The following is a 56,089-nucleotide window of genomic DNA, read 5'->3' as shown; positions in this document are numbered from 1 at the left end:
GGGCCACCCGCATGGCGCAGCCGGTCTCCACTGCCATGTGGACGCCAATAGCCAGCGTCTCGGCCGAAACCGACATCCGCCGGGTAGCCCGGGTGCTGCTGGATACCGAACTGCCGGGCCTGCCGGTAGTAGATGAGATTGGCAAGGTCATAGGTTTCGTATCGCGCTCCGACATCTTGCGCGCCGTGGCCATGGACCCGCCGTTGGACGTATGGGGGTAGAGCGTAGATAAATGGCCTAGTTCAGACGTAAAAAAACCCGCCGCAGCGGGTTTTTTTACGTCCCCGGTACGCCGGGAACCGCTATCAGGCGTGCGCAGCGCGCAGCTTTTGCGAAAACTCTTGCAGAGCAGCAATGCCACTGCTTTCGGCGCGGTGGCACCAGGCTTGCAGATCAGCTGTCAGCTGCTCGCGCGACTGTGAGGTGTTCAGCCACATCTGGCGCAGCTCTTCGCGCATCACCACCATTTTGTCCAGCACGGGGTGGGCAGCGCGGGCCTGGGCCAACTGAGGCTGGGCCGCCGCAGGCACTTTTTCAGCGTCGCGGTGCATCCAGCGCTTAGCAGCTTGCAATGCAGAAAGGTCACCCTTGTGGGCCTTCAGCGTTTCCAGTTCAGCCTTGCAGGCTTGACGGAGCTCACGGGCATAACCGGCCATGACCTCATAACGGTTGGCGATCAGTGCCTCCAACGTCTTTTCGTCGGCCACGGGCTTGATGGCGCCAAGTTGCAGCTTGGGCGGCGTCTTCTTGACCTTGGCCCAGCCGATCTTCTCCATCATGCTGATATAGACCCAGCCCATATCGAATTCATATGGCTTGACCGAAAACTTGGCCGAGGTGGGGTAGGTGTGGTGGTTGTTGTGCAACTCTTCACCGCCGATGATGATGCCCCAGGGCGAGATGTTGGTGCTCGCGTCCGGCGCTTCAAAGTTGCGGTAACCCCAGTAGTGGCCAATGCCATTGATGATGCCGGCTGCCGTCACCGGGATCCAGATCATCTGCACCGCCCAGACCGACAGGCCAGCAATACCGAACATGGCCAGGTTCAGGATCAGCATCAGGCCCACGCCTTGCCAACTAAAACGGGTGTACAAATTGCGCTCGATCCAGTCGTTCGGGCAGCCATGGCTGAACTTGGCGACGGTTTCCAGGTTCTTCGCTTCTTTGCGGTACAGCTCGGCACCGGTCCAGAACACGGTTTCGATACCGTGCGCGTGCGGGCTGTGTGGATCGTCCTTGGTTTCGCATTTGGCGTGGTGCTTACGGTGCACCGCCACCCATTCCTTGGTGACCTGGCCCGTGCCCAGCCAAAGCCAGAAGCGGAAGAAATGCGACGGAATGGCGTGCAGATCCATCGCCCGGTGCGCCTGGTGGCGGTGCAGGTAGATGGTTACGCTGGCAATGGTGATGTGGGTGGTGACCAACGTGTACAACACGATTTCCCACCAGGACAGATTCCACAAGCCGTTTGCAAGCCAGTCAATGGCTGCGTTCAACACAGCCCAATCGGGTAACAACATAGGTAAATAGCCTCGTTTTTAGAGTGGGCGCGCCGTGTATTCCAGTCGCGCCAACCCTCTATTCTAGGTTGGAGCACTCAAATTACCTAGAGTGCAACCCCAAGCAACACACGCATATGCCTTATTTTTTCTGCCAGACGGCAGCAAAAAAGCCATCTGTGCCATGACGATGCGGCCACAAACGCAGGTACTCGCCACCCGTGACCGGACCGCTGCACAGGCTGGCCGCGTTCTCAATCTTTAGATGGGTCAGCAAGTCGGCTGTTTCAAGGGGTGTGAATTCGGGATTCGCAGCCGAGAACGCCTGGGCAATCGCCTCATTTTCCTGGGGCAGGATGCTGCAGGTGGCATATACCAGGCGGCCGCCCGGCTTCAGCAAACGGGCCGCGCTTTGCAAAATCGAGGTTTGCTTGACCACCAACTCTTCCACAGCCTTGGGCGATTGGCGCCATTTCATGTCGGGGTTGCGGCGCAGCGTGCCCAGGCCGGAGCATGGTGCATCTACCAACACGCGGTCGATCTTTCCGGTCAGGCGCTTGATGCGGTCGTCACGCTCGTGGGCGATGGCGGCGGGGTGCACATTCGACAAACCGCTACGCGCCAGCCGTGGCTTGAGCGCATCCAGGCGGTGGCCCGAGGTGTCAAACGCATACAAGCGACCGGTGTTGCGCATGCTGGCGCCAATCGCCAGGGTCTTGCCACCGGCGCCGGCGCAGAAGTCCACCACCATTTCGCCACGCTTGGCATCCAGCAGCAAAGCCAGCAACTGCGAGCCTTCGTCTTGCACTTCGATCGCCCCGCGCACGAAGGCATCCACCTTGGTCAAGGCCGGCTTGTCCGTCAGACGCAAACCCCAGGGCGAATACGGCGTGGCAACCGACTGGATGCCGGCCTTGGCCAGTTCTTTCTGCACGTCGTCGCGCTTGGAGTTCAAGGCGTTGACGCGCAAATCCAGGCCGGCGCCGTGGACCAGGCTTTCCACCAGCGGCCAGAACTCGTCTTTGAGCTGCTCTTTGAGCGGCTGCACCAGCCATTCGGGCAAGTTATGGCGGTGGCGGTCCAACAGGTCTTCCTGCTTGACCTTATCGCAGTTTTCCAGCCAGGTTTTCTCTTGATCGTTCAGGGCTGCATACAGGAAATCGCGTGGACCGTGGAAGCCCAGAATCGCCATACGGCGCTGCTTGGAGCCGCTGCCCGAAGGCGCCAAGTGGTCGAACAGCAGTTTTTTGCGCAGAACCGTGTACACGGTTTCCGCCAGCGTGGCGCGTTCACGCGGGCCCAACGAGCGGTTGTCGCGGAAGAAACGCGAAACCACCGAGTCGGCGGGATGTTCAAATTGAAGCGCAAGGCGTACGAGTTCAGAACACTCGTCAAGGAAGTCTTTAGGATGCATAGCCCCGATTGTCCCACGTCCCCTTTTTTTCACGAACCCGCACCATGTCTGACGCCGATTTGCCTCCACTGCACCCCACCCCGCCGGGCCGCTACCGCCACTACAAAGGCATGCTGTACGAGGTCATCGACACGGTGCGCCACAGTGAAACTCTGGAGCCCATGACGCTGTACCGCGCACTCTATGGCGAACATGGGCTGTGGGTACGCCCGGCTGCCATGTTTTCCGAACACGTGGTGATAGACGGCACACGCCAGCCGCGTTTCACTCGATTGCCAGACGCTCAGGCCGAATGAACGGCCAGGCGCGGCAGCTGCAGCGTGGCGACCAGCCCCGCAGTGTCGCCATTACGCAGTGTCAGGCTGCCCTGGTGGCGGCGCGCGATGTCCAGCGAAATCGACAAACCTAGGCCCACGCCAGCGGTGTTGCGCCCGGATGTCTGCTGGAATCGGTAAAACGGAGCCAACACCTGGATGAGCTCAGACTCCGGCAGACCGGGCCCGGGATCGTGCACCTCGATGCAGAGCTGCTCCGGGCTGTCCACCATCTGGATATGCGCCGCACCGCCGTAGCGCACCGCGTTGTCCACCAGATTGTTCAGGCAGCGGCGCAGAGCAGATGCTTGCGCCCGCAACGGCGCTGCCGTGCCGCCACAATCCACGCGAAAGCCGCAGTCCCGCTGGTCATCGACCAGGCTTTCGACCAGGGCGGCCACGTCCAGATGCACCCAGGCCTCCTCCTGTGCGGCACCGCACAAATAGTCCAGCGTGGCAGTGATCATCTCGTCCATCTGAACGATATCGTTGCGAAAAGCATTCTTCTGGGTCGAGTCACCCAGACCCTCGGCTCGCAGGCGCAGGCGCGTCAAAGGGGTACGCAAATCATGCGATACGGCGGCGACAAAGCGGTCGCTCTCCACCAGTTGCTGGCGTATTTGCGACTGCATCTGGTTGAACAGGCGGCTGGCATCACGGCATTCCCGGGGCCCATCTTCCGGCAAAGGCGGATGGTCCAGATCCTGGCCCAGAGCCTTGGCGGCACTGGCCAGCCGCCGCACTGGGGCCGACAGCCAGCGGGCCCCAATCCATGCCGCCACCACCAGCGCAGCCAGACGCACGCTGATATCCAGCCACAGCGCGGAAGCAGGCGGCGCCATATCGCCCGGAGGGCCGGGTTGTGGTGGCGCAGACGCGGGCTGTCCAAACTCTATGAGTGGTTTGGCGCCCGGGCGCAGCACAGGGTTGGGCAACGGCGGTGCCATATGTGGGTCCCTAATGGGCGGACGCATATGTAACATCATGGCCAAAGCCAGCACATGGCCGGCCAAGACCCCCACCGATACCAACACAGCCAAACGCCCGAACAGGGTGGACGGCAACAGTCGAGAAATCAGGCGCCTCAGGACGTCCACGAAGGTTGACCCTGCACAGACTGCACGGTAAACATGTAACCAGCACCACGCACGGTTTTGATCAGCGATGGCGCGTCGGGAGATTCACTCAACTTCTGCCGCAGCCGCGACACCAGCAAATCAATGCTGCGCTCGTACGCGTCCATAGCCCGGCCTCGCGCCTGCTCCATCAGCTGCTCACGGCTGAGCAGCCTGCGTGGCATGCCCAGGAAGGCGAGCAGCAGGCGGAACTCCGCATTCGATAGCGGCACGACAAGGCCAGACGGTGAGGTCAAACGGCGTTCATGGCGCTGCAATGCCCATCCATCGAAGTACACCACGTCCCCACCCACCTCTTGCAGGATGCGGTCATGCACAGTGGCGGCCCGACGCAGCACGGTCTTGATGCGCGCCACCAACTCACGTGGCTCGAAGGGCTTGCTCATGTAGTCGTCGGCCCCCATTTCCAGACCCAGCACCCGGTCGTAAGAGTTGGTGCATGCCGTCAGCATGATGATGGGAATGCGGGATCGCTGGCGCAGCTCGCGCGTCAGCGCCAAGCCGTCCACACCGGGAAGCATCATGTCCATCACCACCAGATCAATAGGCTGTGCAGCCAGTTGCTGGCGCATGCTGGGCCCGTCGTGGGCGGTGTGCGCACAAAACTCAAAACCCGTCAGGTATTCCTGTAGCAGATTGGTAATGCCGGCATCGTCGTCCACGACCAATATTTGGCGTGAGGGGTTCATATTTCGTCCATTTCGCCGAAAAGTGTAGGGAGAGTACCCCCCCTCAAAGGCACAAACAGGCAGGTCTTTACCTTTCTTTTCCGCCTCTTAAACAAGCTTTTGTACCAACTTGGATACACGGCTGACAAACAAGCTTTACACGTGGCGCAAAAAATACAGTAGTCGCCCAAACCGCTTGCTGGGGTGGCATTCCACCCCATCCGCCCAAAGGAAACAACGATGTCCAGCATCAGCAGTGTCAGCAACAGCAGCAACGCGTGGGCCTCCAGCGGAGCAACACGCAGCGCCCCCAAAGACAAACTCTTCAGCCTGGTCGATTCAGACAAAAGCGGCGGCATAGACACCAACGAGCTGAAGACCCTGATGGAGCAGGTCACCAAGAAGACCGGTGTGGCCAACAGCAATACTGCAGCCGATCTGATGACCAAGCTGGACACCAACGGCGACGGCAGCCTGGACGGTACGGAGCTGCACAACGGCATCACCAGCATCGTGCAGCTGCCATCCACCATGGACTTCGCGCAAGCCCGCAGCGATAGCAGTAGCAGCGCCACCGGCAAGGCCGGAGACGACCTGTTCACCAAAGTTGATGCGAACAGCGACGGCAGCCTTAGCTCCAGCGAATTCACTGCACTGATGGACAAGATGTCCGCCAGCGGCGATGCAAACGCCTCGGGCAGCAGCAGCGACAAATTTGCCAGCCTGGACACCGATAGCGACGGCAAGCTGACCCAGAGCGAATTCGACGCCGGGCGTCCATCTGGCGCAGGCGGCCCCCAAGGCGCAGGCGGCCCACCTCCCGGCCCGCCGCCCACATCCAGCAGCAGCGACAGCACCACCTACGATCCGCTGGACACCAACAAGGACGGCATCGTCTCCGCAGCCGAAGCCGCCGCAGGCCAGGCCAACGGCACGACCGACACCATGCAGGCCCTGCTAAAGGCGATTGACACCGACAAGGACGGCAAGCTCAGCAACACCGAGGCCGACACCTTCGTTCAGCAGGTAGCCACTGCCGTGGACACCTTGCAAAAGTCTTCCAGCAGCACGGACAGCATTGACCTGAACCAGCTGGCGCAGCAAGTGCTCAAGCAGTACACCCAGATCGCTGCGGGCTCCGCCAGCAGCAGCACGGGCAGCACCGTCAGTCTTACGGCATAAATACGACTCCAGCGCAGGTACTAGCTGCGCTGGCAGCTATATATTTCGCAGCAAGTCCGCCACCACGCGCGGATACAGCAGATGCTCCTGCGTCAACACGCGGGCAGCCAGCAGCTGGGCCGTGTCGCCCGGCAAGATAGGCACCACCGCCTGGCCCAGGATGGGCCCGTGGTCCAGTTCGGCCGTAACCTGGTGCACAGTGGCGCCGGCGAAACGGCAACCCGCATCCAGCGCACGCTGGTAGGTATTCAGCCCGGCGAAGGCCGGCAACAAGGATGGATGGATGTTCACCAGCCGGCCCGCATAGTGCTCCACAAAACCCGGCGTCAGGATGCGCATAAAACCGGCCAGCACCACCAGGGCAGGCTGGTGGCGGTCTATCACTTGCATCAGCTGTGCGTCAAACGCGGCGCGCGGGTCGGGTGCCTCGGCAAAGGCCTTGTGCTCCACTACCTCGGCAGCCAGGCCCTGGGCGCGCGCAAAGTCCAGCCCCGCAGCCGTGGCCTTGTTGCTCACCACCGCCACGACTTGGGCGCCCAGACGCTTGGCCCAGTCGTCGCGTTGCGCGGTACGCACGATGGCCGCCATATTGGAGCCACCGCCTGAGATCAAAATAACAATATTCTTCATACTGACCGGAATTATCCCTGTGACCACCACCCTCTCGCCCAACGAAGCCCGCGTGCTTGCCACACTGATGGAAAAAGCCCGCACCGTGCCCGACAGTTACCCCATGTCACTCAGCACCCTGCTGGCCGGTTGCAACCAGAAAACCAGCCGCGACCCGATCATGACCCTGAGCGAGGCCGACATCGCCGAAGCCCTGGGCACGCTGAAAGACCTGGCCCTGGTGCGTGAATCCAGCGGTAGCCGGGTGACGCGCTTCGAGCACAACTTCCAGCGCGGCATCGGTGTGCCCGAGCAATCCAGCGTCATCCTCGGTCTGCTGATGCTGCGCGGCCCGCAAACTGCCGGCGAGCTGCGGCTGAACACCGAGCGCTGGTACAAATTTGCCGATATTTCCTCTGTCGAGGGCTTTCTGGACGAAATGCTGGAGCGCAGCGAGGAAAAAGGCGGCCCGCTGGTGGTCAAACTGGCCCGTGCGCCGGGTGAACGCGAGCAGCGCTGGGCACATCTGCTGTGCGGTCCGGTGGACATCAACGCACCCGCAGCACTTGCTGGCAGCGGCAACACCGGCCGACTGGAAGCCCGTATTGAAGCCCTGGAAGAAGAAGTGGCCCAATTAAGGGCCACGGTGCAAAAACTCTGCGCTGAGTTAGGGATCAGCTAAATCAACGGGCTAAATCAATAAACGCGACGACTTCGGCACATGGGCCATCAGAAACTCCATCTGGTCGGCCAGGATGCGGCGGTTGCGCAGGATGAAGTCCTCCCACAGGCTGGGCACATAGGGCGTGTAGAGCAGCGGCATATGCGCCTGTTCGGGCGTACGGTTGCTTTTACGGTGGTTGCAGGCGCGGCAGGCGGTGACCACGTTCATCCAAGTGTCCGCCCCCTTCTGGCCCAGGGGTTTGATGTGCTCCCGGGTCAGCACATCTTCATGGAAGCGGTCGCCGCAGTAGGCGCAGACATTGCGGTCGCGGATGAACAGCTTGGCGTTGGTCAGGCTGGGGCGCAGGTCAAAGGGGTTGATGTTGGGCACGCCACGGGTGCCGATGATGCTGTTGACGGTAATGATGGACTGCTCGCCCGTGATCGCGTTGTGTCCGCCATGGAACACTGCCACCTGCGCGCCCATCTCCCAACGCACCTCTTCGGCCGCGTAATGGACGACGGCTTGCTCCAGCGAAATCCATGACTGGGGCAACCCTTGGGCTGAGAGCTTCAAGACCTTCACAACACGCCTCCTGGATCAATAAAAGACCACTTACCGGAAATGCTAGGCAGGGCGCCAACCGGGGAGTTCACGCCTTGCATCTGTCTGCTGCGTCACAATATACATTGTTTCTATGAACATTGAGCTGACAGCGCTTATTACACGGGCGCAATACGCTATCAAAAAGATAACGATCCATGCTGGTTTTTCGCGGCTTCCACCACCCGGGCATAGCCCCCCATTGCGCGCTCACCATCGGTAATTTCGACGGTGTGCACCGTGGTCACCAGGCCATGCTGGCGCTGCTGATCAACGAAGCCCGTCACCGTGGCGTGCCCAGCTGCGTCATGACCTTCGAGCCGCACCCGCGCGACTACTTTGCCCAGGCTACGGCCCAGCCCAGTCTGGCGCCAGCCCGCATCGCCACCCTGCGCGACAAACTCACCGAACTGCACCGCTGCGGTGTGGACCAGGCGGTGGTGCTGCCGTTTGACGCGGCATTTGCGGCCCAGACCCCGCAGGCCTTCATCGACGAGGTGCTGGTGCGCGGCATGGGCGTGCGCTATGTGCTGGTGGGCGACGACTTCTGCTTTGGCGCCAAGCGCGCCGGCGACTACGCCATGCTGGACGCCGCCGGCCTTGCCCAGGGCTTTGATGTGGCGCGCATGAATAGCTACGAGGTGCACGGCCTGCGCGTGTCCAGCTCCGCCGTGCGCACCGCGCTGCAAGCCGGCCGCATGGCCGACGTCAGCCGCCTGCTGGGCCGCCCCTACAGCATCAGCGGCCACGTGGTGCATGGGCGCAAACTGGGGCGGCAGCTGGGCGAATCCGCCGCTGGCCGCAACGACGGGTTTCGTACCCTGAACCTGCGTTTCTCGCACTGGAAGCCCGCCGCCAGCGGCATCTTCGCAGTCTTGGTCCATGGCCTGGATGCCAAGCCGCTGGTCGGCGTGGCCAACCTGGGCATACGCCCCTCGCTGGACCCGAACGACGTCAACGGCGGCCGGGTGCTGCTGGAAACCCATTGCCTGGACTGGCCCGCCGCGCTGGGCCCCGAGGGGGCCTACGGTAAAATCATTCGCGTGGAACTGCTGCACAAACTGCATGACGAACTGAAATACGACAGTCTGGACGCCCTTCAAATCGGCATCGCCAAGGACTGCGATGAGGCACGCGCCTATTTCAAGACCTTGCACGCAGAAACCAGCCGCCAAACAACGCGCGACCGAATTTAGACGATCGAGTTGCTGTCAGCAGACAGCCTGCCGATCCTGCAGCCCGCATCTTTGTGTACGCCGGCTGTCTCCCTAACGTGCCATTCGAATACCCCATGACTGAATCCACCGCCCCCGACTACCGCAGCACCCTGAACCTGCCCGACACCCCCTTCCCCATGCGCGGCGACCTGCCCAAGCGCGAACCCGGCTGGGTCCAGGAATGGGAAGAAAAAGGCATCTACAAAAAGCTGCGCGATGCACGCGTCAACGCACCCAAGTTCGTGCTACACGACGGCCCACCCTATGCCAACGGCAACATCCACATCGGCCACGCCGTCAACAAGATCCTGAAGGACATGATCGTCAAGGCGCGCCAGCTCAAAGGCATGGACGCCACCTATGTGCCCGGCTGGGACTGCCACGGCCTGCCGATCGAGAACGCCATCGAGAAACTGCACGGCCGCAACCTGCCGCGCGATGAAGTGCAGGCGAAAAGCCGCGCCTTCGCCACCGAGCAGATCGCCGGCCAGATGGCCGACTTCAAGCGCCTGGGCGTGCTCGGCGAATGGGACAACCCGTACCGCACCATGGATTTCGGCAACGAAGCCAATGAGATCCGCGCACTGAAACGCATCATGGAACGCGGCTTTGTGTACCGTGGCCTGAAGCCCGTTTACTGGTGCTTCGACTGCGGCAGCTCGCTGGCCGAGTTCGAGATCGAATACGCCGACAAGAAGTCGCAAACCCTGGACGTGGGCTTTGAATGCGCCGAGCCTGAAAAGCTCGCCGCCGCCTTCGGCCTGGACAAGTTGGCCCAGCACGCCTATGCCGTGATCTGGACCACCACCGCCTGGACCATCCCGGCCAACCAGGCGCTGAACCTGAACCCCGCCCTCACCTACGCCCTGGTGCAAACCGAGCGCGGCATTCTGCTGCTGGCCGAGGACCTGGTGGAAAAAGCCATGGCTCGCTACGCGCTGAACGGCACCGTGCTGGCCACTACCCTGGGCGAAAAGCTGGCGAATATCAATTTCAAGCACCCGTTCTATGACGTAGACCCAGGCTATCAACGCTTCAGCCCCGTCTTCCTGGCCGACTACGCCACCGCCGAAGACGGCACCGGTATCGTCCACTCCTCGCCCGCTTACGGCGTAGAGGATTTCAACTCCTGCGTGGCCAACGGCATCAAGACCGACGACATCCTGAACCCGGTGCAAGGCAATGGCCGCTATGTGGATGATTTGCCGCTGTTCGGCGGGCTGAACATCTGGAAGGCTGCGCCGCTGGTCATCGAAAAGCTGCGCGAGCACGACCGCCTGTTTGCCACCGAAACCATCACCCACAGCTACCCGCATTGCTGGCGCCACAAGACGCCAGTGATCTACCGTGCTGCGGCCCAGTGGTTCATCCGCATGGACGAAGGCGTGGGCGTGTTTACCCAAGACAAGGCACCACAAACCCTGCGCAAGCTGGCCCTGGCCGCCATCGAAGAAACCAGCTTCTACCCCGAAAACGGCAAGACCCGGCTGCGCGACATGATCGCCGGCCGGCCTGACTGGTGCATCAGCCGCCAGCGCAACTGGGGCGTGCCCCTGCCCTTCTTCATCCACACCGCCACCGGCGAGCTGCACCCGCGTACCATGGACATCATGGACCAGGCCGCAGCCATGGTGCAGGCCGGCGGCGTGGAAGCCTGGAGCAAGGCCACGGCCGAATCCATCATCGGCGCCGATGCCGAAAACTACACCAAGGTGAATGACATCCTGGACGTCTGGTTCGACTCCGGCACAACCCACGAACACGTGCTGCGCGCCAGCCACAAAGAGCAATCCGCCTGGCCGGCCGACCTGTACCTGGAAGGCCATGACCAACACCGCGGCTGGTTCCACAGCTCGCTGCTGACGTCCTGCGCCATGTACGACCACGCGCCGTACAAGGGCCTGCTGACACACGGCTTCACCGTGGACGGCCGTGGCCGCAAGATGAGCAAGAGCGAAGGCAATGTGGTGGCACCGCAAGAGGTCAGCGACAAGATGGGCGCCGAGATCATCCGCCTGTGGTGCGCCTCCACCGACTATTCGGGCGACCTGGGCATCGACGCCAAGATCCTGGCCCGCGTGGTGGACACCTACCGCCGCATCCGCAACACGCTGAAGTTCCTGATGGCCAACGTCAGCGACTTTGACCCGGCAACGGACGCTGTGCCGTTTGATGAGCTGCTGGAAATCGATCGCTACGCTTTAAGCCGCGCAGCCCAGCTGCAGGCCGACATCCTGGCGCACTACGAGGTGTATGAGTTCCACCCGGTGGTCGCCAAGCTGCAGGTGTATTGCTCGGAGGATTTGGGCTCGTTCTACCTGGACGTGCTGAAAGACCGGCTCTACACCACCGCGCCCAAATCGCTGGCCCGCCGCAGCGCCCAGACCGCGCTGGCGCAGATCACCCACGCCATGCTGCGCTGGATGGCGCCCTTCCTCAGCTTCACCGCTGAAGAAGCCTGGAAGATCTTCGGCAGCAGCGAATCCATCTTCCTGGAAAGCTATGCCGAGCTGGCCGCGCCGAACGCCGAACTGCAAGCCAAGTGGAGCCGCATCCGCGAGATCCGCGACGCGGTGAACAAAGACATCGAAGTGCTGCGCGCCAATGGCGAAGTCGGTGCCTCGCTGCAAGCCAATGTGCACCTGACCGTGGCCGCTGCCGACTACGCCCTGCTGTCCAGCCTGGGCGCAGACCTGAAGTTTGTGTTCATCACATCCGCTATCAATTTGGTAGCTGGCGACGCATTTTCTATCAGCGTCAGAGCCAGTTCTGACACCAAGTGCGAGCGCTGCTGGCACTACACGCCAGACGTGGGCAGCGACGCCGCGCACCCCACCATCTGCGGCCGTTGCAGCAGCAATCTGTATGGCGCGGGTGAAGTCCGCAAGGTGGCGTAATGGCGGGTAAAGGCAAAACCACTTTCAGCAAATCCAGCGCCAGCGTGCTGCCCTGGCTGGGCCTGGCGCTGATCATCCTGATCCTGGACCAGTTCACCAAGGTGCTGATTACCGGCTACTACCAGCTGGGCGACAGCACGCCCGTGACCAGCTTCTTCAACATCGTGCGGGCCCACAACACCGGCGCGGCGTTCTCGTTTTTGCACGATGCAGGCGGCTGGCAACGCTGGTTCTTCACCGGCATCGGCGTGGCGGCGGCGCTGTTCATCGTCTGGATGCTGCGCAAGCACGCGGGGCAAAAGCTGTTCTGCTTCGCCATGGCCTGCGTGCTGGGCGGCGCCATCGGCAATGTGATCGACCGCGTGCTGCACGGCTATGTGGTGGACTTTCTGGACTTCTACTGGCGCAATATGCATTTCGCCGCCTTCAACCTGGCGGATGCAGCGATCACCCTGGGCGCGATCTGCCTGATTCTGGACGAGCTGCTGCGGGTACGGCGCGGCAAATAGTCTCCCACCCACCCCACATTGAAGCCCGCTGATGCGGGCTTTTTTGCGTCCCGCGCTTGTACGGCTGTCATCACGGCGTCACGTTTTCTTTTTCTAATGAAAACGTTTTCACACAGGACGATTTCGTGAGCATCAAGGACGTAGCGTTGCAAGCCGGGGTATCCATGGCCACCGTGTCGCGGGTTTTCAACCTGCCCGACAAGGTGAATGCCACCACGCGCGAACGGGTACTGCACATGGCGCAGACCCTGGGCTATCTACCGAACGCCAGCGCGCGCAGCCTGCGCACCCAGCGCAGCCGGGTGATTGGCGTGGTGTTGCCCACGCTGCTCAACCCGGTGTTCGCCGAGTGCCTGGACGGCATTGCCAAGGCCGCCAGCGCCGCAGGCTACGCCATCCTGCCCATCACCACCGACTACCGGCTGGAGAGCGAAGAACAAGCCGTGCAGCAGCTACTGGCCGGTAACGTGGACGGCATGCTGCTGGTGGTGTCCAACCCCGCCACATCCACCGCGCTGGCCCGGCTGCGTACCGCCAACCTCCCCTATGTGCTTGCCTACAACCAGCACCCCGACCACCCCTGCGTATCGGTGGACAGCGAACAGGCTGTGCGCGAGCTGGTGGCCCGGCTGGCCGACCTAGGGCACCGCCGCATAACGCTGATCAGCGGTCAACTGGCGGCGTCCGACCGGGCCCAGCAACGCCAGCGCGGCTTCTGGGCTGGCATGGAAGCACAGGGGCTGGACGGCACGCAGTGGCTAGAGGTGCCGTTTGTCGAAACCGCCGTGCAGGACATCCGCGCACTGCTGCAGCGCAGCCCCCGCCCCACCGCACTGGTCTGTTCGAACGACCTGCTGGCCATCCGCAGCATCCGCGCCGCGCACCTGGCCGGCCTGCGCGTGCCGCAGGACATCAGCATCACCGGCTTCGATGGCATTGCATTGGGCGAAGACCTGACGCCCATGCTCAGCACCATCACCCAACCCAATGCCGACATCGGCCGCCACGGCGTGCAACTGCTGGTGACCGCCATGGCTGCCGGCGAAGCGGTATCGCCCACCGCCAGCGTGCTGCTGGCCCATGGTTTCCGCGCTGGCGAATCCTGTGCGCCCCTGCCCTCACACATTTCCTGAATCTCTCCCCTCCCAGCAACTTTTCAACGGAGTTTTTATGCGTAAACCCATCCAAACCCTGGCGCGCGCCGCCCTGTTGGCCCTCGGCCTGGCCGGTGCCAGCGCCTTCGCCCAAAACGCCATTTGCTACAACTGCCCACCCGAATGGGCCGACTGGGCCAGCCAGATCAAGGCCATAAAGGCCAAGACCGGCGTGACCGTGCCGCCGGACAACAAGAACTCCGGCCAGTCGCTGGCACAGATGGTGGCCGAAAAGGCTAGCCCGGTGGCCGACGTGACCTACCTGGGCGTGACCTTCGCCATCCAGGCGCAAAAAGAAGGCGTGGTTGCCGCCTACAAACCCGCTGGCTGGGCCGATATTCCCGACGGCCTGAAAGACCCGCAAGGCCACTGGTTCACCATCCACTCCGGCACCATGGGTTTCATGGTGAATGTGGACGCACTCAAGGGCAAGCCGGTGCCGCAGTCCTGGGCCGACCTGCTCAAGCCCGACTACAAAGGCCTGATCGGCTATCTGGACCCGGCCTCGGCTTTTGTGGGCTACGTGGGCGCCGTGGCGGTGAACCAGGCGCGCGGTGGCACGCTGGACAACTTCGGCCCCGGCATCGACTACTTCAAGGCGCTGCAAAAGAATGAACCCATCGTGCCGAAGCAGACTGCCTATGCCCGCGTGCTGTCGGGTGAAATCGCCATCCTGCTGGACTACGACTTCAACGCCTACCGCGCCAAGTACAAAGACAAGGCCAACGTGCAGTTCGTCATCCCCGCCGAAGGCACGCTGGCCGTACCTTATGTGATGAGCCAGGTGGCGAATGCGCCACACGCCGACAACGCCCACAAGGTGCTGGACTTCGTGCTGTCCGACGAAGGCCAGGCCATTTGGGCCAACGCCTACTTGCGCCCGGTGCGCGCCACCGCCATGCCCAAGGACATCCAGGCCCGCTTCCTGCCCGCCAGCGAATACGCCCGCGCCAAAACCGTGGACTACGCCAAGATGGCCGCAGTGCAAAAAGGCTTCTCGGACCGTTACCTCAAAGACGTTCAATAAGCTGGCATAGAGGCGCTGCGCATGACTTCCCCCTCCCGCCTGCTGGGCGCCTGCGCGGCGCCGGCCGTGGCCTTCTTTGCTGCGTTCTGGCTGCTGCCGGTGGTACGCCTGTTCGCCCTGCCGGAAGACAAGGGCTGGGCCACCTATTTCGCGGTGCTGACCGACAGCCGCTACCTGCGCAGCCTGCTGAACACGCTGGGCCTGTCGCTGGCGGTCACGCTGGCCACGCTGTTGCTCGGCGGCCTGGTCGGCATTACGCTGGCGCGCCAGCGCTTCAAGGCCAAGCCCCTGCTGCTGTCGCTGCTAACGCTGCCGCTGTCCTTCCCCGGCGTGATCATCGGTTTCTTCATCATCCTGCTGGGTGGCCGCCAGGGCCTGGTGGCCGACCTGACCGAGTGGCTGGGCCTGGGCCGCACCACGTTTGCCTACGGGTTGACCGGCCTGTTCCTGGGCTATCTGTACTTCTCGCTGCCGCGCGCCATCGCCACCTACACCGCCGCCGCCAGCGCCATGGATGCGCAGCTGGAAGAGGCCGCGCGCTCGCTGGGTGCGTCCCGCTGGCGCGTTGCCAGAGATGTATGGATTCCTGAGCTAGCGCAGACAACGCTTGCGTGTGGTGCTATCGTTTTTGCTACGTCCATGGGCGCCTTCGGCACGGCCTTCACCCTGGCCAGCAAGTTTGAAGTGCTGCCCATCACGCTCTATAACGAGTTCACCAACTACGCCAACTTCGCGCTGGCCGCCAGCCTGTCGATCACGCTGGGCATCATCACCTGGCTGAGCCTGTTCCTGGCGCGCCATGCGGCCGGCCCGGCGGCAGCGGGGGCATAAAACCATGGCTCAATCCCGCCAACTCCCCTTCTTGCTGCCGGCGCTGACCGCGCTGGTCAGCGTCTTCATGCTGGCCCCCATCGCCCTGTCAGTGCTGGCCGGACTGGTCAACAACTACAGCACCGGCCTGGCCAGCGGCCTGACCCTGCGCTGGATCACCGAGGTGCTGGACGTGTACGGCGGCACCGTCAGCGCCTCGCTGCTGCTGGCCCTGCTGTGCGTGGTCGGCTGCCTGCTGCTGGGCGTGCCCTGTGCCTATGCGCTGGCGCGCAGCACATCGCGCTGGGCGCGGCTGTTTGAAGAGCTGCTGACCCTGCCGGTAGCCGTGCCCGGCCTGGCCACCGCGCTGGCGCTGATACTGGCCTACGGGCAACTCAGTAGCTTCCGGCAAAGCTTTGCCTTCATCCTGGTCGGGCACCTGGTGTTCACCCTGCCCTTCATGGTGCGTACCGTGGGCGCGGCGTTTCGCCGGCATGAACTGCTGGCGCTGGAGGAAGCCGCACGCTCGCTGGGCGCCAGCTTTGCCCAGCGCTTCATGGGCGTGCTGGTGCCTGCCGTGCTGCCCGCCATCGTGGCGGGCAGCCTGATGGTCTTCACCCTGTCGGTCGGCGAATTCAACCTGACCTGGATGCTGCACACGCCGCTGACGCGCACCCTGCCGGTGGGCCTGGCGGACAGCTATGCGTCGATGCGCATCGAGATCGGCTCGGCCTACACCCTGGTCTTTTTGCTGGTCATCCTGCCCGTGCTGTGGGGCTTGCAATGGCTCGGACACCTCCTGGAAAAACGCAATGGATAAAAACTTAGCTCTCAATGTTGGACACAGCGCCTCCCCGCTCAGAAACCCGTGGAACCGGCTTCGCCGGGCCACTGGGTTTGCCCCCTGCAAGGGGGTTGGCGAAGACATGAAATGCGTAGCCTGGGGGTATGCCAATGAAATTTGAACGCACGCGCGTCGATGTGATCGAATGCGCCAAAACCTATGCCGATGGCACACGCGGCCTGCAACCCACCACATTGGCGATCGAGCCCGGCGAAGTGCTGGCCTTACTCGGCCCCTCGGGCTGCGGCAAAACCACCTTGCTGCGCCTGATCGCCGGGCTGGAAACGCCGGACGCCGGCAGCCGCATCTTGTTCGGTGGCGAGGACGTGACAGCGCTGGCCATCGAGCGGCGCGGCATCGGCATGGTGTTCCAGCACTATGCGCTGTTCCCGCAGATGTCGGTGGCGGCCAACATCGGCTACGGCCTGCGCATACGCGGCGTGAGCGCCGATGAGCAGCGCAAAACCGTGGGCGAGCTGGTGGATCTGGTGCGCCTCAACGGTCTGGAAAACAAGCGCCCGGCCGAGCTCTCCGGCGGCCAGCGCCAACGCGTGGCCCTGGCCCGCGCGGTGGCGGTGCGCCCACGCGTGCTGCTGCTGGACGAGCCGTTGACCGCTCTCGACGCCAAGCTGAAAGAGTCGCTGCGCGACGAGCTGGCCGAGCTGCTGCGCCGCCTGCACATCACCGCCATCCACGTCACGCACGACCAGCAGGAAGCACTGGCCATCGCCGACCGCCTGGCGGTGATGCAGGCCGGCCGCATCGTGCAGGTGGGCGATGGCGAAAGCCTGTACCGCCGTCCCGGCCACCCGTTTGTGGCGAGCTTTCTGGGCCGGGTAAATACTTTGCGCCGCGACAACCCGGCGCTGCTACGCAATCTGCTGCCGTTGGGTGGCCTGCTGCTGGAATGCCCTCCCGCCCGCGCCGGCCAGACGGCACTGCTGGTGCGCCCGGAAGACATCCGCATCGGCCCGGTCCACTCCGCCACCGGCCAGGCCGTAGTGCAACGCCGTAGCTTTCTGGGCGACCGCTTGCAGCTCACGCTGACATTGGCCGACCAGGCACCGCTGCACGCCGAAGTGCCACGCGACCACCCGGCCAAGGTGGGTGACACTGTGGGCATCACCATTGCCCCAGAACGCCTGATGTCCTGCGAAGAAAACACATGACCACTCTGCTGCTGCAACTCTCCGACCTGCATATCCGCGAACCCGGCCGCCTGGCCTATGGCCGCCTGGACACCGCGCCGTGCCTGCAACAGGCGGTGGACAGCATCCTGCGCCTGCCACAGCCGCCCGACGCGGTCGTCATCACCGGCGACCTGACCGACTTCGGCCGCGCCGCGGAATACGCGCACTTGCGCAGCCTGCTGGCGCGCTTGAGCATGCCGGTGTATCTGATGCCCGGCAACCACGATGACCGCGAACAGATGCGCGCCAGCTTTGCCGAACACGGCTATCTGGGTGGCAGTGGCTTTGTGCAATTCAGCGTAGCCGTCGGCAACCTGCAGTTGGTCGCTCTCGACACGGTCGTGCCCGGCGCCAGCCACGGCAGCCTGTGCGACCAGCGCCTGCAGTGGCTGGCCGACACGCTGGACCAGCACCACGAACGCCCTGTCGTCATCGCCATGCACCACCCGCCGTTTGCCACGCTGATCGGCCATATGGACGACATCGGCCTGCTGCAAGGCGCGACTGAGCTGGAAGCGCTGGTGGCACAGCACCCGAATGTGGAACGCATCATCTGCGGCCATCTGCACCGCAGCATCCAGGTGCGCTTTGGCGGCAGCATCGCCATGACCGTGCCCTCGCCGGCCCACCAGGTGTGCCTGGACCTGGCGCCCGATGCGGCATCCGCCTGGACGCTGGAGCCGCCCGGCTTCGCGCTGCATGCGCTGGGCGATGGGGGGCAGCTGGTCAGCCACATGGTGGCCAGCGGTAAATTCGACGGGCCATACCCGTTCCATGACGGCGGCCAGTTGATCGACTGACGCAGCAACGCCCGACTGCATAGGGCATACACATGGCAGCGGCGCGGTCTATTTGCTATAAAAAATGCAGCTGCTGGTGCAGGTTTAATATGCGCTAGAGGCTTTATTTCCTTGTAAAAAGAGAGGTACACCATGGCCCACGAATACGGCCCAGAACCACCACGCGCCGAGGTGGATGCTGCGCGCGGCGCGGTGGTGCTGGAATTTGGTGACGACTACTGCAGCATCTGCAGCGCCGCCCGCCCCGCCATAGCGCAAGCGCTGGCGATGCGGCCCGATGTGCAGCACCTGAAGATTGCCGATGGACGTGGCAGGCCGCTGGGCCGATCCTTTGGCGTCAAGCTGTGGCCGACCCTGTTGTTTCTGCAGGACGGCCAGGAGGTGCAGCGGCTGGTGCGGCCCATGGCGGCAGAGCCAATTGCGCAAGCGCTGCAAGCCTTGAAAATCCAGTAGAAAATAAAATGCTATTGAATAAATAGCGCCTGGCGCAGGTTTTATAAGCGTCTGAGCCCTAAAAGCCTTGCAATTCCTGCCGTCCGGCGGCGCTGCTTTTCACAAACTTTCGTCTGGAAAGTCGGCAGTAAGAGAGGTGTACGCACAATGACCGGCATGCACAGTTCCGTCCACCCCATCCGCCGCGCTGCGTCCTGAAGCCATGGGCCGCATCGCACTCGTAGAAGACCATGAACGCCTGGCCCAGCTGGTCGTCAAGGCGCTGGCCCAGGTGGGTATTCCGGTGGACACCTTCGGCCGTGTCGATGCCGCCTGGGCAGCGCTGCGCGAGGGCGACTACGAAGCGGTAGTCATAGACCGCGGCCTGCCCGATGGAGACGGCATCGAGCTGGTACGCCGACTGCGCCAGGCCCGCCTGTCCATCCCCTGCCTGATACTGACCGCCCGCGACGCTTTGCACGACCGGGTGGACGGCCTGGAGTCCGGGGCAGACGATTATTTGACCAAGCCCTTCGCCATAGAAGAACTGGTGGCCCGCGTACGCGCCTTGACGCGCCGCCCCGCGCAGCGGCTGAACACCGTAGACAGCTTCGCCGACATCGAACTGCGGCCCGACGGCGGCATGCTGGTCTGCAGCCACGAAGTCATCACCCTGGCCCCCGCAGAGATGCAAATCATGCTGGTGCTGCTGCGCGCAGGCGGCCAAACTGTGCGGCGCAATGCGCTGGAACTGGCAGCCTGGGGCCTGACCGAAGCCGTGACTCCGAATGCACTGGACGTAGCCCTGCACCGGTTGCGCCGCAAGCTGCTGGCGATTGGCTCGGTGGTGCGCATCAGCAATACGCGGGGACATGGCTATGCGCTGGTCGAGGCATAGCTGGTTTCGCAGCCTGCGCGGCCGCTTGCTGGCCGCCTTCGCCGCAGGCGTGCTGATCGTTGTTGCGGTGCTCAGCAGCGTCTTCATGTTCATCTTTGTCTGGCAGGACGACTGGACCGCACGCCACCGCATGCTGCAGGACATCGCCACCAAAACCGCCGACCATCTGGAACGCAATGCCGACGGCAGCCCCAGCCGCATTGTGCAGCCACAAGATCTGCAATGGTTCTACGATGCGTTTCCGCGCGATATCGAGTTCCGGGTGGTGGATGCGCAAGGCCGGACGGCGCTGCGTGTGCACCCGCGTGAGCAGCTGCTGCCGGTGGACTTTCAGCGCATGCCCGTGGTGGGCGCCGCCGACCTGCAGATCAACGGCGCAGCCGTGCAGCTCGCCACGGTGCAGGTGCCAGACACCCCTGCCGGCCAGACCTATTACCTGGAGGCTGCCGCCAGCGAGCGCATCATCGCGATGGCCCAACTGGCGGCGCGCAACCCGGTGCGTGGCAGCCTGGTGTTTGCGCTGCTGGTGTCGATACCGGTGCTGATCGGGCTGATGCTGCTGGCACTGAAAAGCCTGCTGCGCCCGCTGCGCGACACATCGGATGCGGCGGCACACATTGATGCCCGCAACCTGTCGGCCCGCCTGCCCATCCAGCATGTACCCACCGAGCTGGTGCCGCTGATCCATGCCTTCAACCAAGCGCTGGAACGGCTGGAACAAGGCTTTCGCGTGCAGCAGCAATTTCTGGGGGCAGCCGCGCACGAGCTGAAGACGCCCCTGACCCTGATGCGTGGCCAGATCGAGCTGGAAGGCACGGCCGACCGCGACACGCTGCTGATGGACATTGACGTGATGGCCCGCCAGGTACACCAACTGCTGCACCTGGCCGAAGCCAGCGAGGCCCACAACTACAAGTTCGCCCCCATGGCCCCCGCCAGCGTGGCCGAGGAAGTGCTGGTATTTCTATCGCGCCTGGCCGACCGCCATAGCGTGCAGCTGGACTTGCAGCTACCGACGCAAACCCTGCTTTGGCACGGCGACAAATCAGCCCTGTTCACCCTGCTGAAAAACCTGCTGGAAAACGCAGTGCAGCACTCCCCCGTGGGCGGCGTGGTGATGCTGTCGATCGACACCACGGGCCTGAGCGTGCGTGACGAGGGCCCGGGCATTGCCAAAGAACACCAAGCCCGCATATTTGAACGTTTTTGGCGCGGCACCTACCAGCAGAAGGCTGCCCCGCAAGGTGCCGGGCTGGGCCTATCCATCTGCCAGGAAATTGCCCTGGCCCATGGCTGGCGGCTGCACATTGTGGACACCTCTTCAGGCGCCCTGTTCCGCCTGGATACACCCGATTCCCTTCACCACTGAAAGCAGACTGCACCATGCTCACATCCTTCTCGTCCCGTAGCCGGCGCTGGAGCGCCCTAGCCCTGGCCAGCGCCAGCAGCATCCTGGGTGCCAACGCCTGGTCCCAGGAATCCACCGACAGCTGGAACTTCACCGCTGGCATGGGTGTGGTCAGCCAGCCCAAATACCCCGGCAGCGGCGACACCAAGGTATCGGCCCTGCCCATGTTCAGCGCCAGCCATGGCCGCTATTTCATCGGTGGGCTGCCCGGTGCGGGCGTACCAGCAGGTGTGGGTGCCTTCCTGGTGCAAGACGAACACTGGCGTGTGGGCGTGGGCCTGGGTGGTAACCTGGACAAGCCGCGCAAAGAGTCAGACTCGGCCCGCCTGCACGGCATGGGCGACATCAGCGCCACGGCACTGGGCTCGGTGTTTGCCAGCTACAGCGACAGCTGGTGGAAGGTGGGCGGCAATGTGGTCACGGACCTGGCCGGCAAAGACCAGGGCACCCGCGCCACGCTGGACCTGGAGGGGCGCTACAGCCCCATGGAGCGGCTGATGCTGACCGCCGGCCCCAGCATCACCTGGGCAGACAGCAAGTACACGCAAACCTTTTTTGGTGTGACCGCAGCGCAAAGCGCAAACTCCGGCCTGGCAACCTACACCGCCAAATCGGGCATCAACTCGGTCAGCTTCAACATCGGCGCCAACTACCAGCTCACCCAGCAATGGGGCTTGGGTGCCCGGCTAAGCGCCAGCAGCCTGCGCGGCGATGCGGCAGACAGCCCGATCACCGAGAAAAAGACACAAGCCACCGTGGGCGTGTTTGCCAGCTACCGCTTCTAAGGTGACGCTGCATAAGTCTCCGCGAGCCTGCGTGCCCTGGATCGGGATGGGATGCAAGGCGCAAACCGCAGACATAGCTTGGGCTATGGCGAGGATTTGCAACGCAGCAGACCGCCCGAGGCCAGGGATGCGCAGACCGCGAGGGACTTGTTCAGCGTTGCCCTAATTGCTATTCAAAATATAGCTGCCTGCGCTGATACCACTGCGCTAGGCGGCTATCCATTCAGTGACACACCAGACATACCCGATAGACATTCGCAACGTAGCATCGGGCTTTCCATTGCGACTCACCGCCACGAACGACCATGCTGTCACCTCCTTTTTTCCCGGGTCGCTCCGTACCGGCGTTTCTGCTCTGCGCCGTACTATCGGCCTGCACCGCCGTGGGCCCGCAGTACCAGGCGCCAAAGCCACAACAACTCACCGTACCCAGCACCTGGCAAGCAGCCTTGCCGCATGCCGGTGACACCGGGCAACTGCTGGCCTGGTGGGAGCAGTTCCATGACGCCACGCTGAACCAGCTGCTGCAGTCCGCAGAGGCCAGCAACCCCTCGCTGCGCAAGGCGGCGGCCAACATCGCCTCGGCCCGCGCCAATGTCAGCACCGCCAATGCCGCCGGCCAGCCCACACTGACCGGCAGCGCGGCCGCCAGCCGAGGCCGCACCACAGGCACCAGCACGACCACCACGACAACCGGCGCGCTGGACGCCAGCTGGGAGCTGGACCTGTTCGGCAGTGTGCGCCGCTCGGTGGAGTCGGCCGACGCCCTGGTATCGGCGCGCCAGGCCGACTGGCATGACGCCCGGGTGTCGCTGGCCGCCGAGGTCGCCACCGACTACTTCACCTACCGCGCTTGCCAGCTGACCCTGGCCAGCACCCAGGCCGACGCACTGTCGCGCCAGGCCACCGCAGACATCACCCGCCGCTCGCTGCAGGCCGGCATGAGCGCAAGGTCTGACGCCGCGTTGGCCGATGCCAGTGCAGCCAGCGCAGCGGCCACCGCCACGGCCCAGCAAGCCAGCTGCGACCTGACGGTCAAGGCACTGGTCACCCTCACCGGGCTGGACGAGCCCGCTCTGCGCCAGCAGCTGGCAGCCCAGTCCCCCAGCCTGCCTACGCCACAGATGTTTGCGCTGAGCACCTTGCCGGTGGCACTGCTCAGCCAGCGGCCCGACCTGGTGTCGTACGAGCGCAGCCTGGCCTCTGCCAGCGCCGAAATCGGCGTGGCCGAGGCCGACCGCTACCCGCGCCTGTCGCTGGTGGGCTCGCTGTCGGGCAGCAAGACGGCGGGCAACGCCAACAGCACCAGCTGGTCCTTCGGGCCTAGCCTGTCGCTGCCGCTGCTCAACGGCGGCGCCAAGCTGGCAGCCGTGGCATCGGCACAGGCCGCCTACGACCTTGCCCTGGCCAACTACCAGCAAGGCGTGCGCAGCGCCGTGCAAGAAGTGGAAGAAGACCTGGTACAGCTAGACAGCGCCACCCGCCGCGAGGCCGACCTGCGCCGCAGCGCGCTGGGCTACCGGTCCTATGCCAACACGGTGGAGTCGCTGTGGCGCGCCGGTGGTGAAAGCCTGCTCAACCTCGAAATAGCCCGGCGCGATGCCATCGCGGCCGAGCAAAGCCTGATCACCGTGCAGCGCGACCAGCTGCTGTATGGCGTGGCCCTGTACAAAGCCGTTGGCGGCGGCTGGTCGGCACAAACGCCGGCAACGTTCTCTGGAGAAGTGAAGTGAAATTGCATAGAAAAACATGGATTGCAGCTGCTGTCATCGTGCTACTGGCCGCTGGTGGCCTGTGGATGGCGAAAAGCCCAGCCCAACCCCCCAGCGCCGCCCCGGCCAGCGCGAATGCCGGCCTGTCCGTCACGGCGGTACAGCCACAGCAACTCAACTGGCGGCGCACCCAGCAGTTCGCAGGTGGCCTGTTTGCCTGGCAGACCGCCAGCATCGCCAGCGAAGAAGCCGGCCTGCGCATTGCCGAGGTGCTGGTAGACGTGGGCAGCGTGGTCCAACGCGGCCAGTTGCTGGCCCGGCTGGCCGATGACAGCGTGCGCGCCGACCTGCGTGCCCAGGAGGCCGCCGTGGTCCAGGCCCGCGCCAAGCTGGCCCAGGCCAAGGCCGAGGCCGACCGCAGCCGCGCCGTGCGCGACAGCGGCGCCCTGTCGGAGCAACAAGTTACCTCCTACGTGATCGCCGAGCAAACCGCCCAGGGCAGCCTGGACGCGGCCCTGGCCACACTGGACACGCAACGCATCAAACTCGGCCACACCCGCATCCTGGCGGTGGATGACGGTGTGGTCTCCAGCCGCAGCGCCGCACTGGGCAATGTGGTGGCATCCGGCACCGAGCTGTTCCAGCTGGTACGCCAGCGCCGCGTGGAGTGGCGCGCCGAAATCACGGGCAAGCAGCTCAGCGCGCTCAAACCCGGCCAGCTGGCCAAAGTCACACTGCCCGACGGCAGCCAGGTACAGGGGCGATTGCGCATCGTTGGCCCCACGCTGGACAGCAGCACCCGCAATGGCCTGGCCTATGTAGACCTGCCGGTAGGAAGTGCCGCCAGCCCCGGCATGTATGTGCGCGGCGAAATCGACACCGGCGATGCTCCGGCCCTGGTGGTGCCGGCCAGCGCCGTGGTGCTGCGCGACGGCAACAGCTATGTGTTCGAAAAAGACGGTGCCGCCAAAGTGGCCCAACGCCAGGTGCAAACCGGTCGCCGGCTGGGTGACCTGGTGGAGATCACCAGCGGCATAGACGCACAAGCCACGCTGGTGCTCAGCGGCGGTGCCTTTTTGAAGGACGGTGACCCGGTGCAGTGGACGAGCCCTGCTGGCACCGCCAGCGCAGCCAGCGCAGCCAAGGGGACTCCATGAACCTGTCGAGCTGGTCGATACGCAACCCTGTCCCGGCGATCCTGCTGTTCATCATCCTCACCGGGGCCGGCCTGCTGGGCTTTCACCGGCTGGGCATACAGAACTTCCCCGACCTCGATGTGCCTACCATCCAGGTGTCGGCCACGCTGGAGGGCGCGGCCCCCGCGCAGTTAGAGACCGAGGTGGCCCGCAAGATCGAGGACAAGCTGGCCTCGGTGGGCGGGGTGGACCACATCACCACCACCATCACCGACGGCGCGGCCAGTATCGTGGTCAGCTTCGACATGGACAAGGACAGCGAGGTTGCGCTGAACGAGGTGCGCAACGCCGTGGACAGCGCGCGTGCCGACCTGCCCACCGAGGTGGCAGCACCGGTAGTGTCCAAGGTCACCCGCGCCAGCAGCGCACTGCTGACCTATACCGTGCAGGCGCCGCACCTGAGCGAGGCCGATGTGTCCTGGTTCATCGACAACGACATCAGCAAGGCGCTGCTGTCCGTCAAGGGCGTGAGCGCCGTCACCCGCGTGGGCGGTGTCACGCGTGAAATGCATGTGACGCTGGACCCGGCGCAGCTGGCCGGCCTGGGCGTGACCGCCGGCAGCGTGTCCAGCCAGATCAAGGCGGTGCAGACCGATGCCTCTGGCGGGCGCGGCATGCTGGGCGGTGCCAACCAGTCGGTGCGCACCCTGGGCCGGCTGGACCGGCCCGAGCAACTGGCAAGCCTGGCCATCCCCGTGACCACCGCCACTGCCCAGCAAACCAGCGTGCGGCTGGACCAGGTGGCCCTGGTTAGCGACACGGCGGAAGAGCGCTTTGCCTATGCCGCGCTGAACGGCAAGTCGGTGGTCGGCTTCCAGGTCAAGCAGCTGATCGGCACCAGCGACGTAGCCGTGGCTGCTGCGGTGCGCAACGCCGTGCAAAGCTTCAACCAAACCCACCCCCAGGTGCAGATCACCGAGGCGGTAGAAACCGTCACGCCCACGCAAGACAACTACAAGGGTTCCATGCACTTGTTGTACGAAGGTGCGGTGCTGGCGGTGGTGGTGGTGTGGCTGTTCCTGCGCGACTGGCGGGCGACTTTTGTGTCTGCCGTGGCGCTGCCGCTGTCCATCATCCCGACCTTTCTGGTGATGTACCTGTGCGGCTATTCGCTGAACCTGATCACGCTGCTGTCGCTGTCCCTGGTGGTGGGGGTGCTGGTGGACGACGCGATTGTGGAGGTGGAGAACATCGTGCGCCACCTGCGCATGGGCAAGACGCCGATGCAGGCCGCGCTGGAGGCTGCGGATGAAATCGGCATGGCCGTGATCGCCACCACCTTCACCCTGGTGGCGGTGTTCCTGCCCACCGCCTTTATGGGCGGCATACCGGGCAAGTTCTTCCGCCAGTTTGGCATCACCTCGGCGGCGGCCGTGCTGGCCTCGCTGCTGGTGGCGCGCCTGCTGACGCCAATGATGGCGGCCTACATCCTCAAGCCTAGCCCCAACCACGTGCAGCACGACGGCCCCATCATGCGCCGCTACCTGGCCATGGTGCACTGGTGCCAAACCCACCGGCGCAGCACGGTGCTGATGGCCGGGCTGTTCTTTGTCGGCTCGGTCTGCCTGGTACCGCTGCTGTCCACCTCCTTCATCAACGCATCGGACAACGCGCAGACCACCATCTCGCTGAAGCTGCAGCCCGGCAGCACGCTGGAGCAGACCCGCGCCGCCAGTACCCAGGCCCAGGCGCTGATCGCCAAGATGCCCGAGGTGCGCCAGGTGTTCACCGTGATCGGCGACTCCACCAGTGATGCCAGCAGCAGCACGGTAAACGAAGCTTCGCTCACCGTCAGCCTCACACCGCGCGGCACGCGGCCACGTTCGCAGGCCGATGTGGAAAACGCCATCCGCCAGGCCCTGCGCGCCCTGCCCGGCACCCGCGTCGGCGTCATGGGCCAGGGCAATGGCCAGTCGCTCGACGTCACCCTGGCCAGTGACGACGCGGCGGCCCTGAACCAGGCCACCGCCGCGCTGACCAAGGACCTGCGCACCCTCAAAGGCATAGGCAATATCACCGACAGCTCCAGCCTGCAGCGGCCAGAAATCCATGTGCGGCCCGACCCGGTGCGCATGGCCGAACAAGGCGTGACCACCACCGACCTGGCCAGCGTGGTGCGCGTGGCCACCTATGGCGACTACGCCACCAGCCTGGCCAAGCTGAATCTGCCGCAGCGCCAGATCCCCATCCGTGTGCGCTTTGACGACAGCCTGCGCTCCGACCTGGACGCCATCGGCCAGCTGCGCGTAGCCGGGCGCAGCGGTGCGGTGCCACTGGCCTCGGTGGCCGACTTGTCGCTGGGCGGCGGGCCTTCGCAGGTAGCGCGGCTGGACCGCATGCGCAACGTCACCCTCAGCATCGAGCTGGGCAGCCTGACCACGGGTGAGGTCAACACGATGGTGCAGGCCCTGCCCAGCATCAAGAACCTGCCCAGCGGCGTGCAGCAGATCGCCACCGGCGACGCCCAACGCATGGCCGAGCTGTTCACCAGCTTTGGCGGCGCGATGCTGGTCGGCATCTTGTGCATTTACGCGGTGCTGGTGCTGCTGTTCCACGACTTCATGCAGCCGGCCACCATCCTGGCCGCCCTGCCCCTGTCAGTGGGCGGCGCGCTGATGGCGCTGCTGATTACCGGCAGCGGCTTCTCCATGTCGTCGGTGATCGGCCTGCTGATGCTGATGGGCATCGTCACCAAGAACTCCATCCTGCTGGTGGAGTACGCGGTGGTGGCCTACCACCAGCAAGGCATGGGCCGCTACGAAGCCTTGGTCGATGCCTGCCACAAGCGCGCCCAGCCCATCCTGATGACCACCATCGCCATGGTCGCCGGCATGCTGCCCATCGCCCTGGGCTGGGGCACCGACCCCAGCTTCCGCGGCCCCATGGCCATCGTGGTGATAGGCGGCCTGATCACCTCCACCGTGCTCAGCCTGCTGGTGATACCGGTGGTCTTCACCTATGTGGACGACCTGCTGCTCTGGCTGCGCCGCCACGTGGGCCGGCACCACCACAGCGCTACATAAAAAGTAGCTGCCAGCGCAGGCGGAACCTGCGCTGCAGGCCTCTTTTATCCAAACCCCAGAACGCAAAAGGCACCTGCCATCCCATGGATGGCAGGTGCCTTTTTTAGATGGCTACGGCCAAAGGCCGCTGGGAAATATTTAGTCGTTGCTATCGGTCGAGAAGGTACGCACTGCGCTGTAAGCGTTGTGCACGCCGGGCACCGTGCTGGCCACATAGCGGGCCTTGGCTTCTTCTTGGGGACCTTGGGCCCAGCCATGCAGGGTGATGCTGCCGTTGTCGGCGGTCACGCTCAGGTCCTTGGCGTCGCTACCGAGCTTACTGCTGAGAGCAGATTGAACTTGGCCTGCCAGGTCAGCGTCATTGCCAGCAGCGTGTGCGGGCAAGAAAGCGCCAGCGGTCAGGGCGAACAGGGCAGAAGCGGCGATGCGGTTGAAAGTGCGTGTCATGGTGAGGTTCCTTTTGGGTTTGCACCGTAACCGGTGCGGTTTGTTGTCGATGGGGTGATCTTCCCAAGCCAGCGCCAACCCCGTGTTGCGGAACCCGGTAGGCAGATTTCAACTGCAATCTAGGGTGAAACCCTAGGCAACGATTTACTATGAAGTTGATAGCTACTTGCGCAGGTAATACCTGCACCAGAGCCATATTTCATCTAAATTTCTCTCACACAAAGCATTTCCCGAAACACGCAATGCTTCGCGCCATACGGACTCCCGCCTATTTGCCGACCCTCTTGCAGGTGGACACTTCCTTGTCGCCGTCCTCGGCCACGTAGAGTTGGCCATTGCGCAAGCCGCTGACCTTGAATGCCACACTGAGTTGCGCCTCGCTGGCGTGCTGGATGTAGATCGTGCAGTCTTTGAGGGTCCAAGAGCCCCCTGAGATTTCGGGTCGATGGTGAAGCCAGGAATCAAACGTGCGTTGTGTGCCGTCCACCCCAAACGCCATTTCCTCGAAGAAGCCCGGCCCGGAACGCCTAGGGCGACGCTGAATAAGTCTTCGCGAGCCTGCGTGCCCTTCCGAGCAGGAGCCAGAGGCAGACAGCCATAGCTGGGGAGCCACGGCGTAAGCTCAGCATGAAATCCCCCCAAAGAAGGCTACGACCTTGGTATGCAGCATCGTTTTTTGTTTGAAAATGCAGTTCAAAAATGACAGGCATGCTGCCAGAGTTTCACTGTATTCCATCTGCGTGTGAGGCCTGTGAAGCTAGCGTAGACGCCGTCGAGCTAAGACGGAATACGGCCAACAGCAGACCTATAGTTGAACGCTCAAATAGAGAACGCAGTGACAAAATTTACTCAAGTAGTGGTTGCGCTTTTTGTTGCGTTCTTGTTCATCGGAGCGGTCTTGATGGCTTCAAACGGAAAGTTTAGTGGCGCCGTTTTCTTGGTCGTAATCGCGATGTTCTTTGTCATAGTTGCCAGAATGGCGACGTTCGAAGCTCGCTACGGCATAGCTAAACCCGAACCTGGGACACAGCGAGCTGACCTCACAACCCAAGTGAAACGCCTATGGAAAGCCCCCGGATTTGAGGGGAAGTTCTACGTGATATTTCTAGCTACTGTCTTGTCAATCTGGCTCGTGCAACAAGTTCTGGGGCTCATTCTGAAAATAGCAAAGTAAGTCCCTTGGGTGTCCGCTTTTGAGAAGGACAAGAGACGGCTGTGGGCCCGAAGCCGTCTTTATGATTACTCCTAAGCGAACGTTAAAACACGGTCGCCCCTAGCCCTCGCCACAAAGCAAAAAGGCCCACAACGCAAACGTTGCAGGCCTTTGGCGAAATCCCTGCCACGAGCGGGCAAAGGTCCAAATTACTCGTTGCTATCGGTCGAGAAGGTACGCACTGCGCTGTAAGCGTTGTGCACGCCGGGCACGGTGCTGGCCACATAGCGGGCCTTGGCTTCTTCTTGTGGGCCTTGGGCCCAGCCGTGCAAAGTGATGCTGCCGTTGTCGGCGGTCACCGTCAGGTCCTTGGCGTCGCTACCGAGCTTGCTGCTCAGAGCGGATTGAACTTGGCCAGCTAGGTCAACGTCGTTAGAAGCTGCATGGGCAGGCAAGAAAGCGCCAGCGGTCAGGGCGAACAGTGCGGAAGCGGCGATGCGGTTGAAAGTGCGTGTCATGGTGAGGTTCCTTTTGGGTTTGCACCGTAACCGGTGCGGTTTGTTGTCGATGGGGTGATCTTCCCAAGACAGCGCCAACCCCGTGTTGCGGAACCCGGCAGGCAGATTTCAACTGCAATCTAGGGTGAAACCCTAGGCAGCCATTTACTATGAAGTTGATAGCTACTTGCGCAGGTAACACATGCGCCAGAGCCACTTTTTATCTAGACTTCCATTTGGCAAACAACTTGCCAACACACAAAGCAGCTCCCGTCACATGGCTCAGCGAGGCGGGTTTTCGAAGTAAGGCAGCAAGGCTGCCGCAGCCTGGATCCTCAGGTGCATTTCTATGCTGGTGTCGCCCATGACATCCAGTAAAAACTGTTTGGGATTCTGCTGCGTTGCAGCGGGCGCCAGATCGCTTGCGCTGCCGCCTTGTTCGCGGGTTGCCAACGCCGCATGAGATGCCGTAGTTTTGGCCACAGCACCCAGCAGGGCCGAGACCCTTTGAAAATCTTCGGCCTTGATACTCCTCAGCCTAGTCAAGATGTCTGCCTGGGCATCCGTGCTGGGACAGATGTCGAGCCAGGGCTCGTCGGAAAACACGGGGGCCAAATCGGGGGCAATGAACGCCGACCACAAGCCGGTGTCTTCCAGGTGCGCCGGAACCATTTTGGCGTGCCGGCCAAGCCCTGGGGCCGACGCATCCACAGCGGGCCACAGCGCAATGCGCCCGGGCGCAATACGACCCAGATAGCGCAGGCGCAGTGACTCCAGGAAGCGCCTCGCCTCAAGCACGGGCACCGGCTCCGCCAGCGAGAACCACAGCTGGTAGCCGTCTGTGCCCGAGACGGCAATCGCCGGTGCGGGCAGTTCCAGATCGACCTGGACGCCTTGCCACACCGCAGATAGAACGCTCCAATCTGCCGGCCGGGCAAGCTCCAGCACCAGCGCCCGAACACCCCCTTCAGGACTGACCAGGCGGGCGCCTTCGGCACGGTCAACTTCGTCCGCAGGGCTACCCAAGAGGTAGAGGCGACGCAATTCGGCTTGCAATCTGTTCATGGCGAGAAATGGACAATCGCTTGCCGCAAAAAGCCTGACTTTACTGGATGCCCATCGCGACGATCAGCCCCCAACTCTTTCCCTCGCCACACGGCAAAAAGGCCCGCAACGCGAACGTTGCAGGCCTTCTTGTTGGAGCATGCTGCGCGAGGCAGCTTGCCCAAATTAATCGTTGCTGTCGGTCGAGAACGTGCGCACGGCGCTGTAAGCGTTGTGCACGCCGGGCACGGTGCTGGCCACATAGCGGGCCTTGGCTTCTTCTTGGGGACCTTGGGCCCAGCCGTGCAGGGTGATGCTGCCGTTGTCGGCCGTTACGGTCAGGTCCTTGGCGTCGCTGCCCAGCTTGCTGCTCAGAGCGGATTGAACTTGGCCTGCCAGGTCAGCGTCATTGCCAGCAGCGTGTGCGGGCAGGAAGGCGCCAGCGGTCAGGGCGAACAAGGCAGAAGCGGCGATGCGGTTGAAAGTGCGTGTCATGGTGAGGTTCCTTTTGGGTTTGCACCGTAACCGGTGCGGTTTGTTGTCGATGGGGTGATCTTCCCAAGCCGCCGCCAACCCCGTGTTGCGGAACCCCGCAGGCAGATTTCAACTGCAATATAGGGTGAAACCCTAGGCAACGATTTACTATAAAGTTGATAGCTGTCTGCGCAGGTATTACCTGCGCTAGAGCCACTTTTTACTTAGATTTCACAGACTGTGCATGGCGCACCGCCAGGTAGGCGAAAACCAGGCCTGGGCCCAGGGTGATGCCGGGCGCGGTGTAGACGCCGCCCATGATGGACTGCATGTCGTTGCCCACGGCATACAGGCCAGGGATGGGGGTGTTGTCTTCGCCCAGCACGCGCGCGTCGGCGTCGGTGGCGAAGCCGGTGGCGGCGCCTATGTCACCCGGGTACAGGCGCACCGCGTAATACGGGGCCTGGTGCAGCGGGCCCAGGTTGGGGTTCTTGCCGCCGGCAGCGGGGTCGCCCATGTTGTGTGAATAGGCGGTGCTGCCGCGCTGAAAGTCTGGGTCCACACCCGTACCGGCATAGCGGTTGATCTGGGCCACGCTGGCCTGCAGGCCTTGCGCATCGATGCCCAGCTTGTGCGCCAGCGCGTCCAGCGTGTCGGCCTGCACCAAGTAGCCGTCGGCCAGAAAGGGCTCCAGCCCCTTGCCGCCGGGGCGCACCATGCCGATGCCGTATGCGTGCAGAGCCACGGCGTCGCAGACCAGGTAGGCGGGCAGATTGCCGGGCTGCTGCATGGCCAGGCCGAACAGGTGGTAGGAGGTGCTTTCGTTCACGAAGCGCCGGCCTGCCTGGTTCACCGCCAGCATGCCGGGCTTGGCGCGGTCCATCATGAAATGCGGGAACACGGCCGTGCTGCCATCTGCGCGCAGGCGCTTCGACACCGGTGCCCAGAAGGCCGGGCTCAAGCCGCCTTGGCCATAGCGGGCACCCACATGCTGGGCCAGGCCGTGGGCCTCGCCGGTGTGGCCGGGCGCAGCCGGGCACCAGTCGGCCGGCACGCCGGGCAGCAGGTCGGCACGCAACTGGGCATTGCGGTTAAAGCCGCCGCTGGCCAGCACCAGGCCAGCCCCCACGCCCACGGTGCGGTGCTGGCCGGTTTGCAGCAGGGTGACTGCGGTAATGCCCTGCGCCTCGCGGTGGATGCGGCGCACCGAGGTGTTCAGCGCCAGCGTCACGTTCGCGTGCTGCGACAGCGAATACAGCAGCCGCCCGACCAGGGCATTGCCCATCACCAGCCGGGTGCCGCGCGGGTGGCGTAGCCGGTCCAGCGCATGGCGGGCCAGCAGCTTGGCGGCGTGCTTGAATGAACGGCAGGACTTGCCCAGCGCCAGCAGGTGGTTGATGTCGGTGCGGTCCACCATCATGCCGCCGAGCACGGTGAACTCGGGGATGGGCGGGCGGATCAAAGCGAACAGATCGCCCAGCAGGCGGCCATCGAACGGCAGCGGCTCCAGCGCGCGGCCATTGAGGGTGGAGCCGCCCAGGTCAGAGATGTAGTCGGGGTGCTTAGGGTAGGCACGGTAATGCACCTCGGATTGCGTTTCCAGCAGCTCCACCGCCTGCGCGCCGTGGTCCAGAAAGGCCTGGCGCAATGTCGCTGGGCTGCGCGCGCCGATGGCGTTGTCGAGGTAACGCTTGGCGTCTGCCAGTGTGTCGGTCGGGTTGACGCTGGCCGCATGCCGCGTGCCCGGAATCCAGGTGGTGCCGCCCGACCAGGCCGTGGTGCCGCCCACGTACTCTGTGCGTTCAACCAGCAAAACCTTCTGCCCGGCAATCGCCGCAAACAAAGCCGCCGCCATGCCCGCGCCGCCAGCCCCCACGACCACCAGGTCGAAGGCAGAGGATTCGGGCAAAGCCGCCAGGGATGGCAGAAGCTGCATGCTATTGCTCCAGCAAAAAGTCCACCATCAGGTCGCGCACACGGCCAAACATGTGGGCGCCGGTCATGGCCTGGCAGCCCTGGGCGCGGGCGGCGGCGATCAAGGGGGTGATGGCCGGCGCGGTGATCACGCAGCCGACGAACATGCTGGCTTGCAGCTTGTCAGCGTCCACCGGGATCGGGTCGCTGGCTTGCATGCCCACCGGGCTGGCGTTGAGCACGATGTCATAACCCGTGGGGTCGGCCGAGCCGTGCGTGACCGGGCATGTGCCCAGGCTGGCCAGGCGGTCCACCAGGGTGCTGCGGCGGGCCGCGTCCGGGTCGAAGATGGCCAGGCTGCGCACGCCTGCCACCACCAGGGCATGGGCAATGGCCGAGCCCGCACCACCGGCGCCGACCAGCAGGGCTTTCTTGCCTGCGGGCTGGCAGCCGTTGTCTTGCATGGCCGACACAAAACCCAGGCCGTCGAACATATCGCCGTGCCAGCTGCCGTCGGGGTTGCGGCGCATGGTGTTGACGGTGTGCAGGAAGCCGGCCCGCTCCGAGGTGGTGGCGCACAGGCCATAGCAAGCGAACTTGTGCGGCACGGTGACGATGACGCCGTCCACGTTTTGCGCCAGCGATACGCCATCCAGCCAGGCAGCCAGCTTGGCGGGTGCCACATGGGCCGGCATCACATAGGCGTTGTGGCCCCGGTCGTGGAAGGCCTGGCTCACGCCGGCGGGTGATTTCACCTGCGCGATCGGGTCGCCCACGATGAAATGCACACGGGTGGCGCCGCTCAAAGGTTCTGACATGCTGAAGTGCTCCGTTGTTCTGGTCAATGCGGCGATCATAAATAAAAGTGGAATACTATTCAACTTTTGAATTTAGTTCTGATTTTGATAAGATCACGCCTTATTGAACCGACGGAGCACGCTGCATGAATGGCGTTTTAGAGAGAACCCTAGGCATCCTGGAGCTGCTGTCCCAGCACGGCGGCGGGCTGGAGCTGGCGGCCATTGCCGACCAACTCGACATCCCTCGCAGCGCGGTACACCGCCTGCTGGCCGACCTGGTGCGCTGCGGCTATGTGCGGCAAACCCGTGACCACGGCGACTACCTGCTGACCACCAAGCTGGTGTCCATGGGCCTGAGCTTCTTGAGCCACACCGGCATCGTTGACATCGCCCAGCCGCTGCTGGACCGCCTGGCCGAAATCTCTGGCGAACTGGTGCGCCTGGCCGTGGTGGACGGCAACCGCCTGACCTGGGTGGCGCGTGCCCAGGGCGCCCGCCAGGGCCTGCGCTACGACCCCGACATGGGCAGCGATGCACGCATCTCCTGCTCGTCCTCGGGCCTGGCCTGGCTGTCCACCATGGAAGACGACGCGGCACTGGCCCTGGTAGCCCAGCAGGGCGTGGGCCCGGTGGAAGAATTCGGCCCCAACGCGCCGAAAACCTTGCAGGAAGTCATGGCCCAGGTACACGCCACACGCGAACGCGGCTACAGCCTGACGCTGGAAACCTACACCCCCGGCCTTAACGCCATGGCCGCGCCCGTGCGCCTGAACGGCCAGCCCGCCTTGGGCACCATCAGCATCGCCGGCCCGTCGGCCCGCTTCACGCTGGAACGCATGCAGGCCCTGGGCGCCGACCTGGTGTCGCTGGCTGCGCAGCTGGCCGCCGCCAGCGGCGCATCGCCTTTCTTCAACCAGCCGCGTGCCAACGCAACGGCGGGTCTAAAGAAAATCTACGCGGCGTAAATATGAAACACCCCCAGGCTTGCCCACTTCGTGTGGCCTCCACCCCCCTTGCAGGGGGCAACACCAGCAGCCCGGCAAAGCCGGCTCTGCGGTGTTCTGGTGGACAGACAGGCACGTAATCAGGCAGGCAGATGATTGAAATGCAAGCTCCAGCTTCTTCCTGCGACCTTTTGGTGATCGGCTCCGGCGCTGGCGGTTTGTCTGCCGCCGTCACGGCTGCCCATCTGGGCTTGAAGGTGTTGGTGGTGGAAAAGGAAGCTCAGTACGGCGGCACCACCGCCTGGTCGGGCGGCTGGATGTGGATTCCGCGCAACCCGCTGGCAACTGAGGCCGGCATCGTTGAGGACATCGCCCAACCCACGGCGTATCTGCAGCAGGAGCTGGGCGCGCAGTTCGACGCGGCGCGGGTCCAGGCCTTCTTGCAACAAGGGCCGCGCATGGTGGAGTTCTTCCGCAGCCACACCGCCCTGCAGTTCATCGACGGCAATGGCGTGCCCGACTTCCACGGGCGCAACCCGTTTGCGGCCAAGGGTGGCCGGTCAATATGCGCCGCGCCGTTTGATGGCCGCCGCCTGGGCGCGCACATCCAGCAGCTGAAGCCGCCGCTGGCCGAGACCACGCTGTGGGGCATGGGCATTGCATCCGGTGCGGAGCTGCGGCATTTCTTCAACGCCATGCGCAAGCCCGCGTCGCTCTGGTTTGTGAGCAAACGGGTGCTGTGCCACTTCGCCGATCTGCTGCGCTACCGGCGCGGCATGCGGCTGGTGAACGGCAATGCGCTGGTAGCCGGCCTGGCCGCTTCGGCCTTTGCCAAGGGCGTGGAGATTCGCACCAGCAGCCCCGCGCAGCGCCTGCTGGTCGAACACGGCTGCGTGCTCGGCGCGGTGGTCAACGGCACGGAAATCCGCGCGCGCTGCGGCGTGGTACTGGCCTGTGGCGGCTTTCCGCATGACGCGGTGCGCAAGCAAGATCTGCTGGACCATGAACATTGGTCGGCCGCATCGCGCGGCAACACCGGCGACGGCCTGCGCCTGGGCGAGTCGGCAGGAGGCCAGGTGGCGCGTGACGCGGCGCAGGCGGCAGCGCTGGCCCCGGTGTCACTGGTGCCGCAGGCGGACGGCAGCTTCGCGCATTTCCCGCACCTGGTGGAGCGCGCCAAGCCGGGCCTGATCGCGGTAACAGCGAATGGCCGGCGCTTCACCAACGAAGCGGATTCGTATTTCGACTTTGTGCGCGGCATGCTGGCGACCGCACCCAGCGGCCAGCCGGTGCAGGCCTGGCTGGTCTGCGACCACGCCTTCATCCGCCACTACGGGCTGGGCGCAGTCAAACCCGCCCCCATGCCCATGGGCGCCATGCTGCGCAGCGGCTACCTGCAACGCGGCAACACCCTGGCTGATCTGGCGCTGGCCTGCGGCATCGACGCTGCGAACTTGCAGGCCACGGTGCAGCGCTACAACCAGCAAGCACTGGAAGGCCGTGACGCTGACTTCACCAAGGGCGAGACCCCCTACAACCGCGTGCAGGGCGATGCCGGTGCCGGCCTGGCCAACCCCTGCATGGCGCCGCTCACCCAAGCGCCGTTCTACGCGGTAAAGATCGTCCCCGGCAGCCTGGGCACCTTCGCCGGTCTGCGCACCAATGCCAGCGCCCAGGTGCTGGACGCGCGCGGCTATCCCATTCCCGGCCTGTACGCCGGTGGCAACGACATGCACAGCGTGATGGGCGGCAGCTACCCCAGCGGCGGCATCACCCTGGGGCCGGCGATGACGTTTGGATTCATAGCCGCGCATCACGCCGCTGGCGTGAATTTATAAGAAATAGCCTGGTTAGCTACATGCCTCAGACACACCACCACAACCGTTCGCCCTGAGCCTGTCGAAGGGCTCTATCAGCAAGCCCTTCGACAGGCTCAGGGCGAACGGGGTCGTTCATGTGCGTACTTGCAATCTGAGGCATGTAGCCAATCAGGATAAATCGGCCTCCAGCGCAAGCAATACCTGCGCAAGCAGCTCTTAATTCAATAGCAAAAGGAATATCCATGTACTACGAACTCGCCACCATGACCCTGCCCTTTGGCACCGCCGGGCACGCCGCCACCAACGTGCAGGCCTACACCACCGCGCCCGATGCAGGCGGTGAGCTGCTGGGCTGCTGGTTTACCGACATCGGCCAGCTGAACCAGATGATCGTGCTGCGCGGCTTTGCCGACCTAGGCGCGCTGCAGGCCGAGCGCGAGCGCACGCAAAAAAGCGCCGACCCGTTTGGCTGCGGCAGCATCTTCCAAAGCCTGGAGCAGCACAGCTACCACGGCTTTCCGTGGATGAAGCCGGTGCGGCCTAGCGCAGAGTCCGGCATCAGCGGCCCGGTGTACGAGATCCGCACCTACGGCATCAAGACCGGCGGCGTGCAGGCCACGATTGATCTGTGGGAGCAGTACGTGCCGCCACGCGAAACACTGTCGCCCTGCGTGGTGGCCATGGTTGCGCTGGACGGCCCGCTGCGCTTCACCAACATCTGGTCCTACCCCACGCTGGACGCACGCAGCAAGGCCCGCGCCGACGCCGTGGCCCAAGGCATCTGGCCACCCAAGGGTGGGCCTGCGCACCTGACGACCAACATGTTCTCCACCATCGCGATGCCCACGGCGGTATCGCCGCTGAAGTAAAGCGGGGAGGCTAAGCATGCGCACCTACTCCCTGGCCTACCTCACCGCCTCCGGCCTCACGCCGCCGCAGATGTTGGCCGCCGCCGCACAGCTGGGCTACCGCCATGTCGGCATGCGGCTGCAGCCCAATATGCCGGGCGCGCCGCACCAGGTCTTGCTGGGCGATGCGGCCATGCTGCGCGAAACCCTGGCGGTGCAGCGCGATACCGGCGTGGGCGTGTTCGATATTGAAATCATCCGCATCGGAGCCGACTTCGACCCGCAGGCGCACCGCCCGCTGCTGGAGGCCGGCGCCGCCCTGCAGGCCAAGGCCGTGCTGGTGGCCGGCGACGACCTGGACCTGCCGCGCCTGGCCGACAGCTACGCCCGGCTCTGCGCCTTCATGCAACCTTTTGGCATGACGGCCGACCTGGAATTCATGCCCTGGACCGCCGTGCCCGACGCCCAGGCTGCGCTGCGCACCGTGCGCGCCGCGGGCAGCCCGGCGAATGCCGGCATCCTGGTCGACGCGCTGCATTTCGCCCGCTCCCACACCACGCTGGACGACCTGCGCGCCCTGCCGCGCGAACTACTGCACTACGCACAAATCTGCGACGCGCCCGCAGGCAAAGACTTCACGGTAGAGCAGATGGTCCACACCGCGCGCTGCGAACGCCTGCTGCCCGGCGAAGGCGGTATCGATCTGGCCAGCCTGTTCCATGCGCTGCCGGCAGACCTGCCGATCAGCGTAGAGGTGCCGCACCAGCTGCGGGTGGCGCAGCTGGGCGATGTGGAATGGTCGCGCCTGGCGCTAGAGGCGTCGCGCAAGCTGCTCGGTTGACCAAGGTCAACACGAGCGCCATCGCGAAGCAGATACTGGGCCTCCACTCTGGAGGCGACGTATGAAGCTGACATTTATCGGGGCCGCGCAAGAAGTCACCGGCTCCTGTTATTTGGTGGAAACTGACTCACTCAGGTTCCTGGTGGACTGCGGCATGTTCCAGGGCGGGCGCGAAGCCCGGGTGCGCAATCTGCAGGCCTGGACCTTCGACCCGCAGCAGATCGACTTTGTACTGCTAACCCACGCCCACATCGACCACAGCGGACTGCTGCCCCGGCTAAGCGCGCTGGGCTTTCGCGGGCCGATCTACACCACCACGGCCACCGTGGACCTGCTGTCCGTCATGCTGCTAGACAGCGCATTCATCCAGGAAACCGACTGGGCGCGCGCCCAGCGTAAAAACCACGGCCAGCACAAGCTGGCGGCCACGCCCGCACCGCTGTACACCGTGGCCCAGGCCCAGGCCTGCCTGGAGCAACTCAAAGGCGTTGCCTACGACGAAGATGCGCAGCCGCATGCCGCCCTGCGCTGCCGCTTTCGCGATGCTGGCCACATCCTGGGCTCGGCCATCCTGGAGCTGTGGCTGACCGAAGGCAGCAAAACTACCAAGCTGGTGTTCTCCGGCGACCTGGGTCAGCCCGGGCGGCCCATCGTGCGTGACCCGACCACCATCGACAGCGCCGACGTGCTGCTGGTCGAATCCACCTACGGCGACCGCCTGCACCGGCAGATGAAGGAAACCGTGGACGAACTGGTCCAGGTGGTGGAAGACACGCTGCGCCGGCGCAAGGGCAACATCATCATTCCCGCCTTTGCGCTGGGCCGCACACAAGAGGTGCTGTGGCTGCTGGCAGACCTGTGCCGTCAAGGCCGGCTGCCCAGGCTGAAGGTGTATGTCGACTCCCCCATGGCCACCAAGGCGACGGAAATCACCTGGCGCCACAAGGAGGTGCTGGACGACGAAACCCGGGCCTACCTAGTGCCCAAAGACACCCTGCCCCGCTGGATCGACCTGCACTTCACGCAAACCGTAGAAGAGTCGATCGCGCTGAACGACATCAAGGCCGGCGCCATCATCCTCTCGGCCAGCGGCATGTGCGACGCGGGCCGCATCAAACACCACCTGAGCCACAACCTGGGGCGGCCGGAGTGCGCCATCGTCATCATCGGCTTTCAGGCCGAAGGCACGCTGGGCCGCAAACTGGTGGACGGCGCCAAACGCGTGCGCATCTTTGGCGAAGAGCATGTGGTGCGGGCGCAGATCCACACCATCGGCGGGCTGTCAGCCCACGCGGACCAGGCGGCTTTGCTGGGTTGGCTCAAAGGCTTTACGAAGCCGCCCCAGCGGACCTTTGTGGTCCACGGCGAGGCGCAAACCGCACGCGGATTTGCCGACCAAATATCCCACACGCTAGGCTGGAACGTGGAGGCCCCTACGCCCGGCACGCAGGTAGCGCTGTGACCCGTCCGCGCCGGCGGGCGCTGTTCAGCTGGCGCTGCGGCGCATGGCCACCGCTTGCTTGACCTGCGGGATCAACAGGGTTTCCAGGCCGCTGATGCCATGTGCTTGGGCGATGAGTTGCTCGTCCACGATCAGCGCAAAGTAACCACGCGTGCCTGCCACTGGCGCACCGGCTTGGCCGTGCCATCCAGGTAGCCGTAGGCGGTGCTGGCCACCTCCAGGCTGTCGCCCTGCCGCTGCACGCCCGCCAGGCTGAGAAAGCGGTCGCGCGGGTCGCCTTCCACCGACACCAGCCAGGCGCCTTCGATCAGCCAGGCGGGGTCTGCCGGCGGGGCTGCCAACGCCGTACGCCCGACGGCCCATACCAGGGGCAAGCTGCCGAAATAAGCCAGAGTCGTACGGCGGTGCAGGTTGAACATAAGCGGCTCCCAGAGCAACACACGATTCTGGGATGTCTGGCCCGTTGCGTCAAACCCCAGAGGGTGCACCGTCAACCGCAAAACGCCGCAGCCACCAATGCCAACGGCACCTGCTATTTTTCAATAGCAGGTGCCGTTGGCTGTACCAGCGTGCGGGCGGCTTGAGGCCGCAAACGCGATTACTCGTTGATGTCGCTGGAGAAGGTGCGCACAGCGCTGTAGGCATTGGCTACGCCGGGCACGGTGCTGGCCACATAACGGGCCTTGGCTTCTTCTTGCGGGCCTTGGGCCCAGCCGTGCAGGGTGATGCTGCCGTTGTCGGCGGTTACGGTCAGGTCCTTGGCGTCGCTGCCCAGCTTGCTGCTCAAAGCGGATTGGACTTGGCCTGCCAGGTCAGCGTCGTTGGAGGCTGCATGTGCGGGCAAGAAAGCGCCAGCGGCCAGGGCGAACAGAGCGGAAGCGGCGATGCGGTGGATGGAGCGGGTCATGGTGGAATCCTTGGGGTTGTTACACCGACATTGGTGCAACTTGTTTCGGTGTGGTGATCTTCCCAAGCGGCAGCCAATGGCGTGTTGCTACAGCGGCGCGCCAGATTTCAACTGCAACCCGGGGTGAAACCCGGAGTCTTCCATTTACTATCAAGTTGATAGCTGCTCGCGCTGGCTCCAACTGCGCTAGAGCCGCTTTTTATATAAATTTCAAGTACATGAAGATGCTTCAAAAAGACGGTATGCCCGTTTGTGATTAGCGACTTGCGTCCCGGGGGTTTCAGCAGCGTGCCATGCCCTAGGAATTCGTGCTGATCCACGGTCAGACCGTTGCGAAGGTCTTTCGCCACTGACTGGGCGATACACCCACTGATTGGCGGAATTGCAGGCGAAATGACTCGGCAGAGCCGAAGCCAGTCTGCTCGGCCACGCGCTCGATGCTCAGTGGTCCACGCTCCAGCAGGCGCTGCGCAAATTGCATGCGCTCTGCCAGCAACCAGACCTGTACCGATGTGCCGGTCAAGGCCTTGAATTGCCGGGTGAGGGTTCGGCGGCTGAGGCCGGCCTCCTGTGCCAAAGAGTCCAGGCTGTGTGGTTCATGAAGCCGCGCACGCACCTCGTCCATCAGTCGGCCCAGCCGAGTGCCGGTGCGGGCCTTTGGCATGGGCTGCTGGACGAATTGCGCCTGGCCCCCTTCGCGGTGCGGAGGTATCACGAGCCGCCGCGCCAACTGATTGGCGCGTTCGCCTCCCAACTGCTGTCGCACCAGATGCAGGCATGCATCCAGGCCCGCGGCGGTGCCTGCAGAGGTAAGTACGCGCCCCTCCTGTACGTAGAGCACGTCAGGCTCCACCCTGATATCCGCAAAACGTTGGGCAAACAGTGGGGCGTATTCCCAGTGCGTGGTGGCCCTTCCGCCTGCCAACAGACCTGCCTCGGCCAGCACATGACTGCCCAAGCAAAGCCCCACGATGGTGGCACCGCGGGCATGGGCAGCGCGCAGGGCGCGCAGCAGCGCCTCAGGGGGCCGCTCGTTGACGTCTCGCCAACTCGGCACGATCACCACCTCGGCCTTTTGCAGGGCGCGTAGCGATCGCAGGGCCGTCAAGGCAAAGCCTGCGCTGGTTCGCACGGGTGCTGGGTCAACGCTGCAGACCACGAGGTCAAATGGGTTGTCTGGCTCCAAACCCTCGCCGAACACCACGCAAGGCACTGACATATGAAATGGGCTGACACCTTCGAACACCACTACCGCCACCAGGTGGCGAAGCGGTTGCACTACGGGAGCGGAGGTCAATGGCATTGGTTCAAAAGAAGCAAGAACAGGTTGGCCCGATCTTACCGATGTTTGACTATCGGGCCTATGGTCGATCTTTCCTGTTTTCGGAAGAATCAAGACCTCACTCCATACTCTAGAGAACTCCCATGTCCAAACCAGCCTTGCTACTGATCGATCTGCAGAATGACTACTTTCCGGGCGGTGCGTTCGCGCTGTCAAACACTGACGCCGCCTTGGCCGCTGTGGAACGGGCGATTCGCCATGCACAAGCAAAGGGTCTGCCGGTGGTTCATGTACAGCATGTGGCCGACGCCGCGCAGGGCATCGCCCCTTTCTTCAACGCCGACACCGAAGGCGTGAAGATCCATCCACGCATCTTGGCCGCCGCACCGGATGCGCCGGTGGTGGTCAAGCATTTCGCCGACAGCTTCGAGCGCACCACGCTGCACGCGACACTGCAGGCACTGGGGGCCACCGAGTTGGTGCTGTGCGGCATGATGACGCAGAACTGTGTGACCCACACCGCGCTGTCCCGCCAAGCCGATGCCTACGAGCGAGTGACGGTGCTCACCGACGCCTGCACCACTGTCAGCGAGATGCTGCATGCCATCGCCCTGCATGCGCTATCGACCCGTGTTCAATTGGTCGACTCTGCGTCCAACTGGTGACAAGTTACGTTGCCCAGCCAATCGCCTATCCGAAAGTTGGCCCCGTGACTCTGTTGAGCCCAATGCGTTTCGTGTTGGCATGCCTGGCCGCTCTGGCTGCGATTCCGGCGACTGCCGGGCAGACGCCCAAGCAAATCGTGACGGCGTTCTTTGACCTCGCCTTCGTGCAGCGCCAACCTGTCGAAGCCGCGCGCAAGTACATCTCAGCCGATCAATACATCCAACACAACCCCGGTGGGGCTGATGGCCGCGCAGCGTTCATCGAAGGATTTGCGGCTTACGTCGAGAAGACCGATTTTCGTTGCGACATCAAGCGGGTGATCGCCGAAGGCGACCTGGTAGTTGTGCACAACCATTGCAAGGAAAACCCGGCTGATGCCAACGATTGAGGCAGCTCCGTTGTGGACATCTTCCGGGTTGACAAGGGCCTGATCGTCGAACACTGGGACGTGGAACAGGCGGTGCCGGCGCAACCCAAGAACCACAACACCATGTTCTGACGGCGGCTCAGGTAGGGGCGCAAGTACGGGGGAGTTGCCCCGCGCGGGACAGAGAGCCTCCATTACCCGTTGATGTCGCTGGAGAAGGTGCGCACAGCGCTGTAGGCATTGGCTACGCCGGGCACGGTGCAGGCCCTATGGATAACAAGGTGAACCACCAGTTTGGCGGCCGCAATGTGTATTGGAACCAGCCGGACGGGCACCAGTGGGAGATTTTGACCGTGAGCTACGCGCGCCAGCCTGCGGGCGGATAGGCGCCCGAAGCAGCGTCAGTTCGCCAGGATAGTGTGCGGTACGCGCCCGACCGGCACGGTCTTCAAGGCCTTGCCGTTTTCGGTGTTGATGATGGTCATGTCGTCCGACATGCCGTTGGCCACGTACAGGCGCGAGCCGTCCTTGCTCAAGGCCACGCCCCAGGCGCGTTTGCCGACCAGCACGACGCGGCGCACGGTGCGGGTGGCCACGTCTACCTCGGCCACATGGTTGGCGCGCCCTAACGCCACCCAAACGGTCTTACCGTCGGGCGTCATCAGCATGCCGACGGGTGTGATGTCGGAGGCGCGCATGCCCTGCAGCTGGAAGGGCAAGGTCTGCTTCACCTTCATGGCGCGGGTGTCGATGATGCTGACACTGGCGCCCAGCTCGTTGGTCACCCACAGTTCGCTGCCGTCGGGGCTTAGCGCAAAGCGCCGGGGGCGCATGCCTACCTTTACCTGCCCTGCGAGTTTGCGCGTGGCTACGTCCACGGCGTAGACGGTGTTGGCTGCCTCGGAGGTGACGTAGACAAACTTGCCGTCGGCAGATGCCAGTACGCCCTCGGGCTCGGCACCGGTTTTGACGGAAAACAGCGGCTTCTTGCTGGCCAGGTCGTAGGCGGCCATCTGGCTGTCTTCTTCGATGGACACATAGGCGGTTTTGCCGTCGGGCGACAGGGAGAAGATCTCCGGGCTGTCGCCACTGGGTACGGTGTCGATCAGCTTGCCGGCCTGCACATCGACCACGCCGATCTGGTTGCTGTCGCCGCAGGCCACCATGATCTGTTGCCCACCCTGCGCCCAGGCCATATGGCGGGGTCGCTGGCAGGTGCGGATGGTGCGGATGGGCTTGCCCTCGGGGTCCATTTGCAGGATCTGGTGGTCTTTTTCGCTGCTGACAAAGATGTCGGCGGTGGCCTCCAGGCTGAGGCTAGACAGGCAGGCCGCCAGGCACAGCGAGCAGGCGGCTTTCAATAGCGTTTGCATTCGGTAATCCTTAAGAAGGCTGGCTGTCACTTTTTGACGCAACCAGGCCAGCAACTGTGCGCTGTGCTCCAGGCTGCAACAGTGGTACCGCTGGTGTTCAGGGTGCAGCCAGGGTCAAGCCGCGCGACTGGAACAGTGCCAGCAACTCGCCCTGTTGGCGCAAAGCACCTAGCGCGTCGTCCAGCGCCTTGGCCAGTTCTTTGTTGCCGGCCTTGACGGCCATGCCCAGCGGCCAGCCATTGGGCGGGATGCCGGGCAGCACGAGTTTGGAGAAAGCCCAGTCCTGCTTATTCAGCTTCAGCTCGAACACTGCCGCCTCGGCCTGTGCCAGCGTGACAAAAGCCACGTCCGACTGGTGGGCCAGCACGGCTTTGGCCGCGTCCACGCCGGTCTTGTAGAGGGAAGTGTGGGCGCGCAGCAGGCCGCCCTTGTAGCCCATCAAGGCGCTGGCGGCACCACTGCCCTGCTCCACCGCGATCTTCTGCTCCGCCAGGTCTTCCGGGTTGTACACCTGGGGCAGCGCCTGGGGGTTGTGCAGTACCACCAGGTGTTCGCGCGCGTAGGGCGCGAAGATGAAGGCCTGGCGGTTTTCTTCCATGAAGTATTTGTCCACCGGCACATGCAGCATGACATCGGCCGGGCCGTAGCCCAGGTAGTGGCCGCGCCAGACCATGTTGCGCAGGTCGTCGTTCATGTTCTCGCCGGAGTCAAAGGGCAGCAGCGAGGCGTTGAGCTGCATTTGCTTCGCCAGGGCCTGGGCCAGGCCCACGTCCAGGCCCGCCATGCCGGATGCACCGCCATCGGAGTAAGGCGCATTGTCTTTGTACAGCGCGACTTTGAGGATGCCGCTGGCCTTGATCTTCTCCATCGCCGTGCGCTCCTGCGACCAGGCCTGCGGGGCGGCGCCCAGCATGATGGGCAGGGCACCCAACATGGTTCTACGCGATAGCAAACGGGCGGGAGCCCGCGTTGGCAGATGTTTCAAGAGTGTCTCCGGTTGTAGTTGTAAGTCTGGGAATCGCGCCGGCTTCAGGGTTCCCGGCGGGTTTCCAGATAGGTCTTGATGGCCCAGATGGCCTCTTGCGTCAGGATGCCTTCGAACGGCGGCATGTAGACCCGCCCGTCACGCGCGCGCCCACGGCGCACGGTCGAGAGGAAGTAGTCGTCCATTTCCTTGAAGCAAGCCTGCTTTTTGGCAGCGTCTGCCAGCCCCATGCAGTCCGCATCAATCTTGCGCAGGTCGGGTGAAATCCCACCCGAGATGGCCTCCAGCCCGTGGCAGCGCGCGCAGTTCTGGTTATAGGCCGAGGTGCCTATGCGCAGCGCCTCTTTGTGGCCGTCGCCGGTGGAGTACGGGTTACTCTCCATCCATTGGCTGCCTAGCTGCGGCAGGGTGTGGGTATCGACGGATTGCGGCACCACGTCACCGTGCGCCATGGCCGAAATACTACCCAGTGACAAGCACAAGGCCAGGGTGGCGGCCACCCAGGCTCCACCACGTTGCAGGAAAGATGTCATACGCTGTCTGTCTCCATATTTTGTTGATGATGCTTAGATTCAGCAAATACCGCGCCAGTGCCAGGCAGTCCCCCACGGCGGGTTTGGAGGCCATACCAGCGCCCGGCTTCCCGCATCTGTGCCAATTTGCAGCACCCCGGTGTACCGTGGCTGGCGAGCATCTTGCGTTGCCATGACTGCTGTAACAAAACGGAGCAAAATACATGGCTGACAGACCCCACAGCGGCTCCGCCGATTCCAGATTTCCGGAGACATGCAACACAGATTGCCCCGAGAAAAACAACTGGCATTGGCAAGAAGTGCCACCCGGAGACAACATGATCGAAAAAAGTTTTTCTGCGGAGCCCGATGCCGCAGGCGGTATCCACGCAGACAGCCCCCTCTATTCGGCGCTGATAGGTTCGTCCCGCCAGCGCTCACGGGACTACGGGCTGGATGAGCATGACCGCCCAGACCTTTCACGGGCTGCACGTGGCCTTATGAACCAGGCCCTGGAAGAAAACCGCTTTCTCTACCAGCATGCAGCGCCTGTCATGGAAACGCTGTACGAGCAAATCGCCAACACCCACAGCATGGTGTTGCTAACGGCGCGCAGCGGCATGATTCTGCATTCGCTGGGCGACGCAGATTTCTTGGAAAAGGCCTCCCAGGTCGCCTTGCAGCCAGGCGTGGACTGGTCTGAAAAAGGCAAAGGCACGAATGCAATTGGTACCGCGCTGGCCGAGGAAAAGCCCATCGTGGTCCACGGGGACCAGCACTTCCTGCAGGCCAACCGCTTCCTGACTTGCTCCTGCACACCGATATTCGACCCGTACGGCAAAGTTATTGGCGCGCTCGACGTGACCGGCGACCACCGCAGCTACCACCAGCACACCATGGCCCTGGCGCGCATGTCCGCACAGATGATCGAAAACCACATGTTCGCGGATGTGTTCCACACCGAGATCATGGTGCGCTTTCACACCCGCGCCGAGTTCCTGGGAACGCTGATGGAAGGCATTGCGGTGTTCGACCCGGAAGGACGCTTCATCACCGCCAACCGCAGCGCGCAGTTCCAGTTCGGCATGTCCAGCGGTGCCTTGGCGGCACACACTTTTTACTCGCTGTTCCGCATCTCCACCTCGCAGTTCCACGACCGCGTCCGACAGGCCAAGGGCAACGTCATCTCGCTGTGCCTGCACAACGGCGTGACCATCTGCTGCCGCGCAGAACACAAGACGTCGCGCGCGTTTGAGACCGTCAACTTCTCGGGCGGCGATATGGTGCGCCCCGATGCCACGCCCAAGAGTGACAGCAAGACATCCAACAGTGATCTACGCGCGCAACAAAAGGCATCGCTGTCCAGCCTGCGCTACCTCGACACCGGCGACACACAGATCTCGGCGGTGATCGAGAAATTGCAGATGGTGCGCGGGCGCGACATCCCGATCATGATCCTGGGTGAAACAGGTACCGGCAAAGACTTGCTGGCGCAGGCCATACACAACGACTCGCCGCGCGCCAACCACAACTTCGTCTCCGTCAATTGCGCCTCGATTCCCGAGACGCTGATCGAGTCCGAACTGTTTGGCTACGAAGAAGGCGCCTTCACCGGTGCCAAGCGCAAGGGCGCCATCGGCAAGGTGCAATTCGCCCATGAAGGCACCTTGTTTCTGGATGAAATCGGCGACATGCCCAAGCACCTGCAGGCGCGCCTGCTGCGGGTTTTGCAGGAGCGCAAGGTCAGCCCCCTGGGAGCGGGAAAAGAGGTTGAGGTCGATGTGGCCGTGATCTGCGCCACCAACAAGAACCTCAAGGAAATGATTGCCCGGGGCGAGTTCCGCGAAGACCTGTACTACCGGCTCAACGGCCTGGTGGTGCGCCTGCCGGCCTTGCGCGAACGGCAGGACCTGGAGGTGGTGGCGCGCAAAATCCTGGCCAGCGTGAGCCAGGCTTCGGTGCCCATGGGCATCTCCAAGGAAGTGATGTCTGTGCTGCGCCAGTACCCCTGGCCGGGCAACTTCCGCCAGCTGTTCAATGTGCTGCGCACGGCCGTCGTTATGGCAGGCAGCTCCGAATACCTGCAGATCGGCCATCTGCCCGAGGAGTTTCTGGATGAGCTGAACTACGTCGGCGCGCGGCCAACCGAGACCGCAGGGTCTCCCGTCGAGATCCGGGTGGAAACCCCGGCGGGTTCGGTGCCAACACCTGCCCCTGCCCGGGAAAACCACAACCTGGAGAGCGTGGCCCTGGAAGCCATGGCCCAGGCGCTGCGTTCGACCCGGGGCAATGTGTCGGTGGCGGCCAAACTGCTGGGCGTGTCTCGCAACACGATCTACCGCAAGAAGGCGCTATTGCCCGACGACATCTGGGATTGAGATATGGGCAGTGCTGTAGGTATCTCTACAGCACTGCTCGGCCCCGGCCTGCGGGACCGAATTTATTTCTGTACGGTAAGAATCCAGCGTGCCAGCAGGTTGAGGTCGTCCTTGCCCAGCGCGGCATGCGGCGGCATCGGAATGCGGCCCCATTTGCCCTTGGATCCGTACTGAATGGACTGCGCCAGCGAGGCTACCGCATCCTTGTCGTCGCTGTATTTGGCGGCTACGCTGGAGTAGGACGGACCGACCACTTTTTCCGCAGCAGAGTGGCAGCTGAAACAACCGCTGCTTTTGGCCAACTCCATTGCCGACTTGGCATCCGCCTGGCTCAAGGGCTGTGACGCATGGACGGCCCCCATGGCCATCAAAAGGGGGATTGCTAGGATTTTCATATAACAACTCAATCAAAATAAAACCAGGTTCTGGCCGGGCCGCTGAGCATCCGGCCAGAACCGCGAGGCAGGACGCCTTAGGACTTGGGCAGCTTGAAGGTCCAGACCGAACCGCCTTGTTCAAGGAAGTTCACTTTCTTGGCCACTTCACCACCCCACAAAGGCACAGCACCACCCCAGCCGGACACCACGCTCACGTACTGGTCGTTGCCATCTTTCCAGGTGATAGGAGGGGCCACCACGCCAGAGCCGGTCTGGAACTGCCACAGCACCTTGCCGGTCTTCGCATCGGCGGCCTTCAGGTAGCCTTCTGGCGTACCCCAGAACACCAGATCTCCGGCAGTGGTCAGCACGCCACCCCAGAGCGGCGCGCTGTTCTTGACTTCCCAGGCCACATTGCCGGTCTTGGGATCGATCGCGCGCAAGGAGCCAATGTGGTCTTCAAACAAAGGCTTGATGGTGAAGCCAGCACCCAGGTAGGCACCACCCTTTTTGTAACTGATGGGCTCGTTCCAGATCTCCATGCCCCACTCGTTGGTGGGTACGTAGAACAGCTTGGTTTTGGGGCTGTAGGCCATGGGCATCTGGTTCTTGCCGCCAAGGAAGCCGGGCGCTGCGAACACAGATGCGCCCTTCTTGCCGTCGCCGCCCTCTGCCGACGGATCTCCCGGACGGTTGGCAGGATCGAAGTTGGGTCGGCCGGTTTTCAAGTCGATGCTGGTGGCCCAGGTGGTCTTCTTGACGAAGGGGAAGGCGTTGAGCAACTTACCTGCGGTCGCGTCGATCACGTAGAAGAAACCATTGCGGTCGGCCTTGCCGCCCACGCGTTTTCCGTCCATGTCGAAGGTCACAAACTCGTTCACGCCGTCAAAGTCCCAAGCATCGTTGGGCGTGCCCTGGTAGTGCCAGACGATCTTGCCAGTCTTCACGTCGATGGCCACAGTGGACGCGGAATACAGGTTGTCGCCCTTGCGCACATGGCTGTTCCAGGGGCCGGGATTGCCGGTGCCGAAGTAGGCCAAACCGGTCTTCGCGTCGTAGGTGCCGCCCAGCCAGGTGGCAGCGCCACCGGTCTTCCAGGTCTCGCCGGGCCAGGACGCATTGGTAGTGCCGGTGATGCCGTTTTCCTTGCCGTTCAGGTAACCCATATGGCCTTCGACCATGGGGCGGCTCCAAACCAACTTGCCGGTCTTGGGGTCGCGTGCCTCAACACGGCCTACCACGCCAAATTCGCCGCCGGACACGCCGGTCAGCAGCAGGCCCTCGGCGATCAGCGGCGCAGCGGTGTAGCTGTAGCCAGCTGAATAGTCGTCGATTTTTTCACGCCACACCACCTTGCCGGTGTTCTGGTCCAAAGCCACCAGCTGCGCGTCCAACGTACCGAAAATCACCAGGTTGTCGTAGAGCGCGGCGCCACGGTTCACCACGTCACAGCAAGGCATGATGCCCTCGGGCAAGCGGTGCTCGTATTTCCACAGCTTCTCGCCGGTCTTCACGTCGATGGCAAAGATGCGTGAGTACGAAGCCGTGACGAACATCTTGCCCTTGTAGACCAGGGGCTGCGATTCCTGGCCGCGCTGCTTCTCGCCACCAAAGGACATGGACCACACGGGCGCCAGCTTGCTGACGTTGCTGGTGTTGATCGTGGTCAGGGGAGAGAAGCGTTGACCCTGGGTACCGAGGCCCCAGCTCAGCACGGATTCTGGATGCGTCGCATCCCCTGCAATCATGGCGTCGGTAACCTGCGCCGACACTTGCGTGCCTGCCGCCACCATGAGTAAGCCGAGAAGTTTTCTGTTCACAATCGTGTCTCCTGTTTATTAGCTGGCTCGAAATACCGCCTCTTCAAGGGCGGTGACATCGGTTCCCGCCTTGCACATCGCAAAGCCATCAACCACCTGCATTTGCGCAATATGTATGCCAGTGGATTTGAGGTTTATTTCGCCCTGGATCTACAGGTAAAACCGAAGCAACTGCGCCATCTGCAAGGTGAGGGTCGAGCCAGGCTGCTGCACTCTGCAACACTGTTCCAATATGAGCCAGTGGACGGAACAACCAAGCTCAGGCGGGCAGCAGCGTGACACCCGGCGTGGCCTGCCAAACGCCTTTTTTATCGACCACCAGCACATCCACATTCCAGACCTTGGCCAGTTGCAGGGACTGTTTGAAGCCAGCAACAAACATCACCTTGGTCAAGGCGTCGGCCAACACGCAACTCGGAGCCAGCACACTTACGCACGACAGGCCAGACGGTGAATAACCGGTCGCAGGATCGAAGATGTGGTGGTGCTGGAAGTCGGCACTGAAGCTGCACTGGCTGTCCGCCGAGGTCGCCACACAGCGCCCGTCCAGGGCGATGCGCGCCAGCACAGCCTGCGCATCACGCGGATCGGCTAGGCCCAAGGTCCAGGGCCGGTCGGGCGCAGGCGCACCCAAGGCCGCCCATTCCCCGGTATCGATCAAGGCATGCTGTATGCCCAGGGCCTGCAAACGCGCACGCACCCGGTCCGCCGCGTAGCCCTGCGCAATGCCGTTGAGGGTAATGCCCATTCCCTGCTGCTGCAACGCGATGCCATCTTCCGCAATCTGCAACTGCCGCCAATCGACCCGCTTGCGCGCGCTGCGCACTGCCCCGGGTGTAGGCAGCCGACCCTGGCTTTGGGCAGCCTCAAAAACCGTCCACAGGGGTTGCACCGTCACGTCGAATGTGCCGTGGCTGCGCGCCGATACCGATTGGGCAATACGCAAAATTTCGACCAAATCGGGATGTGGATTTTGCAAACTACCGCTGCGGTTGAGTTCGCAGATCGCACTGTTGGGCCGGAAGAGGCTCATTTGGTCTTCGATCTGCCGGATGGCGTCGCGGACTGTGTCGAGCGCATGCTCCGCCAGCGCGGCATCCGCATGGCCCACACGGACCGTCATGGCAGTGCCCAGACCCGTCAGCGTGCGCGCATGCCATTGCAGGCCATCAGGCTGCCGGGCCTGGGACAGGCCGGCACCGCACAGGCCGATGGAAGTCTGGAGAAAGGTACGGCGCTTCATGCTGTGTCTCCGGCGATGGCGGTGAGCGGAACGATGGGTATCACCAACTTCTGGGCGGCTTTGCGTTTGCCGTTGAAAACCGGCACACAGAGTTCGTCACTCTCGTAGATCACCACGCAATCCATGCACTGGAAGCACTCGCCATAGTCCACCTTACCAGCCTTGTCGATGGCCTGGTAGGCGCAGTCGCTGCGGCAGCGCTGGCAGGGCTTGCCGCACTCCACACGTCGTTTGATCCAGTCGAAGCGGCGCAACCGGCCCAACAGCGCCATGCCCGCGCCCAGGGGGCAGAGGTAACGGCAATAGCCCTTGTAGAAAAAGGCACTCAGGCCGACGGTGAACACCGCCCACAGCACGAACGGCCAGGCGCGCACGAAGTTCAGCGTGATGCTGGTCTTGAAGGGCTCGACTTCCACCAGCCGATCGCTCCAGGTTACAGACACACAGGCCGACAACAAGATGCCCGCAAGGATGAAATACTTGAGCAACTTCAGCCGCGCATCCAGCTGCGTCGAGACGCGCAGTTGACGGATGCCAAGCCGCAGCGTCAACTTGCTGACCAGCTCCTGCAACGCGCCGAACGGGCACAGCCAGCCGCAAAACGTGCCCCGCCCCCATACAAAGAAAGTGACCGCCGCAAAGGCCCACAGCAGCACCGTCATCGGGTCGTACAAAAAGAACACCAGGCTCCGGTGTGCCAGCACGGCCTGGATGACGGCGACGAAATTCACCACCGACAACTGGCCCTGCGCGTACCAGCCGATGAAGACCAGTGTGAACAGCAGATAACCGGTGCGGAAGACTTCCAGCCGGCGCTGGCTGGCACCCAGCCACTCGGGCTTGCGCAAGGCCCAAGCGAGCACGCCAAGACCGAAAAGCAATAAGCCCACTTCTGGCCAACGCCCGGTCCAGCTGCTGCGCCAGGTCTTGGCATCGGTTGCCGCCGCCTCGACATAGCGGCTGGGCAGCTCGGCGCGGAAGACCAAGGGCTGGCGTACCACCTCGGGGTAGATCTGTCCCTTGCTGCGCGTGACCAGCAAGGCAAAGTCCAGCGGCGCCGCCGGGTCCAGGCCCGCCGGGGCGATCACCCGAAACACGCTCACCTGCGCGCCGGCCATTGACTCTGGTAAGCGCAGGCGGGCATCCAGGTCCAGGTCGCGCAGTTCCAGCGGCAGGCCCTGCTGGGTCAGGGTCAAGCGGTCGGGCACCGTGCCGCGCATGAAGTTCTCGCCCAGCACTGGGTAGCGGCCCTTCCCCACCATCAACAAGGCGTGGTCGCCGGGGTCTAGTCGCTTTTGCAGGTACTGCCAGTCGGCCGCACTGAGCAGATTGCGCCCCACCGACGGCACGTCCAGATAGGCAAAGTACAGCTCCTGGAAGCTCTGCTGCGGCGCGGCCAGCGCCTCGGCATCCAGGCCTTCGCCTGCCGTTCCCTGGAAGGCTTTTTCGATGTCGCTGTTGCGGAACACGTGCCGGGTCAGCAGCCGGGCACCGAGCAGACCGTCCCAGTCCATGGCGTTGAAGACATCGGGGCGGATGCGGGCGATCAGATCGGGGTCCTTGCCCGCGCCATAACCCATCTTGGCGCGCGCCACCTTGAGCGATGCCGCCAGCAGGCTCTGGTTAAGTATGCGCACCGACGCCGTGGCTTTGGCCACGCCATCGATATACACATTGGCGCTGGTGGCCTTGTCGGCCCCGCTCTGGTTGGAGCCGATCTTGATGCTTTGCTTGACGGACAGCTGGGTGTATTGCTCGACAAACTTGAATAGCGGCTTCTCACCCAGCCCGTCCAGAAACACCGGCTCGTGCTGCGACAGCACCCGGACATCCATGAACTTGCCGTCGGTATCTAGCGCTACCAGCAGATTGAAGGGAGTCCCCGAGAAACCCGGGATCGCCGCCAGGTCGATCGATTCAAAAGCATAGGCCACGACGGGCGTGCTAGTGGCAGACTGCTTGAAGATCGGCCACACCGGCAGATCGCGGTCCTTCTCGCCCACGATCAGCGGCGGCGGAAAGGCTTTCTCCATCGCGGCCCGGTCCATGGTGCCGGCCTGCGCCAGGCCCGCCACCAACGGCACCAGCAGAACCACGATCGGCTTCAGGCACAACAGCAGCAAGTGCATACCCATACTAGCCTCGCTGCCGTATCCAGCCGCGCTGCGGATCGTAGCCGCGCAAGGCCAGAGCGAAGAACACCACGCCACACACCGCCACCACCGCCAGCGAATCACCCTTGAACTGGCCCTGCATGGCAAAACGCAGCAGCTCCACCATGTGGGTGAAGGGGTTGAACTGCGCCAGCTCAAACAGCCACAAGGCGCCCGACTCCTGCAGCTTCCACAGCGGGTACAGGGCCGAGCTGATGAAGAACATCGGGAAGATCACAAAGTTCATCGCCCCGGCAAAGTTCTCCAGCTGCTTCACGTAGACCGACAGCATCAGCCCCAGCGCAGCCAGCATGGCGGCGCCCAGGGCCATGGTCGGCAGCGCCCACAGCCAGGCCCAGCCATCGGCCTCCACCCCGAAGGCCCAGGCGACCGCTAAAAAAACCAGCATCTGCAGCAGCGACAGCACCGTTGCAGCACCTAGCTTGAAAGCCAGCAACCAGCCACGCGCCAGCGGCGCCGTGAGCAGCAAGCGCATGACGCCCATCTCGCGGTCGTAGACCATGGAGAGCGAACTCTGCATGCCGTTGAACAGCGCGATCATGCCTAGCATGCCGGGCAGCATATAGACCTTGTATTCGATATAGGTCTCGTAGGGTGGAATGATGGCAATGCCAAACACATTGTGGAAACCGGCCGAGAACACCACGAACCACAGCAGCGGCCGCACCAGGGACGATGCAAGCCGCGCAGGCTGGCGCAGGAACTTCATCAGCTCCCTGCCCACCACTGCGCGCAGGGCCCGCGCCAGATGCGGGATCAAGGGCGTGGTCATTGTTGCTTCTTGCATGTGCTTTCCTTCTGGTCCACGCCCAGGGTGTCCAGCACTTCGGTGGGGTGCAACACACCGTCAAAGGGCGCGCTGCCCGCGACACCGTCGGCGTGGCCCAAAAAGATGGGCTGGCGCAACTGCCCGTCCCAGGGCCGGAACGACAGGCGCGGCCCCTTGTAGCCGTCCACAAACACCTGCCCACTGCGCAACAGCTTGAGCTGCTCGGCCACCGTGGCCTTGGGCTGTTCTGTCAGCACGGCCACGATGGACTTGACCGCTATCCAGGCAGCCCAGTCCTGCGCCGCCATGGGCCGGTGCGCGAAGCGTGTGAACCGCCTTGACAGTTGCGGCCCGCCATTGCGCTCCCATTGCGGATGCCAGGCCATGGCGGTCAGCCCGTTCGAGCCCACCACAGGCCGGGGCCATTGCGTGGTGTAGGGCAGTGCGCGTGCAAACTCGCCCTCGCTGTCCAGCACCACCACCACGTCATAGCCCTTGTCGTTGGTGAGCAAACGGGTATTGCTCAGGTCGCGTTCGCGCGGATCGCCAGACAACTTGAACTGCACCGTTTTGTTAATCTTCAAGCCATAGCGCTTGGCCGAGCGCAGGAAGGCATCCAACTGCAGCTTATCCTGCGGCTGCTGGCCGTACAGCAGCAGCGCCTGGGTCCAGGAGCGGGCGGCAAGATACTGCACCAGCGCATCGCTGAGCATCTGCCGGCTCGGGTAGGTATGCAGCAGGTACGGCGCGCAAGCCGTGCCGCGCAGCGCATCCGCCGCCGAGCCGATATTGAACAGTATGGGTGCATCGGGCCCCGTGGCGGCGCTGCTGGCAAGCTGCTGCAGGTCGGCATCGGGTAAGTCCAGCAGCACATGGCCGACCTTCGCGGCCTTGAGCTGGGCCATCACGCGCGGCAGATCGGCCGCGTTGCTGGCCATGAAGACCTTGAGCTGCAGGCGCTGGCCCGAGACCTCCAGCTCGGCCTCGGACTCGTCCAGCGC

At 63.5% G+C, this 56,089-nt stretch carries 54 protein-coding genes (2 of these 54 only partly in view); 29 read left to right on the top strand and 25 right to left on the bottom strand.

The window, feature by feature from the left end:
* A protein-coding gene (locus tag AC4BBN_RS13985; protein WP_490592574.1) for a CBS domain-containing protein crosses the window boundary here: on the top strand, positions 1-221 show its 3' portion. It extends 463 nt beyond the left edge of the window; only the last 221 of its 684 coding nucleotides appear in the window; its start codon lies beyond the left edge, outside the window; the stop codon is at positions 219-221.
* Between the two features lie 84 nt (positions 222-305).
* Here AC4BBN_RS13985 and AC4BBN_RS13980 read toward each other — a convergent pair whose 3' ends face one another.
* Both AC4BBN_RS13980 and AC4BBN_RS13975 read right to left on the bottom strand, forming a co-directional pair.
* Positions 306-1,520, bottom strand: coding sequence for a DesA family fatty acid desaturase (locus tag AC4BBN_RS13980; protein ID WP_490592573.1), 1,215 nt, complete (start codon positions 1,518-1,520; stop codon positions 306-308).
* Positions 1,521-1,641: 121 nt separating this feature from the next.
* Entirely contained in the window at positions 1,642-2,913 is a 1,272-nt protein-coding gene (locus tag AC4BBN_RS13975) for an RsmB/NOP family class I SAM-dependent RNA methyltransferase (RefSeq protein ID WP_490592572.1), read from the bottom strand.
* A gap of 44 nt (positions 2,914-2,957) precedes the next feature.
* Between AC4BBN_RS13975 and AC4BBN_RS13970 the strand changes: the two genes are divergently transcribed.
* On the top strand, positions 2,958-3,209 hold the full coding sequence (locus AC4BBN_RS13970) for a DUF1653 domain-containing protein (RefSeq protein ID WP_490592571.1): 252 nt from the start codon (positions 2,958-2,960) through the stop codon (positions 3,207-3,209).
* On the opposite strand, the gene AC4BBN_RS13965 is transcribed toward AC4BBN_RS13970, so the two are convergent.
* Together AC4BBN_RS13965 and AC4BBN_RS13960 are read right to left on the bottom strand one after the other, a co-directional pair.
* Positions 3,197-4,174 carry an ATP-binding protein gene (locus tag AC4BBN_RS13965; RefSeq protein ID WP_490592570.1) on the bottom strand — a complete coding sequence of 326 codons (978 nt, stop codon included), beginning with the start codon at positions 4,172-4,174 and terminating at the stop codon, positions 3,197-3,199. The two genes, AC4BBN_RS13970 and AC4BBN_RS13965, sit on opposite strands and share 13 nt — an antisense overlap.
* Positions 4,175-4,311: 137 nt before the next feature.
* A complete protein-coding gene (locus AC4BBN_RS13960; protein WP_490592569.1) occupies positions 4,312-5,052 on the bottom strand; it encodes a response regulator in 741 nt (246 codons plus the stop codon).
* Positions 5,053-5,271: 219 nt separating this feature from the next.
* Between AC4BBN_RS13960 and AC4BBN_RS13955 the strand changes: the two genes are divergently transcribed.
* Positions 5,272-6,213, top strand: coding sequence for an EF-hand domain-containing protein (locus AC4BBN_RS13955; RefSeq protein ID WP_490592568.1), 942 nt, complete (start codon positions 5,272-5,274; stop codon positions 6,211-6,213).
* A 36-nt stretch (positions 6,214-6,249) separates the two neighbouring features.
* On the opposite strand, the gene purN is transcribed toward AC4BBN_RS13955, so the two are convergent.
* Positions 6,250-6,843 carry a phosphoribosylglycinamide formyltransferase gene (gene purN / locus AC4BBN_RS13950; RefSeq protein ID WP_490592567.1) on the bottom strand — a complete coding sequence of 198 codons (594 nt, stop codon included), beginning with the start codon at positions 6,841-6,843 and terminating at the stop codon, positions 6,250-6,252.
* Here purN and AC4BBN_RS13945 point away from each other — a divergent pair.
* Complete coding sequence (locus AC4BBN_RS13945; protein WP_490592879.1) at positions 6,842-7,504, top strand: YceH family protein; 663 nt, start codon at positions 6,842-6,844, stop codon at positions 7,502-7,504. The genes purN and AC4BBN_RS13945 overlap by 2 nt on opposite strands.
* Before the next feature lie 9 nt (positions 7,505-7,513).
* Here the strand turns inward: AC4BBN_RS13945 and AC4BBN_RS13940 are convergent, their stop codons facing one another.
* Positions 7,514-8,071 carry an HNH endonuclease gene (locus AC4BBN_RS13940; RefSeq protein WP_490592566.1) on the bottom strand — a complete coding sequence of 186 codons (558 nt, stop codon included), beginning with the start codon at positions 8,069-8,071 and terminating at the stop codon, positions 7,514-7,516.
* A gap of 176 nt (positions 8,072-8,247) precedes the next feature.
* Between AC4BBN_RS13940 and AC4BBN_RS13935 the strand changes: the two genes are divergently transcribed.
* From AC4BBN_RS13935 to AC4BBN_RS13860, 16 genes are all read left to right on the top strand, one after another.
* The gene (locus tag AC4BBN_RS13935; RefSeq protein ID WP_490592565.1) at positions 8,248-9,285 is read left to right on the top strand and encodes a bifunctional riboflavin kinase/FAD synthetase; all 1,038 of its coding nucleotides are present in this window, start codon (positions 8,248-8,250) and stop codon (positions 9,283-9,285) included.
* Between the two features lie 95 nt (positions 9,286-9,380).
* Entirely contained in the window at positions 9,381-12,203 is a 2,823-nt protein-coding gene (ileS, locus tag AC4BBN_RS13930; protein ID WP_490592564.1) for an isoleucine--tRNA ligase, read from the top strand.
* The gene (lspA, locus tag AC4BBN_RS13925; protein WP_490592563.1) at positions 12,203-12,712 is read left to right on the top strand and encodes a signal peptidase II; all 510 of its coding nucleotides are present in this window, start codon (positions 12,203-12,205) and stop codon (positions 12,710-12,712) included. Before ileS ends, lspA begins: the two co-directional genes overlap by 1 nt.
* A gap of 125 nt (positions 12,713-12,837) precedes the next feature.
* Entirely contained in the window at positions 12,838-13,845 is a 1,008-nt protein-coding gene (locus tag AC4BBN_RS13920) for a LacI family DNA-binding transcriptional regulator (RefSeq protein WP_490592562.1), read from the top strand.
* 37 nt (positions 13,846-13,882) lie between these two features.
* Positions 13,883-14,893, top strand: a complete 1,011-nt coding sequence (locus AC4BBN_RS13915) for an ABC transporter substrate-binding protein (RefSeq protein ID WP_490592561.1) — start codon at positions 13,883-13,885, stop codon at positions 14,891-14,893.
* Positions 14,894-14,914: 21 nt separating this feature from the next.
* Positions 14,915-15,724 carry an ABC transporter permease subunit gene (locus AC4BBN_RS13910; RefSeq protein ID WP_490592560.1) on the top strand — a complete coding sequence of 270 codons (810 nt, stop codon included), beginning with the start codon at positions 14,915-14,917 and terminating at the stop codon, positions 15,722-15,724.
* A gap of 4 nt (positions 15,725-15,728) precedes the next feature.
* Complete coding sequence (locus AC4BBN_RS13905) at positions 15,729-16,523, top strand: ABC transporter permease (protein WP_490592559.1); 795 nt, start codon at positions 15,729-15,731, stop codon at positions 16,521-16,523.
* Between the two features lie 134 nt (positions 16,524-16,657).
* Positions 16,658-17,716 (top strand): ABC transporter ATP-binding protein, encoded by a 1,059-nt coding sequence (locus AC4BBN_RS13900; RefSeq protein WP_490592558.1) that lies wholly within the window; start codon positions 16,658-16,660, stop codon positions 17,714-17,716.
* Positions 17,713-18,537, top strand: coding sequence for a phosphodiesterase (locus AC4BBN_RS13895; protein ID WP_490592557.1), 825 nt, complete (start codon positions 17,713-17,715; stop codon positions 18,535-18,537). Before AC4BBN_RS13900 ends, AC4BBN_RS13895 begins: the two co-directional genes overlap by 4 nt.
* A gap of 132 nt (positions 18,538-18,669) precedes the next feature.
* Positions 18,670-18,990 carry a thioredoxin family protein gene (locus AC4BBN_RS13890; protein ID WP_490592556.1) on the top strand — a complete coding sequence of 107 codons (321 nt, stop codon included), beginning with the start codon at positions 18,670-18,672 and terminating at the stop codon, positions 18,988-18,990.
* Positions 18,991-19,192: 202 nt separating this feature from the next.
* Positions 19,193-19,867 carry a response regulator transcription factor gene (locus AC4BBN_RS13885; protein WP_490592555.1) on the top strand — a complete coding sequence of 225 codons (675 nt, stop codon included), beginning with the start codon at positions 19,193-19,195 and terminating at the stop codon, positions 19,865-19,867.
* Positions 19,848-21,236: a sensor histidine kinase gene (locus tag AC4BBN_RS13880; protein ID WP_490592554.1), complete on the top strand. Its 1,389-nt coding sequence runs from the start codon at positions 19,848-19,850 to the stop codon at positions 21,234-21,236. The genes AC4BBN_RS13885 and AC4BBN_RS13880 overlap by 20 nt, the downstream gene beginning before the upstream one ends.
* A gap of 14 nt (positions 21,237-21,250) precedes the next feature.
* Entirely contained in the window at positions 21,251-22,060 is an 810-nt protein-coding gene (locus AC4BBN_RS13875; protein WP_490592553.1) for a MipA/OmpV family protein, read from the top strand.
* A gap of 305 nt (positions 22,061-22,365) precedes the next feature.
* Positions 22,366-23,793: an efflux transporter outer membrane subunit gene (locus AC4BBN_RS13870; protein ID WP_490592552.1), complete on the top strand. Its 1,428-nt coding sequence runs from the start codon at positions 22,366-22,368 to the stop codon at positions 23,791-23,793.
* A complete protein-coding gene (locus AC4BBN_RS13865; protein ID WP_490592551.1) occupies positions 23,790-24,929 on the top strand; it encodes an efflux RND transporter periplasmic adaptor subunit in 1,140 nt (379 codons plus the stop codon). Before AC4BBN_RS13870 ends, AC4BBN_RS13865 begins: the two co-directional genes overlap by 4 nt.
* Complete coding sequence (locus AC4BBN_RS13860) at positions 24,926-27,991, top strand: efflux RND transporter permease subunit (protein ID WP_490592550.1); 3,066 nt, start codon at positions 24,926-24,928, stop codon at positions 27,989-27,991. Before AC4BBN_RS13865 ends, AC4BBN_RS13860 begins: the two co-directional genes overlap by 4 nt.
* Before the next feature lie 138 nt (positions 27,992-28,129).
* Here the strand turns inward: AC4BBN_RS13860 and AC4BBN_RS13855 are convergent, their stop codons facing one another.
* Both AC4BBN_RS13855 and AC4BBN_RS13850 read right to left on the bottom strand, forming a co-directional pair.
* Positions 28,130-28,438, bottom strand: coding sequence for a BON domain-containing protein (locus AC4BBN_RS13855; RefSeq protein ID WP_490592549.1), 309 nt, complete (start codon positions 28,436-28,438; stop codon positions 28,130-28,132).
* Positions 28,439-28,706: 268 nt separating this feature from the next.
* Complete coding sequence (locus AC4BBN_RS13850) at positions 28,707-28,925, bottom strand: hypothetical protein (RefSeq protein WP_490592548.1); 219 nt, start codon at positions 28,923-28,925, stop codon at positions 28,707-28,709.
* A gap of 348 nt (positions 28,926-29,273) precedes the next feature.
* Here AC4BBN_RS13850 and AC4BBN_RS13845 point away from each other — a divergent pair, with 348 nt between their 5' ends.
* Positions 29,274-29,612, top strand: a complete 339-nt coding sequence (locus tag AC4BBN_RS13845) for a hypothetical protein (RefSeq protein ID WP_490592547.1) — start codon at positions 29,274-29,276, stop codon at positions 29,610-29,612.
* Positions 29,613-29,800: 188 nt separating this feature from the next.
* Here AC4BBN_RS13845 and AC4BBN_RS13840 read toward each other — a convergent pair whose 3' ends face one another.
* From AC4BBN_RS13840 to AC4BBN_RS13820, 5 genes are all read right to left on the bottom strand, one after another.
* Positions 29,801-30,109, bottom strand: a complete 309-nt coding sequence (locus AC4BBN_RS13840) for a BON domain-containing protein (RefSeq protein ID WP_490592546.1) — start codon at positions 30,107-30,109, stop codon at positions 29,801-29,803.
* A gap of 261 nt (positions 30,110-30,370) precedes the next feature.
* The gene (locus AC4BBN_RS13835; protein WP_490592545.1) at positions 30,371-31,153 is read right to left on the bottom strand and encodes a hypothetical protein; all 783 of its coding nucleotides are present in this window, start codon (positions 31,151-31,153) and stop codon (positions 30,371-30,373) included.
* Between the two features lie 165 nt (positions 31,154-31,318).
* The gene (locus tag AC4BBN_RS13830; protein ID WP_490592544.1) at positions 31,319-31,627 is read right to left on the bottom strand and encodes a BON domain-containing protein; all 309 of its coding nucleotides are present in this window, start codon (positions 31,625-31,627) and stop codon (positions 31,319-31,321) included.
* Between the two features lie 199 nt (positions 31,628-31,826).
* A complete protein-coding gene (locus AC4BBN_RS13825) occupies positions 31,827-33,542 on the bottom strand; it encodes an FAD-dependent oxidoreductase (protein ID WP_490592543.1) in 1,716 nt (571 codons plus the stop codon).
* 1 nt (position 33,543) lies between these two features.
* On the bottom strand, positions 33,544-34,338 hold the full coding sequence (locus tag AC4BBN_RS13820; RefSeq protein ID WP_490592542.1) for a shikimate dehydrogenase family protein: 795 nt from the start codon (positions 34,336-34,338) through the stop codon (positions 33,544-33,546).
* A 125-nt stretch (positions 34,339-34,463) separates the two neighbouring features.
* Between AC4BBN_RS13820 and AC4BBN_RS13815 the strand changes: the two genes are divergently transcribed.
* The 5 genes from AC4BBN_RS13815 to AC4BBN_RS13795 all read left to right on the top strand — a co-directional run bounded on the left by AC4BBN_RS13815 (position 34,464) and on the right by AC4BBN_RS13795 (position 40,235).
* Entirely contained in the window at positions 34,464-35,285 is an 822-nt protein-coding gene (locus tag AC4BBN_RS13815) for an IclR family transcriptional regulator (RefSeq protein ID WP_490592541.1), read from the top strand.
* A 131-nt stretch (positions 35,286-35,416) separates the two neighbouring features.
* On the top strand, positions 35,417-37,102 hold the full coding sequence (locus AC4BBN_RS13810) for an FAD-dependent oxidoreductase (protein ID WP_490592540.1): 1,686 nt from the start codon (positions 35,417-35,419) through the stop codon (positions 37,100-37,102).
* A 224-nt stretch (positions 37,103-37,326) separates the two neighbouring features.
* The gene (locus AC4BBN_RS13805) at positions 37,327-37,953 is read left to right on the top strand and encodes an NIPSNAP family protein (RefSeq protein ID WP_490592539.1); all 627 of its coding nucleotides are present in this window, start codon (positions 37,327-37,329) and stop codon (positions 37,951-37,953) included.
* A 16-nt stretch (positions 37,954-37,969) separates the two neighbouring features.
* A complete protein-coding gene (locus AC4BBN_RS13800) occupies positions 37,970-38,773 on the top strand; it encodes a sugar phosphate isomerase/epimerase family protein (RefSeq protein ID WP_490592538.1) in 804 nt (267 codons plus the stop codon).
* A 61-nt stretch (positions 38,774-38,834) separates the two neighbouring features.
* Positions 38,835-40,235: an MBL fold metallo-hydrolase RNA specificity domain-containing protein gene (locus tag AC4BBN_RS13795; RefSeq protein ID WP_490592537.1), complete on the top strand. Its 1,401-nt coding sequence runs from the start codon at positions 38,835-38,837 to the stop codon at positions 40,233-40,235.
* 131 nt (positions 40,236-40,366) lie between these two features.
* Here AC4BBN_RS13795 and AC4BBN_RS13790 read toward each other — a convergent pair whose 3' ends face one another.
* From AC4BBN_RS13790 to AC4BBN_RS13780, 3 genes are all read right to left on the bottom strand, one after another.
* Positions 40,367-40,654, bottom strand: coding sequence for a hypothetical protein (locus AC4BBN_RS13790; protein ID WP_490592536.1), 288 nt, complete (start codon positions 40,652-40,654; stop codon positions 40,367-40,369).
* 179 nt (positions 40,655-40,833) lie between these two features.
* Positions 40,834-41,142, bottom strand: coding sequence for a BON domain-containing protein (locus tag AC4BBN_RS13785; RefSeq protein WP_490592535.1), 309 nt, complete (start codon positions 41,140-41,142; stop codon positions 40,834-40,836).
* Between the two features lie 322 nt (positions 41,143-41,464).
* Positions 41,465-42,445: a helix-turn-helix domain-containing protein gene (locus AC4BBN_RS13780; protein WP_490592534.1), complete on the bottom strand. Its 981-nt coding sequence runs from the start codon at positions 42,443-42,445 to the stop codon at positions 41,465-41,467.
* Positions 42,446-42,567: 122 nt separating this feature from the next.
* Here AC4BBN_RS13780 and AC4BBN_RS13775 point away from each other — a divergent pair, with 122 nt between their 5' ends.
* Complete coding sequence (locus AC4BBN_RS13775; RefSeq protein WP_490592533.1) at positions 42,568-43,089, top strand: cysteine hydrolase family protein; 522 nt, start codon at positions 42,568-42,570, stop codon at positions 43,087-43,089.
* 44 nt (positions 43,090-43,133) lie between these two features.
* Positions 43,134-43,478, top strand: a complete 345-nt coding sequence (locus tag AC4BBN_RS13770) for a nuclear transport factor 2 family protein (protein ID WP_490592532.1) — start codon at positions 43,134-43,136, stop codon at positions 43,476-43,478.
* A gap of 380 nt (positions 43,479-43,858) precedes the next feature.
* Here AC4BBN_RS13770 and AC4BBN_RS13765 read toward each other — a convergent pair whose 3' ends face one another.
* The 3 genes from AC4BBN_RS13765 to pedF all read right to left on the bottom strand — a co-directional run bounded on the left by AC4BBN_RS13765 (position 43,859) and on the right by pedF (position 46,348).
* Positions 43,859-44,830 carry a YVTN family beta-propeller repeat protein gene (locus AC4BBN_RS13765; protein WP_490592531.1) on the bottom strand — a complete coding sequence of 324 codons (972 nt, stop codon included), beginning with the start codon at positions 44,828-44,830 and terminating at the stop codon, positions 43,859-43,861.
* 97 nt (positions 44,831-44,927) lie between these two features.
* Positions 44,928-45,815, bottom strand: a complete 888-nt coding sequence (locus tag AC4BBN_RS13760; protein WP_490592530.1) for a substrate-binding periplasmic protein — start codon at positions 45,813-45,815, stop codon at positions 44,928-44,930.
* Positions 45,816-45,859: 44 nt separating this feature from the next.
* Complete coding sequence (gene pedF / locus AC4BBN_RS13755) at positions 45,860-46,348, bottom strand: cytochrome c-550 PedF (RefSeq protein ID WP_490592529.1); 489 nt, start codon at positions 46,346-46,348, stop codon at positions 45,860-45,862.
* Positions 46,349-46,665: 317 nt separating this feature from the next.
* Between pedF and AC4BBN_RS13750 the strand changes: the two genes are divergently transcribed.
* A complete protein-coding gene (locus AC4BBN_RS13750; RefSeq protein WP_490592528.1) occupies positions 46,666-48,705 on the top strand; it encodes a sigma-54-dependent Fis family transcriptional regulator in 2,040 nt (679 codons plus the stop codon).
* Positions 48,706-48,767: 62 nt separating this feature from the next.
* Here AC4BBN_RS13750 and AC4BBN_RS13745 read toward each other — a convergent pair whose 3' ends face one another.
* The 6 genes from AC4BBN_RS13745 to AC4BBN_RS13720 all read right to left on the bottom strand — a co-directional run.
* Entirely contained in the window at positions 48,768-49,100 is a 333-nt protein-coding gene (locus AC4BBN_RS13745) for a c-type cytochrome (RefSeq protein WP_490592527.1), read from the bottom strand.
* Between the two features lie 77 nt (positions 49,101-49,177).
* The gene (locus AC4BBN_RS13740; RefSeq protein WP_490592878.1) at positions 49,178-50,875 is read right to left on the bottom strand and encodes a PQQ-dependent methanol/ethanol family dehydrogenase; all 1,698 of its coding nucleotides are present in this window, start codon (positions 50,873-50,875) and stop codon (positions 49,178-49,180) included.
* A 286-nt stretch (positions 50,876-51,161) separates the two neighbouring features.
* Positions 51,162-52,145 (bottom strand): FAD:protein FMN transferase, encoded by a 984-nt coding sequence (locus AC4BBN_RS13735; protein WP_490592526.1) that lies wholly within the window; start codon positions 52,143-52,145, stop codon positions 51,162-51,164.
* Entirely contained in the window at positions 52,142-54,280 is a 2,139-nt protein-coding gene (locus AC4BBN_RS13730; RefSeq protein WP_490592525.1) for a 4Fe-4S binding protein, read from the bottom strand. Before AC4BBN_RS13730 ends, AC4BBN_RS13735 begins: the two co-directional genes overlap by 4 nt.
* Before the next feature lies 1 nt (position 54,281).
* Complete coding sequence (locus AC4BBN_RS13725) at positions 54,282-55,106, bottom strand: ABC transporter permease (RefSeq protein ID WP_490592524.1); 825 nt, start codon at positions 55,104-55,106, stop codon at positions 54,282-54,284.
* Positions 55,088-56,089, bottom strand: partial view of an ABC transporter substrate-binding protein gene (locus AC4BBN_RS13720; RefSeq protein ID WP_490592523.1) — the 3' portion only. 201 nt of this gene lie beyond the right edge of the window; 1,002 of the gene's 1,203 nt are visible here — the last part of the coding sequence; the start codon falls outside the window, past its right edge; its stop codon occupies positions 55,088-55,090. The genes AC4BBN_RS13725 and AC4BBN_RS13720 overlap by 19 nt, the downstream gene beginning before the upstream one ends.

The sequence above is a fragment of the Rhodoferax sp. SPJ21 genome (assembly GCF_058216335.1).
Note: the sequence above shows the minus strand (reverse complement) of the source record. Positions and strands in the feature narration are given on the sequence as shown.

What these genes read in the sequence shown, in the direction of transcription:
- AC4BBN_RS13885 (WP_490592555.1), top strand. Translation starts at nt 19,193, where the DNA reads ATGGGCCGCATCGCACTCGTAGAAGACCATGAACGCCTGGCCCAGCTG.
- AC4BBN_RS13840 (WP_490592546.1), bottom strand. Translation starts at nt 30,109, where the DNA reads ATGACACGCACTTTCAACCGCATCGCCGCTTCCGCACTGTTCGCCCTG.
- AC4BBN_RS13765 (WP_490592531.1), bottom strand. Translation starts at nt 44,830, where the DNA reads ATGCAAACGCTATTGAAAGCCGCCTGCTCGCTGTGCCTGGCGGCCTGC.
- AC4BBN_RS13900 (WP_490592558.1), top strand. Translation starts at nt 16,658, where the DNA reads ATGAAATTTGAACGCACGCGCGTCGATGTGATCGAATGCGCCAAAACC.
- AC4BBN_RS13830 (WP_490592544.1), bottom strand. Translation starts at nt 31,627, where the DNA reads ATGACACGCACTTTCAACCGCATCGCCGCTTCTGCCTTGTTCGCCCTG.
- AC4BBN_RS13750 (WP_490592528.1), top strand. Translation starts at nt 46,666, where the DNA reads ATGATCGAAAAAAGTTTTTCTGCGGAGCCCGATGCCGCAGGCGGTATC.
- AC4BBN_RS13890 (WP_490592556.1), top strand. Translation starts at nt 18,670, where the DNA reads ATGGCCCACGAATACGGCCCAGAACCACCACGCGCCGAGGTGGATGCT.
- AC4BBN_RS13875 (WP_490592553.1), top strand. Translation starts at nt 21,251, where the DNA reads ATGCTCACATCCTTCTCGTCCCGTAGCCGGCGCTGGAGCGCCCTAGCC.
- AC4BBN_RS13785 (WP_490592535.1), bottom strand. Translation starts at nt 41,142, where the DNA reads ATGACCCGCTCCATCCACCGCATCGCCGCTTCCGCTCTGTTCGCCCTG.
- AC4BBN_RS13745 (WP_490592527.1), bottom strand. Translation starts at nt 49,100, where the DNA reads ATGAAAATCCTAGCAATCCCCCTTTTGATGGCCATGGGGGCCGTCCAT.
- AC4BBN_RS13975 (WP_490592572.1), bottom strand. Translation starts at nt 2,913, where the DNA reads ATGCATCCTAAAGACTTCCTTGACGAGTGTTCTGAACTCGTACGCCTT.
- lspA (WP_490592563.1), top strand. Translation starts at nt 12,203, where the DNA reads ATGGCGGGTAAAGGCAAAACCACTTTCAGCAAATCCAGCGCCAGCGTG.
- AC4BBN_RS13970 (WP_490592571.1), top strand. Translation starts at nt 2,958, where the DNA reads ATGTCTGACGCCGATTTGCCTCCACTGCACCCCACCCCGCCGGGCCGC.
- AC4BBN_RS13805 (WP_490592539.1), top strand. Translation starts at nt 37,327, where the DNA reads ATGTACTACGAACTCGCCACCATGACCCTGCCCTTTGGCACCGCCGGG.
- AC4BBN_RS13835 (WP_490592545.1), bottom strand. Translation starts at nt 31,153, where the DNA reads ATGAACAGATTGCAAGCCGAATTGCGTCGCCTCTACCTCTTGGGTAGC.
- AC4BBN_RS13980 (WP_490592573.1), bottom strand. Translation starts at nt 1,520, where the DNA reads ATGTTGTTACCCGATTGGGCTGTGTTGAACGCAGCCATTGACTGGCTT.
- AC4BBN_RS13725 (WP_490592524.1), bottom strand. Translation starts at nt 55,106, where the DNA reads ATGCAAGAAGCAACAATGACCACGCCCTTGATCCCGCATCTGGCGCGG.
- AC4BBN_RS13780 (WP_490592534.1), bottom strand. Translation starts at nt 42,445, where the DNA reads ATGCCATTGACCTCCGCTCCCGTAGTGCAACCGCTTCGCCACCTGGTG.
- AC4BBN_RS13895 (WP_490592557.1), top strand. Translation starts at nt 17,713, where the DNA reads ATGACCACTCTGCTGCTGCAACTCTCCGACCTGCATATCCGCGAACCC.
- pedF (WP_490592529.1), bottom strand. Translation starts at nt 46,348, where the DNA reads ATGACATCTTTCCTGCAACGTGGTGGAGCCTGGGTGGCCGCCACCCTG.
- AC4BBN_RS13880 (WP_490592554.1), top strand. Translation starts at nt 19,848, where the DNA reads ATGCGCTGGTCGAGGCATAGCTGGTTTCGCAGCCTGCGCGGCCGCTTG.
- purN (WP_490592567.1), bottom strand. Translation starts at nt 6,843, where the DNA reads ATGAAGAATATTGTTATTTTGATCTCAGGCGGTGGCTCCAATATGGCG.
- AC4BBN_RS13915 (WP_490592561.1), top strand. Translation starts at nt 13,883, where the DNA reads ATGCGTAAACCCATCCAAACCCTGGCGCGCGCCGCCCTGTTGGCCCTC.
- AC4BBN_RS13965 (WP_490592570.1), bottom strand. Translation starts at nt 4,174, where the DNA reads ATGGCACCGCCGTTGCCCAACCCTGTGCTGCGCCCGGGCGCCAAACCA.
- AC4BBN_RS13955 (WP_490592568.1), top strand. Translation starts at nt 5,272, where the DNA reads ATGTCCAGCATCAGCAGTGTCAGCAACAGCAGCAACGCGTGGGCCTCC.
- AC4BBN_RS13825 (WP_490592543.1), bottom strand. Translation starts at nt 33,542, where the DNA reads ATGCAGCTTCTGCCATCCCTGGCGGCTTTGCCCGAATCCTCTGCCTTC.
- AC4BBN_RS13910 (WP_490592560.1), top strand. Translation starts at nt 14,915, where the DNA reads ATGACTTCCCCCTCCCGCCTGCTGGGCGCCTGCGCGGCGCCGGCCGTG.
- AC4BBN_RS13935 (WP_490592565.1), top strand. Translation starts at nt 8,248, where the DNA reads ATGCTGGTTTTTCGCGGCTTCCACCACCCGGGCATAGCCCCCCATTGC.
- AC4BBN_RS13960 (WP_490592569.1), bottom strand. Translation starts at nt 5,052, where the DNA reads ATGAACCCCTCACGCCAAATATTGGTCGTGGACGACGATGCCGGCATT.
- AC4BBN_RS13740 (WP_490592878.1), bottom strand. Translation starts at nt 50,875, where the DNA reads ATGGTGGCGGCAGGCACGCAAGTGTCGGCGCAGGTTACCGACGCCATG.
- AC4BBN_RS13795 (WP_490592537.1), top strand. Translation starts at nt 38,835, where the DNA reads ATGAAGCTGACATTTATCGGGGCCGCGCAAGAAGTCACCGGCTCCTGT.
- AC4BBN_RS13810 (WP_490592540.1), top strand. Translation starts at nt 35,417, where the DNA reads ATGATTGAAATGCAAGCTCCAGCTTCTTCCTGCGACCTTTTGGTGATC.
- AC4BBN_RS13800 (WP_490592538.1), top strand. Translation starts at nt 37,970, where the DNA reads ATGCGCACCTACTCCCTGGCCTACCTCACCGCCTCCGGCCTCACGCCG.
- AC4BBN_RS13790 (WP_490592536.1), bottom strand. Translation starts at nt 40,654, where the DNA reads ATGTTCAACCTGCACCGCCGTACGACTCTGGCTTATTTCGGCAGCTTG.
- AC4BBN_RS13815 (WP_490592541.1), top strand. Translation starts at nt 34,464, where the DNA reads ATGAATGGCGTTTTAGAGAGAACCCTAGGCATCCTGGAGCTGCTGTCC.
- AC4BBN_RS13775 (WP_490592533.1), top strand. Translation starts at nt 42,568, where the DNA reads ATGTCCAAACCAGCCTTGCTACTGATCGATCTGCAGAATGACTACTTT.
- ileS (WP_490592564.1), top strand. Translation starts at nt 9,381, where the DNA reads ATGACTGAATCCACCGCCCCCGACTACCGCAGCACCCTGAACCTGCCC.
- AC4BBN_RS13855 (WP_490592549.1), bottom strand. Translation starts at nt 28,438, where the DNA reads ATGACACGCACTTTCAACCGCATCGCCGCTTCTGCCCTGTTCGCCCTG.
- AC4BBN_RS13735 (WP_490592526.1), bottom strand. Translation starts at nt 52,145, where the DNA reads ATGAAGCGCCGTACCTTTCTCCAGACTTCCATCGGCCTGTGCGGTGCC.
- AC4BBN_RS13870 (WP_490592552.1), top strand. Translation starts at nt 22,366, where the DNA reads ATGCTGTCACCTCCTTTTTTCCCGGGTCGCTCCGTACCGGCGTTTCTG.
- AC4BBN_RS13730 (WP_490592525.1), bottom strand. Translation starts at nt 54,280, where the DNA reads ATGGGTATGCACTTGCTGCTGTTGTGCCTGAAGCCGATCGTGGTTCTG.
- AC4BBN_RS13860 (WP_490592550.1), top strand. Translation starts at nt 24,926, where the DNA reads ATGAACCTGTCGAGCTGGTCGATACGCAACCCTGTCCCGGCGATCCTG.
- AC4BBN_RS13820 (WP_490592542.1), bottom strand. Translation starts at nt 34,338, where the DNA reads ATGTCAGAACCTTTGAGCGGCGCCACCCGTGTGCATTTCATCGTGGGC.
- AC4BBN_RS13905 (WP_490592559.1), top strand. Translation starts at nt 15,729, where the DNA reads ATGGCTCAATCCCGCCAACTCCCCTTCTTGCTGCCGGCGCTGACCGCG.